Source organism: Kitasatospora sp. NBC_00039, assembly GCF_045160625.1.
GTDB lineage: Bacteria > Actinomycetota > Actinomycetes > Streptomycetales > Streptomycetaceae > Kitasatospora.
The window spans coordinates 3,539,209-3,596,607 of the sequence record NZ_CP108289.1 but is presented as its reverse complement, the minus strand read 5'-3'; the positions used below and the strand labels follow the sequence as shown (position 1 = coordinate 3,596,607).

Annotated in this window: 50 protein-coding genes (1 of these 50 only partly in view); 29 read left to right on the top strand and 21 right to left on the bottom strand. The window is 74.3% G+C overall.

From position 1 onward, the window contains the following. Positions 1-169: 169 nt before the first annotated feature. Both fdxA and dapC read left to right on the top strand, forming a co-directional pair. Positions 170-496, top strand: a complete 327-nt coding sequence (fdxA, locus tag OG286_RS15835; RefSeq protein ID WP_030061559.1) for a ferredoxin — start codon at positions 170-172, stop codon at positions 494-496. Between the two features lie 20 nt (positions 497-516). Beyond that, positions 517-1,677, top strand: coding sequence for a succinyldiaminopimelate transaminase (dapC, locus tag OG286_RS15830; RefSeq protein WP_396320689.1), 1,161 nt, complete (start codon positions 517-519; stop codon positions 1,675-1,677). A gap of 69 nt (positions 1,678-1,746) precedes the next feature. Here dapC and OG286_RS15825 read toward each other — a convergent pair whose 3' ends face one another. Together OG286_RS15825 and OG286_RS15820 are read right to left on the bottom strand one after the other, a co-directional pair. Then, entirely contained in the window at positions 1,747-2,502 is a 756-nt protein-coding gene (locus OG286_RS15825; RefSeq protein WP_396320690.1) for a hypothetical protein, read from the bottom strand. Positions 2,503-2,969: 467 nt separating this feature from the next. Next, a complete protein-coding gene (locus OG286_RS15820; protein ID WP_405361257.1) occupies positions 2,970-4,001 on the bottom strand; it encodes a hypothetical protein in 1,032 nt (343 codons plus the stop codon). A gap of 140 nt (positions 4,002-4,141) precedes the next feature. Between OG286_RS15820 and dapE the strand changes: the two genes are divergently transcribed. Further along, entirely contained in the window at positions 4,142-5,215 is a 1,074-nt protein-coding gene (gene dapE, locus OG286_RS15815) for a succinyl-diaminopimelate desuccinylase (protein ID WP_405361259.1), read from the top strand. Positions 5,216-5,326: 111 nt separating this feature from the next. Next, a complete protein-coding gene (locus OG286_RS15810) occupies positions 5,327-6,136 on the top strand; it encodes a TIGR00730 family Rossman fold protein (RefSeq protein WP_396320693.1) in 810 nt (269 codons plus the stop codon). Between the two features lie 19 nt (positions 6,137-6,155). Here the strand turns inward: OG286_RS15810 and folP are convergent, their stop codons facing one another. Continuing rightward, positions 6,156-6,968, bottom strand: coding sequence for a dihydropteroate synthase (gene folP / locus OG286_RS15805; RefSeq protein ID WP_396320948.1), 813 nt, complete (start codon positions 6,966-6,968; stop codon positions 6,156-6,158). Positions 6,969-7,125: 157 nt separating this feature from the next. Between folP and OG286_RS15800 the strand changes: the two genes are divergently transcribed. Next, positions 7,126-7,545: a DivIVA domain-containing protein gene (locus tag OG286_RS15800; protein ID WP_405361261.1), complete on the top strand. Its 420-nt coding sequence runs from the start codon at positions 7,126-7,128 to the stop codon at positions 7,543-7,545. After that, positions 7,542-8,132: a DNA-3-methyladenine glycosylase I gene (locus OG286_RS15795; RefSeq protein WP_405361263.1), complete on the top strand. Its 591-nt coding sequence runs from the start codon at positions 7,542-7,544 to the stop codon at positions 8,130-8,132. Before OG286_RS15800 ends, OG286_RS15795 begins: the two co-directional genes overlap by 4 nt. Before the next feature lie 51 nt (positions 8,133-8,183). Here OG286_RS15795 and OG286_RS15790 read toward each other — a convergent pair whose 3' ends face one another. After that, positions 8,184-8,984 carry an enoyl-CoA hydratase-related protein gene (locus OG286_RS15790; RefSeq protein WP_396320696.1) on the bottom strand — a complete coding sequence of 267 codons (801 nt, stop codon included), beginning with the start codon at positions 8,982-8,984 and terminating at the stop codon, positions 8,184-8,186. Positions 8,985-9,281: 297 nt separating this feature from the next. Here OG286_RS15790 and OG286_RS15785 point away from each other — a divergent pair, with 297 nt between their 5' ends. Continuing rightward, positions 9,282-9,449: a DUF3117 domain-containing protein gene (locus tag OG286_RS15785; RefSeq protein WP_014137929.1), complete on the top strand. Its 168-nt coding sequence runs from the start codon at positions 9,282-9,284 to the stop codon at positions 9,447-9,449. 186 nt (positions 9,450-9,635) lie between these two features. On the opposite strand, the gene OG286_RS15780 is transcribed toward OG286_RS15785, so the two are convergent. Then, on the bottom strand, positions 9,636-10,244 hold the full coding sequence (locus tag OG286_RS15780; protein ID WP_241002579.1) for an O-methyltransferase: 609 nt from the start codon (positions 10,242-10,244) through the stop codon (positions 9,636-9,638). Positions 10,245-10,600: 356 nt separating this feature from the next. On the opposite strand from OG286_RS15780, the gene sigE reads away from it, so the two are divergent. The 4 genes from sigE (at position 10,601) to OG286_RS15760 (ending at position 13,826) form a co-directional block, all read left to right on the top strand. Beyond that, complete coding sequence (gene sigE, locus OG286_RS15775) at positions 10,601-11,335, top strand: RNA polymerase sigma factor SigE (protein ID WP_396320950.1); 735 nt, start codon at positions 10,601-10,603, stop codon at positions 11,333-11,335. After that, entirely contained in the window at positions 11,332-12,360 is a 1,029-nt protein-coding gene (locus OG286_RS15770; protein WP_396320697.1) for an anti-sigma factor family protein, read from the top strand. Before sigE ends, OG286_RS15770 begins: the two co-directional genes overlap by 4 nt. Before the next feature lie 130 nt (positions 12,361-12,490). Further along, positions 12,491-12,940 (top strand): sec-independent translocase, encoded by a 450-nt coding sequence (locus OG286_RS15765; protein ID WP_396320698.1) that lies wholly within the window; start codon positions 12,491-12,493, stop codon positions 12,938-12,940. Between the two features lie 211 nt (positions 12,941-13,151). Further along, a complete protein-coding gene (locus OG286_RS15760) occupies positions 13,152-13,826 on the top strand; it encodes a hypothetical protein (protein WP_396320699.1) in 675 nt (224 codons plus the stop codon). A 70-nt stretch (positions 13,827-13,896) separates the two neighbouring features. On the opposite strand, the gene OG286_RS15755 is transcribed toward OG286_RS15760, so the two are convergent. The 4 genes from OG286_RS15755 to OG286_RS15740 form a co-directional block, all read right to left on the bottom strand. Next, the gene (locus tag OG286_RS15755) at positions 13,897-15,057 is read right to left on the bottom strand and encodes an Mrp/NBP35 family ATP-binding protein (protein ID WP_396320700.1); all 1,161 of its coding nucleotides are present in this window, start codon (positions 15,055-15,057) and stop codon (positions 13,897-13,899) included. Between the two features lie 56 nt (positions 15,058-15,113). Then, positions 15,114-15,704 carry a DUF1003 domain-containing protein gene (locus tag OG286_RS15750; protein WP_396320951.1) on the bottom strand — a complete coding sequence of 197 codons (591 nt, stop codon included), beginning with the start codon at positions 15,702-15,704 and terminating at the stop codon, positions 15,114-15,116. Positions 15,705-15,753: 49 nt separating this feature from the next. Next, complete coding sequence (locus OG286_RS15745; RefSeq protein ID WP_396320701.1) at positions 15,754-17,037, bottom strand: magnesium transporter MgtE N-terminal domain-containing protein; 1,284 nt, start codon at positions 17,035-17,037, stop codon at positions 15,754-15,756. A gap of 237 nt (positions 17,038-17,274) precedes the next feature. Further along, positions 17,275-17,823 (bottom strand): hypothetical protein, encoded by a 549-nt coding sequence (locus tag OG286_RS15740; protein ID WP_396320702.1) that lies wholly within the window; start codon positions 17,821-17,823, stop codon positions 17,275-17,277. A 183-nt stretch (positions 17,824-18,006) separates the two neighbouring features. Between OG286_RS15740 and OG286_RS15735 the strand changes: the two genes are divergently transcribed. Continuing rightward, on the top strand, positions 18,007-18,951 hold the full coding sequence (locus OG286_RS15735) for a DMT family transporter (RefSeq protein WP_396320703.1): 945 nt from the start codon (positions 18,007-18,009) through the stop codon (positions 18,949-18,951). 24 nt (positions 18,952-18,975) lie between these two features. Here OG286_RS15735 and corA read toward each other — a convergent pair whose 3' ends face one another. Next, complete coding sequence (gene corA, locus OG286_RS15730) at positions 18,976-20,100, bottom strand: magnesium/cobalt transporter CorA (RefSeq protein ID WP_396320704.1); 1,125 nt, start codon at positions 20,098-20,100, stop codon at positions 18,976-18,978. 459 nt (positions 20,101-20,559) lie between these two features. Between corA and OG286_RS15725 the strand changes: the two genes are divergently transcribed. Then, positions 20,560-21,219, top strand: a complete 660-nt coding sequence (locus tag OG286_RS15725; protein WP_405365384.1) for a suppressor of fused domain protein — start codon at positions 20,560-20,562, stop codon at positions 21,217-21,219. Between the two features lie 69 nt (positions 21,220-21,288). On the opposite strand, the gene OG286_RS15720 is transcribed toward OG286_RS15725, so the two are convergent. The 5 genes from OG286_RS15720 to OG286_RS15700 all read right to left on the bottom strand — a co-directional run bounded on the left by OG286_RS15720 (position 21,289) and on the right by OG286_RS15700 (position 26,437). Then, the gene (locus OG286_RS15720; RefSeq protein WP_396320706.1) at positions 21,289-22,149 is read right to left on the bottom strand and encodes a PHP domain-containing protein; all 861 of its coding nucleotides are present in this window, start codon (positions 22,147-22,149) and stop codon (positions 21,289-21,291) included. Positions 22,150-22,210: 61 nt separating this feature from the next. Continuing rightward, entirely contained in the window at positions 22,211-22,849 is a 639-nt protein-coding gene (locus tag OG286_RS15715; protein ID WP_396320707.1) for a DUF6758 family protein, read from the bottom strand. Positions 22,850-23,164: 315 nt separating this feature from the next. Then, the gene (locus OG286_RS15710) at positions 23,165-23,311 is read right to left on the bottom strand and encodes a hypothetical protein (RefSeq protein ID WP_153882781.1); all 147 of its coding nucleotides are present in this window, start codon (positions 23,309-23,311) and stop codon (positions 23,165-23,167) included. A gap of 326 nt (positions 23,312-23,637) precedes the next feature. Continuing rightward, positions 23,638-24,519: an alpha/beta fold hydrolase gene (locus OG286_RS15705; RefSeq protein WP_405361272.1), complete on the bottom strand. Its 882-nt coding sequence runs from the start codon at positions 24,517-24,519 to the stop codon at positions 23,638-23,640. A gap of 175 nt (positions 24,520-24,694) precedes the next feature. Further along, positions 24,695-26,437 carry a DEAD/DEAH box helicase gene (locus OG286_RS15700; RefSeq protein ID WP_405365382.1) on the bottom strand — a complete coding sequence of 581 codons (1,743 nt, stop codon included), beginning with the start codon at positions 26,435-26,437 and terminating at the stop codon, positions 24,695-24,697. Positions 26,438-27,166: 729 nt separating this feature from the next. On the opposite strand from OG286_RS15700, the gene OG286_RS15695 reads away from it, so the two are divergent. After that, positions 27,167-27,895, top strand: coding sequence for a ferritin-like fold-containing protein (locus OG286_RS15695; RefSeq protein ID WP_396320710.1), 729 nt, complete (start codon positions 27,167-27,169; stop codon positions 27,893-27,895). Positions 27,896-27,937: 42 nt separating this feature from the next. Here the strand turns inward: OG286_RS15695 and OG286_RS15690 are convergent, their stop codons facing one another. From OG286_RS15690 to OG286_RS15680, 3 genes are all read right to left on the bottom strand, one after another. Continuing rightward, positions 27,938-28,255, bottom strand: a complete 318-nt coding sequence (locus OG286_RS15690; RefSeq protein WP_405365380.1) for a hypothetical protein — start codon at positions 28,253-28,255, stop codon at positions 27,938-27,940. A gap of 141 nt (positions 28,256-28,396) precedes the next feature. Further along, a complete protein-coding gene (locus tag OG286_RS15685; protein WP_396320712.1) occupies positions 28,397-28,624 on the bottom strand; it encodes a DUF3107 domain-containing protein in 228 nt (75 codons plus the stop codon). A gap of 131 nt (positions 28,625-28,755) precedes the next feature. Further along, the gene (locus tag OG286_RS15680; RefSeq protein ID WP_396320713.1) at positions 28,756-29,418 is read right to left on the bottom strand and encodes a TetR/AcrR family transcriptional regulator; all 663 of its coding nucleotides are present in this window, start codon (positions 29,416-29,418) and stop codon (positions 28,756-28,758) included. A gap of 222 nt (positions 29,419-29,640) precedes the next feature. Between OG286_RS15680 and OG286_RS15675 the strand changes: the two genes are divergently transcribed. The 5 genes from OG286_RS15675 to moeZ all read left to right on the top strand — a co-directional run bounded on the left by OG286_RS15675 (position 29,641) and on the right by moeZ (position 36,284). Next, the gene (locus OG286_RS15675) at positions 29,641-30,570 is read left to right on the top strand and encodes an alpha/beta fold hydrolase (RefSeq protein ID WP_396320714.1); all 930 of its coding nucleotides are present in this window, start codon (positions 29,641-29,643) and stop codon (positions 30,568-30,570) included. Between the two features lie 387 nt (positions 30,571-30,957). Then, positions 30,958-32,562 (top strand): glycosyltransferase, encoded by a 1,605-nt coding sequence (locus tag OG286_RS15670; protein ID WP_405365378.1) that lies wholly within the window; start codon positions 30,958-30,960, stop codon positions 32,560-32,562. A gap of 44 nt (positions 32,563-32,606) precedes the next feature. Then, the gene (locus tag OG286_RS15665; protein WP_405365376.1) at positions 32,607-33,758 is read left to right on the top strand and encodes a hypothetical protein; all 1,152 of its coding nucleotides are present in this window, start codon (positions 32,607-32,609) and stop codon (positions 33,756-33,758) included. A gap of 82 nt (positions 33,759-33,840) precedes the next feature. After that, positions 33,841-34,842 (top strand): NAD-dependent epimerase/dehydratase family protein, encoded by a 1,002-nt coding sequence (locus tag OG286_RS15660; RefSeq protein ID WP_396320717.1) that lies wholly within the window; start codon positions 33,841-33,843, stop codon positions 34,840-34,842. A 263-nt stretch (positions 34,843-35,105) separates the two neighbouring features. Further along, positions 35,106-36,284: an adenylyltransferase/sulfurtransferase MoeZ gene (gene moeZ, locus OG286_RS15655; protein WP_405365374.1), complete on the top strand. Its 1,179-nt coding sequence runs from the start codon at positions 35,106-35,108 to the stop codon at positions 36,282-36,284. Positions 36,285-36,370: 86 nt separating this feature from the next. On the opposite strand, the gene OG286_RS15650 is transcribed toward moeZ, so the two are convergent. After that, entirely contained in the window at positions 36,371-39,118 is a 2,748-nt protein-coding gene (locus OG286_RS15650; protein ID WP_396320952.1) for a flippase-like domain-containing protein, read from the bottom strand. A gap of 143 nt (positions 39,119-39,261) precedes the next feature. Between OG286_RS15650 and OG286_RS15645 the strand changes: the two genes are divergently transcribed. The 4 genes from OG286_RS15645 (at position 39,262) to OG286_RS15630 (ending at position 47,868) form a co-directional block, all read left to right on the top strand. Beyond that, positions 39,262-39,618 (top strand): MGMT family protein, encoded by a 357-nt coding sequence (locus OG286_RS15645; protein ID WP_396320719.1) that lies wholly within the window; start codon positions 39,262-39,264, stop codon positions 39,616-39,618. A gap of 113 nt (positions 39,619-39,731) precedes the next feature. After that, positions 39,732-43,082, top strand: a complete 3,351-nt coding sequence (locus tag OG286_RS15640) for an ATP-dependent helicase (RefSeq protein WP_405361277.1) — start codon at positions 39,732-39,734, stop codon at positions 43,080-43,082. A 140-nt stretch (positions 43,083-43,222) separates the two neighbouring features. After that, positions 43,223-46,465, top strand: coding sequence for a UvrD-helicase domain-containing protein (locus tag OG286_RS15635; protein ID WP_405365372.1), 3,243 nt, complete (start codon positions 43,223-43,225; stop codon positions 46,463-46,465). 191 nt (positions 46,466-46,656) lie between these two features. Next, on the top strand, positions 46,657-47,868 hold the full coding sequence (locus tag OG286_RS15630) for a PP2C family protein-serine/threonine phosphatase (protein WP_396320722.1): 1,212 nt from the start codon (positions 46,657-46,659) through the stop codon (positions 47,866-47,868). A 21-nt stretch (positions 47,869-47,889) separates the two neighbouring features. Here OG286_RS15630 and OG286_RS15625 read toward each other — a convergent pair whose 3' ends face one another. Beyond that, positions 47,890-48,861, bottom strand: coding sequence for an endonuclease/exonuclease/phosphatase family protein (locus tag OG286_RS15625; RefSeq protein ID WP_396320723.1), 972 nt, complete (start codon positions 48,859-48,861; stop codon positions 47,890-47,892). Positions 48,862-48,939: 78 nt separating this feature from the next. Between OG286_RS15625 and OG286_RS15620 the strand changes: the two genes are divergently transcribed. The 6 genes from OG286_RS15620 (at position 48,940) to OG286_RS15595 (ending at position 57,089) form a co-directional block, all read left to right on the top strand. Further along, positions 48,940-49,593, top strand: a complete 654-nt coding sequence (locus OG286_RS15620; RefSeq protein ID WP_396320724.1) for a PadR family transcriptional regulator — start codon at positions 48,940-48,942, stop codon at positions 49,591-49,593. Positions 49,594-49,666: 73 nt separating this feature from the next. Next, entirely contained in the window at positions 49,667-50,440 is a 774-nt protein-coding gene (locus OG286_RS15615) for an ABC transporter ATP-binding protein (protein ID WP_396320725.1), read from the top strand. Continuing rightward, positions 50,437-53,319, top strand: a complete 2,883-nt coding sequence (locus tag OG286_RS15610; RefSeq protein WP_396320726.1) for an ABC transporter permease — start codon at positions 50,437-50,439, stop codon at positions 53,317-53,319. Before OG286_RS15615 ends, OG286_RS15610 begins: the two co-directional genes overlap by 4 nt. A gap of 185 nt (positions 53,320-53,504) precedes the next feature. Next, positions 53,505-54,929, top strand: coding sequence for a dipeptidase (locus tag OG286_RS15605; RefSeq protein ID WP_405361282.1), 1,425 nt, complete (start codon positions 53,505-53,507; stop codon positions 54,927-54,929). A gap of 68 nt (positions 54,930-54,997) precedes the next feature. Beyond that, positions 54,998-55,939 carry an NAD(+) diphosphatase gene (gene nudC / locus OG286_RS15600; protein WP_396320728.1) on the top strand — a complete coding sequence of 314 codons (942 nt, stop codon included), beginning with the start codon at positions 54,998-55,000 and terminating at the stop codon, positions 55,937-55,939. A 289-nt stretch (positions 55,940-56,228) separates the two neighbouring features. Next, the gene (locus tag OG286_RS15595) at positions 56,229-57,089 is read left to right on the top strand and encodes a GntR family transcriptional regulator (RefSeq protein ID WP_396320729.1); all 861 of its coding nucleotides are present in this window, start codon (positions 56,229-56,231) and stop codon (positions 57,087-57,089) included. 62 nt (positions 57,090-57,151) lie between these two features. Here the strand turns inward: OG286_RS15595 and OG286_RS15590 are convergent, their stop codons facing one another. Further along, positions 57,152-57,399, bottom strand: the 3' portion of a protein-coding gene (locus OG286_RS15590; protein WP_396320730.1) for a mycoredoxin. It continues 10 nt past the right edge of the window; only the last 248 of its 258 coding nucleotides appear in the window; its start codon lies beyond the right edge, outside the window; its stop codon occupies positions 57,152-57,154.

Genomic DNA, 57,399 nt, shown 5'->3' with positions numbered 1-57,399 from the left:
CCTCCGGGCGATCCTGGACCGGTCCTCCAGCCGCCATCTGGGCACCTCCTGTGCATTTGCCGTCTCCGACCCGCGATACTAGGGGCGGGCATCGACGACGCCGCGCTCACCCGCGCACGCGAGCAGAACAGAATGGGCCGCCAGGGCCCTTCCGAGGAGGAACGACAGCGTGACCTACGTCATCGCGCAGCCTTGTGTCGACGTCAAGGACAAGGCGTGCATCGAAGAGTGCCCGGTTGACTGCATCTACGAGGGCGAGCGATCGCTCTACATCCACCCGGATGAGTGTGTCGACTGTGGCGCTTGCGAGCCGGTCTGCCCGGTCGAGGCGATCTTCTACGAGGATGACACTCCGGAGGAGTGGAAGGACTACTACAAGGCGAACGTCGAGTTCTTCGACGACCTCGGTTCGCCCGGTGGTGCCTCGAAGCTCGGCCTGATCGAGCGCGACCACCCGTTCATCGCCGCTCTGCCGCCGCAGAACGCCGACCACTGACGATCGGTGGCAACTGAGCTGTGAGCACCAACGACAGCACGCACGCGCCGTTCCCGGGTCACCCGGGGGCGGCGCGCCGCGTTTCCGACCTCCTGCCGGTCTTCCCCTGGGACAAGCTGGAGCCGTACAAGCGGACCGCGCTCGCCCACCCCGGCGGGCTCTGCGACCTCTCCGTGGGCACCCCGGTGGACCCGGTCCCCGAGGTGGTCCAGAAGGCGCTGGCCGCCGCCACCGACACCCCCGGGTACCCGACGGTCTGGGGCCCGGTGGAGCTGCGCGAGGCGATCGCCGGCTGGCTGCGCCGCCGGGTCGGCGCCGAGGTCGGTCCGCAGGCCGTCCTGCCGACCGTCGGCTCCAAGGAGCTGGTGGCCTGGCTGCCGACCCAGCTCGGCCTCGGCCCCGGCGACCAGGTCGCCTACCCGCGCCTCGCCTACCCGACCTACGAGGTGGGCGCGCGGCTCTGCGGCGCCGAGCCGGTCGAGTACGACTCGGTGGACGAGCTGGACGGCTCGAGGGTGCGCCTGCTCTGGGTCAACTCGCCCTCCAACCCGACCGGCCGGGTGCTCGGCAAGGACGAGCTGCGCCGCGCGGTGGAGTGGGCCCGGGAGCACCGGGCGCTGCTGGTCAGCGACGAGTGCTACCTGGAGCTGGGCTGGGAGGCCGACCCGGTCTCCGTCCTGCACCCGGACGTCTGCGGCGGCCCCGACGACGGAAAGCAGCACGAGGGCCTGCTGGCCGTCCACTCCCTCTCCAAGCGCTCCAACCTGGCCGGCTACCGCGCCTCCTTCGTGGCGGGCGATCCGGTGGTGGTCAGGGAGCTGCTGGAGGTCCGCAAGCACGGCGGCATGATCGTCCCGGCGCCGGTCCAGGCGGCGACGATCGCGGCGCTGGCGGACGACGCGCACGTGGCCGAGCAGCGCGAGCGGTACGCGGCGCGGCGCTCGGCGCTGCGGGCGGCGCTGGAGACGTACGGATTCCGGGTGGAGCACTCGGAGGCGAGCCTGTACCTGTGGGCGACCCAGGACCGGCCCTGCTGGGAGACGGTGGCCGAACTGGCCGGGCTGGGCATCCTGGTGGCGCCCGGTGACTTCTACGGGCCGGCCGGCGAGCGGTTCGTCCGGGTCGCGTTCACCGCGACCGACGAGCGGGTCGCGGCGGCCGTGGAGCGGCTGCGCGGCTGAGCACCGCACAGTGAAGGGGGCCGGCGTCCGGAACGGGACGCCGGCCCCCTTCACGTCAGGGCGGGAGGATCAGCCGATCGGCAGGCCGCCGAGGCTGCCGCCGCCGATGGCGCCGAGCAGGCCGGTGGTCGGCGAGAGGCCGGACAGCGGGGAGTTCGGGCCGAGGTCGGCGCCGCCGAGGCGGTTGGCCGAGCCGTGCTCGGCCAGGCCCAGCACGTCGGCGCCGGGCAGGGCGGAGGTGGCCTCGGTCGGCAGCGCACGGTCGAGCGCGCCCAGCGGCAGCGCGTCGGCGCCGGGGACGGTACCGGTGAGCGCCCCGGTGTCGGGCAGCCCCTGGGTCAGGCCGGCGGTCTGGGAGAGCCCGCCGACGGGGTTGGCGCCGGCCCCGGCGCTGCGGCCGGCCGCGCCGTGGCCGCCGGTGACGGCCTCACCGAGCTCGCCGGCCAGCGTGGACGCGGCCTTCGGGGTGATGGCGGAGAGCTGGCCGGTGGTGGCGGCGGTCTTGTCGACCGGAGCGTTCAGCGAGCCGGCCTTCTCGTTCGCCTCGGGGAGCTGGTGGGCGACGATGTTGCCGGTGGCGTCGGCGGTGGCCGGGACGCCCGCGGCGACGCCGGTGTCACCGGCGGCCTGGCCGAGCTCGTGGGTGGTGTGCTGCAGGGTGGACCCCGCGTCGGTGTCGGTCAGCTGGCCCAGCGGGGCGGCCAGGTCCGACTTGGGCAGCAGGGCGTCGGCGGCGGACGCGGAGCCGGCCGCGACCAGCGGGGTCGCGCCGGCCGCCACGAGCAGCGCGGCCTGGGCGATCCGACGCGTGAGGGGGTGAGACATGGGGCTCCTCGAAGGGTCTGGGTCCGTCCCGTCCGCCGGGCGGACGAGGTTATTACCGCTTGAGAAGCCAGAAGGTTTCGGCCGGAGCAAGGAAAAGGACCGGCCGACGATCGGATCGTATGTGCGACGCCGGGGTGCGACGGCCGGCCCGCCGGCGAGGTGAAGACGGTGCGGGCCAAGGGCAGAGACGGTTCTGCACCCCGGCCTGCCGCAACGGACCGGTCGTCCACCGAGGTTGACCGCAATCACCCGTTCAGCGGCAACCCGGACACCAGTGCGTCAACGCCCGGGGAGCGCCGGCCGCCGCGCCACCACCCACCGCACCACCGTCCACCGCACCACCGTCCGCCGGGCCACCGCCGCCCCGGCTCCCGAGCCTGCGCGGGCCGCTACGCCTGGACAGGCCGTTACGCCTGCGCGCGCCGCCGCTGAGCCTGCGCGCACCGCCGCTGAGCCTCCGCGGGCCGCTACGCCTTCGCCGGCGCAGCCAGCGAGACCAGCACCAGCTTGGTCGAGGTGCCGGTCGGCTGCGGCTTCCAGCCGTCCTCGGACTTGGCCTTGCGCCAGATCTTCCCGTCGTACGCGACCGTCTCGATGCCCAGCTGCTGGGCCTGCGTCACCGCCCAGTGCGCCACAGCCCAGCCGTTCTGCCGCTCGGCCTCCGGGCCGGCGTCGGTGCTGGCGGCCGGGTCCGGGGTGAGCGAGACGGCGCTCTCGGCGCCCTTGATGGAGGAGCTGTAGCCGGTGGCCGGCGTCACCGTCCGGCCGAACTCGCGGCGCACCCGGTCGCTCAGCACCTGCGCCCGGTCCGGCCGCAGGGCCGGGGTGGCGGAGGCCGCGGCGGCGGGGACGGCCGAGGCGGCCGGCGAGGCGGTGTCGTCCGTCGCCTCAGGCGCGGCGAAGTCGTGCACCACGCAGTTGAGCGCGGCCGGCTCGCGGCCGGTCAGTGCGGAGGCGAGCAGGGTCGCCTTGGTCTCGTGCTTGGCGTAGGCCTGCGGGTAGCCGCTCTTCTGCACCTGCTGGGCCGCGTCGGTCAGCGGCAGCCGGGTGTAGCCGGGGACCTTGACCAGGCCGTCGAGGAACTTGTTGGTCGCGTAGACCGGGTCCATGATCTGCTGCGCCGTGCCCCAGCCCTGCGAGGGCCGCTGCTGGAACAGGCCGACCGAGTCCCGGTCGCCGCCGGACAGGTTACGGATCTTGGACTCCTGCATCGCCGTCGCCAGCGAGATGGTCACCGCGCGGTCCGGGAGGCCGCGCGCGTGCGCGACGGCGGCGATCGTGGCCGCGTTGGCTGCCTGCGGCACCTCCAGCGTGCCCTCGCCGGCCGGCGTCTTCACCGCGCAGCCCTCGGGGGTCAGCAGCTTCTGGTCGCGCAGCCAGAACAGGCCCACCGCGACGACCGCGAGCACCAGCAGTCCGATCAGCACCGCGCGCAACGGCCTGCGGCGCCGCGCGGGCGTCGCGTCGCCGCCCTGCTCGCCGCTCTTCTTCCTGGCCACCGCCGCCCCTCTCCACCGTGCTTCTGATCCGTTACCGTACCCACTCGGACGGATGTACGGCGCCCGCGGTTCTCCGATTCGCGCCCGCACCCGCCCGCGGTCCACGGCCGGACCAACCCGCAGGACTACGCTGGACGACCATGAGCAGCCCGAAGACGCCCCTGGACCTCACCCTCGACGGCGGTGCGCTGACCGCCCGGCTCGTCGACTTCCCGTCGGTCAGCGGCGACGAGCAGGCGCTCGCCGACGCCGTGGAGGCCGCCCTGCGCGCCTACCCGCACCTCACCGTCGACCGCTACGGCAACAACGTCGTCGCCCGGACCACCCTGGGCCGCGCCGAGCGCGTCCTGCTCGCCGGCCACCTGGACACCGTGCCGATCGCCGACAACCTGCCGTCCTACGTCGAGGGCGACCTGCTCTACGGCTGCGGCACCTCCGACATGAAGTCCGGTGTGGCCGTCCAGCTCCGGCTGGCCGCCACCCTGACCGAGCCCAACCGCGACCTCACCTACGTCTTCTACGACTGCGAGGAGGTGGAGGCCCACCGCAACGGCCTCGGCCACCTCGCCGCGCAGCACCCGGACTGGCTGGCCGCCGACTTCGCCGTGCTGATGGAGCCCAGCGGCGCCACCGTCGAGGGCGGCTGCCAGGGCACCCTGCGGGTGCAGATCCGGCTGACCGGTGTGCGGGCCCACGCGGCCCGCAGCTGGCTCGGCGACAACGCCATCCACCACGCCGCCGAGGTGCTCGGCCGGCTCACCGCGTACCGGCCGCGCCGGGTGGAGATCGACGGCCTGGAGTACCGCGAGGGCCTGAACGCCGTGCGCATCGACGGCGGCGTGGCCGGCAACGTCATCCCCGACGAGTGCGTGGTGACGGTCAACTTCCGCTACGCGCCGGACCGCAGCGAGGCGGACGCCGAGAAGCACGTCCGGGAGGTCTTCGACGGCTTCGAGGTGACCGTGACCGACTCCTCCCCGGGGGCGCTGCCCGGGCTCTCCCAGCCTGCCGCGCAGGCCTTCCTGGCCGCGACCGGCGGTGTCGCCCGGGCCAAGTTCGGCTGGACCGACGTCGCCCGCTTCAGCGCGCTCGGCGTCCCCGCGGTCAACTACGGCCCCGGCGACCCGAACCTCGCGCACAAGCGGGACGAGCACTGCTCGCTCGCCGCCATCGCCGAGACCGAGAACCGGCTCCGCGCCTGGCTGACCACCTGACCGGTCCGATGGGCGGACCGGAGGACCAGCAGCTGAACGCCATCTTCCGGTCGCCCAACCGACCTTCCACCGTTGCCTGAAAACGGGGATCAACGGGCGTAGGGTTTCGTCATGACAGGCACTGGAGACGAAAAGCACTACGGTCACGGTCCCGAGCAGGTGGGCGGTCCGCGCCCGAAGAAGGCATGGCCCGAGAAGCAGAAGGGCCCGGTGCTGGTGCGCCGGGACCAGGTCGGCGAAAGCACGACGGACCAGCGCCTGCTGGACACCACCGGTCCGACCGACTGGCTCCACACCGACCCGTGGCGGGTGCTGCGGATCACCTCCGAGTTCGTCGAGGGATTCGGCGCGCTCGCCGAACTCCCGCCCGCGATCAGCGTCTTCGGCTCGGCCCGGACGTCGGTCGACTCGCCCGAGTACGCGGCCGGCGTGGCCATCGGCCGGGCGCTGGCCGAGGCCGGCTACGCGGTGATCACCGGTGGTGGTCCGGGCGCGATGGAGGCGGCCAACCGCGGCGCCTCGGACGCCGGCGGCCTGAGCGTCGGCCTCGGCATCGAGCTGCCCTTCGAGCAGGGGCTCAACGAGTTCGTCGACCTCGGGCTGAACTTCCGTTACTTCTTCGTCCGCAAGACGATGTTCGTGAAGTACGCGCAGGGCTTCGTGGTGCTGCCCGGCGGGCTCGGCACGCTGGACGAGCTGTTCGAGGCGCTGACCCTGGTCCAGACGAAGAAGGTCACCCGGTTCCCGGTGATCCTGTTCGGCAGCGAGTACTGGGGCGGCCTCGCCGACTGGCTGAAGAACACCCTGGTCGCACAGGGCAAGGCGGCCCCGCACGACCTGGAGCTGTTCCACATCACCGACGACATCGACGAGGTCATGAAGATCCTCGCTGACGCCCGCCGGCCGGTGAACGAGATCTAGGTGAACGAGGTCCAGCGGTTCACGCCAGCCCCCGGCGGGCCACCGCCGGGGGGCGGGTGCCCCGGATCGAGGCGACCATGTCCAGCACCTGCCGGGTCTGCGCCACCTGGTGCGCCCGGTAGACCTGCGCGCCAAGCCAGGCCGAGACGGCGGTGGTGGCCAGCGTGCCGAGCAGCCGCTCGTCCACCGGCTTGTCCAGCGTCTCGCCGACGAAGTCCTTGTTGGAGAGCGAGACCAGCACCGGGAACCCGGTCGCGGTCATCTCCGGCAGCCGCCGGGTCGCCTCCAGCGAGTGCCGGGTGTTCTTGCCGAAGTCGTGCCCCGGGTCGATGATCACCGCGTCCCGCCGCACGCCAAGCCCCACCGCCCGCTCGGCCAGCCCGACGGTCACCCGCAGGATGTCCGCCATCACGTCCTCGTAGCCGACCCGGTGCGGCCGGGTGCGCGGCTCGGCGCCGCCCGCGTGGGTGCAGACCAGGCCGACGTCGTACCGGGCGGCCACCTCGGCGAGCTTCGGGTCCACCCCGCCCCAGGCGTCGTTCAGCAGGTCCGCGCCGGCCTCGCAGACCGCCTCGCCGACCTCGTGCCGCCAGGTGTCCACGCTGATCACGGCCTCCGGGTGGCGCTTGCGCAGCTCCGCCACGAACGGCACGGTGCGGCGCAGCTCCTCCTCGACCGTGACCTCGTCGCCCGGCCCGGCCTTCACCCCGCCGATGTCCAGGATCGCGGCGCCCTCGGCCATCGCGCGGTCGGCCGCGGCGAACGCGGCCTCGTCGGCGAAGGTGGCGCCCTTGTCGAAGAACGAATCCGGGGTGCGGTTGACGATCGCCATGATCACCAGCTCGTCGTCACCGAATTCCCGTGGTCCCAGGCGCAGTGCCACCGATGTCTCCTCCACAGCTGCTGCGGGTGCGATGATGGCCCCCGGCCTCTCGGGAACCATGATCCCACCAGTACGGGGGCCGGCCGGGAAGTCGGGAGGACAGCACGTGTTCTGGGTGATCGTGGTGGCCATGGCCGTGGTGGTCGGCGGCGCCGCGCTGGTGGCGCTCGGAGGGGGCGGCTCGCTGCCGGAGGCGGTGCAGGACCGGATCGCCGCCCGGTTGCCGCAGGACCGTCCGCTGAGCCGGGACGACGTGGACGGCATCCGGCTGCCGATGGCCGTCCGCGGCTACCGGATGGACGAGGTGGACGACGTCCTGGACCGCCTGGGCGCCGAACTCGCCTACCGGGATGCCCGGATCGCCGAGCTGGAGGCCGTCGCCACGGTGCGCGGCGCCGTCGAGGCGACCGCCGGCCCGGACGCCGGCGCCGAACCGCTGCCGGGCCTGGAGGAGTTCGCCAAGGTGGTCGAGCCGGCGAGCCTCGCCAAGCACCCGGAGGGCACCGGTCCGGCGGCCGACCAGTGAGCGCGGACGGCGCCGTGATCGGCCCGGACGGCCTGCGCCGCTGCGCCTGGGGCGACTCGACGGACGACTACCGGGTCTACCACGACACCGAGTGGGGCCGCCCGGTGCACGGCGACGACGCGCTGTTCGAGCGGGTCTGCCTGGAGGCCTTCCAGTCCGGCCTGTCCTGGATCACCATCCTCCGCCGCCGCGAGGGCTTCCGGTCCGCGTTCGCCGGCTTCGAGATCGGCAAGGTCGCCGAGTTCGGCCCGGCGGACGTCGAGCGGCTGCTCGGCGACACCGGGATCATCCGCAACCGCGCCAAGATCGAGGCGTCCATCGCCAACGCCAGGGTCGCCCGAGAACTCGACGGCGGCCTGGACGCGTTGATCTGGCAGTACGCCGGCGACCCGGACCGGCCGGCCCCCCGCAGCCCGGCCGAGGTGCCGGCCGTCACACCCGAGTCGACGGCGCTGGCGAAGGCGCTCAAGAAGGCGGGCTTCCGCTTCGTCGGCCCGACCACCGTGTACGCCCTGATGCAGGCCTGCGGCCTGGTCGACGACCACCTGGCGGACTGCCACGTCCGCCACGCGCTCCGCAGCCCTTAGGGCACGCCCGACGCCCAGCGCCGGGCGCGAAACGTCGGACGTGCCCGGGCCCTAGCGGCCCAGGTACTTCGGCTTCTCCTTGGCGATGAAGGCGCGGACCGCGATCCGGTGGTCCTCGCTCTCGCCCGCCAGGGTCTGCAGTTCGTCCTCCTTGTCGAGCAGCTCGTCCAGGGAGTGCGAGGCGCCGTACGCCAGCGACTCCTTGAGCGCGCCGAGCGCCACGGTCGGGCCCTCGGCCAGCTCCTTGGCGAAGACCCGCGCGGTGGCGGCCAGCTCGGCGGCCGGCACGACCTTGGTGGCCAGGCCCAGCTCCATCGCCTCGGTGGCCTTCACCGTGCGCGGCAGCATCAGCAGCTCGGTCGCCTTGGCGTGCCCGACCAGCCGGGGCAGTGTCCAGGAGGCACCCGAGTCGGCGGTCAGCGCGATCCCGGCGAAGGCGGTGTTGAAGCCGGCCGTGTCCGCGATGATCCGGAAGTCGCAGGCGAAGGCCAGCGAGGCGCCCGCGCCCGCCGCCACGCCGCCGACGGCCGCCACGGTCGGCTTGCGCATCCCGGCCAGCGCCCGCACCAGCGGGTTGTAGTGCTCGGCGACGGTCTTGAGCGCGCCCTCGCCGGTCTCCTCGGCCCGCTTCAGCAGGCCCAGGTGCTCCTTGAGGTCCTGCCCGACGCAGAAGGCCCGCTCGCCGGCGCCGGTCAGCAGCACCGCCCGCACCGCCCGGTCCTCGGCGGCGGCGGCCACGGTGTCCCGCAGCGCCACCTTGGTCGCGACGTCCAGGGCGTTCATCGCCTCCGGACGGTTGATGGTGATGACGGCCAGGCCGCCGTCCAGCTCGTACAGCACGGAATCGGACATGGGCGAGGGGCTCCCTTGTGATCGTCACGGGTCGGTCGTGTGTCAGGATGCCGGAGCACACGGCCGGGTGGGGAGTGTGAGGTATCGCACCTTCCGGTGGCTTCCGGACCGGCGCCGCGCCGGGGCTTATGGCTGGAAATGTGCCGCTTGAGGCCGGTCCGGCCCTGGTTGCACCGAGAGTGATGTTGGTCATCAGGCCGTGGCATGCGGGATAATGGCTTCCGATCAATGCGTTCGATACCGGCGGTGGACGGACTGCCGGTGCGTAGCTGAGCGGTTGCAGGAAGGGGAACGAGCATGGCGGCCATGAAGCCGCGGACGGGTGACGGCCCGCTCGAAGTCACCAAAGAGGGGCGGGGCATCATCATGCGCGTTCCGCTCGAAGGCGGCGGACGCCTTGTGGTGGAGCTCACGCCTGACGAGGCCGACGCCCTCGGCGAGGCCCTGAAGAAGGCCTGCGGCTGACCGCAGCGGGTGCTCGCCATCTCCTTGAGATGTGCTGCCGGGCCCGGGTACGACGAATTCGTCTGCCCGGGCTCTGTGGTTCCCGGGGCCGACCGGGGCGCGAACCGCCCCGGGCCGGACCGGGGGCTCTCAGCCGCCCCGCGGCCGGCCGGAGCGCTCGCCCGCTTCTGGCCCGACCGGGGGAGCTCAGCGCTTCACGGCGCAGAGCAGCCCGTCCGAGACCGGCAGCAGTGCCGGCAGCAGCGACTCGCTCTCCCGGACGTCCCGGACCAGGTCGCGCACCGCGTGGGTCTGCGGGTCCTGGAGCTCAGGCTCGGCCAGCCGGCCCTCCTGGAAGACGCCCTCGAAGCAGACCATCCCGCCCGGCCGCAGCAGCCGCATCGACTCCGACAGGTACTCCCGGGACTCCGCCGGGTCCCCGTCGCAGAACACCAGGTCGTACTGGCCGTCCGCGAGCCGGGGCAGCACCTCCAGTGCCCGGCCCGGTATGAACCGCGACCGGTTGGCCGCGAATCCGGCCGCCTGGTAGGCCTCCCGGGCCAGCTGCTGGCGCACCGGCTCGGAGTCCACCGTGGTGAGCACGCCGTCCGGCCGCATCCCGCGCAGCAGGTAGACCCCGGAGACGCCCGTCCCGGTGCCGATCTCGGCCACCGCCTTGGCGTCGAGCGCCGCCGCCAGCAGGCGCAGACAGGCCCCGCCGCTCGGTCCGATCGCCTTGATGCCGGTCCGCGCGGACTGTGCCCGGGCGTACGTCAGCACCGCATCCTCGCCGACATAGGTGTCGGCGAGGGCCACGCGGGCGGGCCCGAACTCGCTGATGGCTGCCTCTTTCGGAGCCCCGGGCGGTGGCCCGGCGCGGAGCGGATGTCGAAGCGGATGTCGATATTTCCTGCCACAGATTACTGGCCGGGCGGGAACCGCGTACGGCGGCGGGCCGTTGGGTGGAGCAGGGACCGGGTGAGCCGACATCCCCGGGCCCGTAATCCGGGCTTGACGGCCCCGGGCACTTTTATCCGGGCTTGACGGGTGAGGTGGATATGGTGGTGGCCCTGCTGGGCAGAAGAGCCGACCGAGGAGGTGTGGCCGAGGGCGACGTCCCTGTGCGGCGGCACATCCGCAGCACCACGTCGGCCCGTACGCCGAAGCCCGTGATGAACCAGCCTGCGCACTCCCCCCTGGACCAGCCGGCCGCCGCGACGCCGGCCGCCGGTACCACCGAGGCCCCCGCCGCCCTCGCGAGCTTCGCCGAGGGTCCTGACGCGCAGACCTGGACTCCGCCCACGTGGGAGGAGATCGTCGAGGCCCACAGCGCCCGCGTCTACCGCCTCGCCTACCGTCTGACGGGCAACCAGCACGACGCCGAGGACCTCACCCAGGAGGTCTTCGTCCGGGTGTTCCGTTCGTTGTCGACCTACACCCCCGGCACGTTCGAGGGCTGGCTGCACCGGATCACCACCAACCTCTTCCTGGACATGGTCCGCCGCCGCCAGCGCATCCGCTTCGACGCGCTCGGCGAGGACGCGGCCGAGCGGCTGGCCTCCCGCGAGCCCAGCCCGGCCCAGCACTTCAGCGACACCCACTTCGACGCCGACATCCAGCAGGCGCTGGACACGCTGGCCCCCGAGTTCCGTGCTGCCGTGGTGCTCTGCGACATCGAGGGCCTCTCCTACGAGGAGATCGCGGCCACGCTCGGCGTCAAGCTCGGTACCGTCCGCAGCCGGATCCACCGCGGCCGCTCGCACCTGCGCGCCGCGCTCAAGCACCGCGCTCCCGGCGCGGCCCCCGGCCGCGAGCGCCGGGGCGGCTCCGAGGAGCCGGTGCCGGTCGGCGTCGCCGCCGGCGAGGCCCCCGGAGCGCCGGGCGGGCGCGGACGGAGGCGATCGTGAGCGGAACCGGCCGGTCTGGGCCGGGCCGGTCGGACGCGACCGGCAAGGCCGCCAACCGCCGGGGCGGCTGGCCCCAGCTGGGCCGCCGCGGCCAGGACGGCACCGACGTGCCCGTGCCGCCGGCCGCCGCCCTGCCGGGTGATCCCGCGCTGCGCGCGGTCGCCGTCCGGCCCACCGAGCACGCCGAGGAGCACCACCTCGGGGAGCGGCTCTCCGCCTTCGTCGACGGCGAACTCGGCCACGACTCGCGCGACCGCGTCCAGGCCCACCTGGCGACCTGCCCGCAGTGCCTCGCCGAGGCCGACGAGGGCCGCGCCGTCAAGCACCTGCTGACCCGTACCGACACACCCGGCCCGTCCTCGGGGCTGATGGCCCGGCTGATGGCCGTTGGCGCCCTCCCGGACGACGTCCCGGACGAGCGGCCGCCCGCCGCCGACCGGTCGCGCCGGGACGACGACGACCTGCCCGGCGGCGGCCTCCCCGCGGCCGGCGGCACGCTCGGCGGCAGCCGGCTGAACGGCGGCTCCTTCGGCCGCGGCGCCGGCGCCTCCTTCGGCGCGGGCGCGCTCGGTGCCGACGCGCCGGTGCCGGGCATCGACCCCCGGGCGTTCGGCCGCGGCGGTTCGGTGCTGCGCCCGCTGATGGGCCGGCGCAGCGGTCGCCCCGAGGCCTCCGCCCGTCCCGAGCCGGCCGCGGCCGCCGCGAGCCCCGCCGTCGTCCGGCACGCCCCGCCGCGCGGGCGCCGGTTCGTCTTCGCCGCCGCCGGGGCCTTCTCGGTCGCCGCGGTGACGCTCGGCGGCGTCGGCGGTTTCACCGCGCAGAGCGAGGACCAGCACGGCACCTCGGTCAGCCCGGCGGTCGGCGGCACCGGCCGCAGCGGCGGGCTGGTCCCGATGACCGCGCAGGTCCCGGTGGACTTCCCGGTCCGCCCGGTGGCTGCCACCCGCGGTGCGACCCCGCCGTTCGACGCTCCGGACCGCACCCCCAGCTCCGGCCTGGCCGGTCTCCACCACGAGACCCGTTAGGCACACCGGGTCACCTCGGCCACGGTCATCGGCGGGTCTTCACCACGGCTTCATCACATCGTGGGCCGTGGAACCGCCGGTGGCCATTACGCTGTTAGGAACCGTTGTCCGACGAGCTGAGGGAGCTTAGGTGTTCAGCGACGTAGGCGGACTGGAGATCCTGACCCTGGTCATCATGGCCATCGTGATCTTCGGCCCGGACAAGCTGCCGAAGCTGATCCAGGACACCATGGGCTTCATCCGCAAGGTCCGGTCCTTCGCCGACAGTGCGAAGGAGGACATCCGCAGCGAGCTCGGCCCCGAGTTCAAGGACTTCGAGTTCGAGGACCTCCACCCCAAGACCTTCGTCCGCAAGCAGCTCATGGGCGACAACCCGGACCCGCTGGGACTCAAGGAGATGCGGGACTCCCTCGACATCCGCTCGGTGCTGGACGACAAGCCCGCCGCCGCAGTGAACGGCCACGGCCGCACCGGCACGGTCAGCATGGACAAGTCCTCCGCCGCCGCCCCGGCGGCCGCCTCGGCGGGCGCTCCGCTCGAGCCCGGCGAGCGCCCCCCGTTCGACCCCGACGCCACCTGATCGCGCGTCCGCACGACGACACCACCGCCCCGCCCGGCCGCACGGCTGAGCGGGGCGGCGGCGTCCGCGCCGCTATTGTGCTGATTGTTCCCGCTGTGCCGTCGGTCACTTCCGGTCCCCTTCGGACCGAAGACGCACGGCGGAGACGCCGCGGTGCGCCACCATGGGAGCGCGCTGCGGCAGGAATACGTGCGTTTGAGGAGGCCCGGGGATGGACGCGACGAGTCATGCGGTGGGGACGGCCACGGCCGGTGGCCGGGTGGTCGGCGGCCAGGCCGGCCCGGCGGACCCGCTGGTGCCCTACCTGTCGGCGGACTTCCCCTGGTACGGCCTGGACGACGGCTGGACCGGCCGCCGCTACCTGATGCAGGCCGGCGCGGGCGGCCCGCGCACCGGATCGGCCGGCAGCGTCGACTACGGCTCCCTCGGCCACGGCGAGGAGCCGGCCCGGCAGTACGAGCCGCGCGACATGCGCAAGTTCGCGGTCGTGGTCACCGTCGCCCGCCGGGACAGCCGCCGCAGCGCCGACAACACCGGCACTCTGGAGGCGACCTCCGCCTCCTCCGCCGCCTGGCTGGCCGGCTCCGGCCTGCTCGCCTCGACCTGGCCGGGCCAGCTGGACCGCACCCTGCGCCAGGACTGGCTGGACCAGCAGTCCGCCCTCGCCTGGGACCTCGCCGACGACCTGGCCGGCCCCGGCTGGTCCACCCTCAGCCTCCCGGTGAACGGCCTGCCGCAGCCCTTCCGCTACCGCGAGTCCGAGTACGGCTGGGTGCTCGCGGGCGAGGCCCCCGGCGTTCTGCTCGGCGCCTACGGCCGCGGCGTCAGCGCCTACGGCGCCGGCTTCTCCACCGTCCCCGACCTGATCGCCTACACCCGCCCGTAGCCCGGACGGCACGAAGTGCCGGACAGCACGAAGGGCCGGGCGCAGGCCCGGCCCTTCGAGGTGTGTCCGATCAGAACTTGTTCTTCGGGGTGAGCCCCAGGGAGAGGCCGGAGAGCCCGCGCTGGCGGCCGCCGAGCTTGCCGGCGACGGCGCGCAGGGCGGCACCGGCCGGGGAGTCGGGGGCGGCGAGCACGACCGGGCGGCCGTCGTCGCCGCCCTCGCGCAGGCGGACGTCGATCGGGATCGAGCCGAGCACCGGGACGGTGGCGCCGACGGTCCGGGTGAGCGCGTCGGCGACGGTCTGGCCGCCGCCGGTGCCGAACACGTCGATCATCTCGTCGCAGTGCGGGCACGGCATGCCGGACATGTTCTCGATCACGCCGACGATCTTCTGGTGGGTCTGCACCGCGATGGTGCCGGCCCGCTCGGCCACCTCGGCGGCGGCCATCTGCGGGGTGGTGACGATCAGGATCTCCGCGTTGGGGACCAGCTGCGCCACCGAGATCGCGATGTCGCCGGTGCCGGGCGGCAGGTCGAGCAGCAGGACGTCGAGGTCGCCCCAGTAGACGTCGGCCAGGAACTGCTGCAGCGCGCGGTGCAGCATCGGGCCGCGCCAGACCACGGGGGCGTTGCCCGGGGTGAACATGCCGATCGAGATGACCTTCACGCCGTTCGCCTGCGGCGGCATGATCATGTCCTGGACCTGGGTGGGCCGGCCCTCGACGCCCAGCATCCGGGGCACGCTGTGGCCGTAGATGTCGGCGTCCACCACGGCGACCTTGAGGCCGTCCGCGGCCATCGCGGCCGCCAGGTTCACCGTCACCGAGGACTTGCCGACGCCACCCTTGCCGGAGGCGACCGCGTAGACGCGGGTCAGCGTGCCGGGCTTGGCGAACGGGATCTCCCGCTCGGGGGCCCCGCCGCGCAGCAGCTGGGAGAGCTCCTTGCGCTGCTCGTCGCTCATCACGTCGAGCTCCACCTCGACCCCGGTCACACCGGGGACCCGGCCGACCGCCTCGCGGACGCGGGTGACGATGGTGTCGCGCATCGGGCAGCCGGAGACCGTCAGGTAGACCGCGACGCTCACCGCGCCGCCCTCGGCGATCTCGACCGATTTCACCATGCCGATCTCGGTGATCGGGCGGTTGATCTCCGGGTCGTTGACGGTCGCCAGCGCCTGGCGTACGGACTCCTCCGTGACGCCGGCCGCGACCTCTGTCTCGTTGGCCATGCCTTGATGGTACGGCTCCGGGCGTACCGGTTAACCCGGCGGTAGCGTGCCGCCGGTCACAGCACCTCGGACGTCTCCCGGCGCTCGTCGATCTCCTTGAGCAGGGACTGCAGTTCGGAGCGGATGCTCCCCAGCTCCGAGGCGATGAAGGCCCGGGTGGCGACCTCGCCGAGGCCCTGGCGCAACGCGGCCACCTCGCGGGTCAGGTACTCGGTGTCGGCGATGTTGCGGTCGCTGCGGGCGCGGTCCTGCTCCATGTTGACGCGGTCCCGGTCGTCCTGGCGGTTCTGCGCGAGCAGGATCAGCGGCGCGGCGTACGAGGCCTGGAGCGAAAGCATCAGGGTCAGGAAGATGAAGGGGTAGTCGTCGAAGTGGACCTGGTCCGGCAGCAGGGTGTTCCAGCCCACCCAGATGACCACCACGATCGTCATCCAGACGATGAACCGCCCGGTACCGAGGAAGCGGGCGATCCGCTCCGAGAGCTTGCCGAAGGCCTCCGGGTCGTACGTTGGCAGGGTGATCAGGCCGGGGCGGGTCGTCCGCGGCTGGTCGAGCCGGGAGCGGGCGGGGCCGCCGGCCGAGGGCTCGCGCCGTTCGCGGGCACCCTCCCGGGCGCGCAGTTCGCGCAGCTGGCGCAGTTGCCGCAGCTCGCCCTGCAGACGCTGGCGGGGACTGTCGTCCCGCCGGCCCTTGCGGTCAGCGTCCACCGGTGACCTCCCTCTCGTCGGCCGGCCCGTGCAGAGCGGCCTCGCGCCAGTCCTCGGGCAGCAGGTGGTCGAGCACGTCGTCGACGGTCACCGCGCCGACGAGGTGGTCGGCCTCGTCGACCACGGGGGCGGCGACCATGTTGTACGTCGCGAGGTAGCTGGTGACCAGTGTCAGCGGGGTGTCCGGCGGCAGCGGGTCGAGGTCGTCGTCCACCAGCAAGCCGACCAGGGTGTACGGGGGCTCGCGGAGCAGCCGCTGGAAGTGCACGGTGCCCAGGTACTTGCCGGTCGGAGTCTCGTTCGGCGGGCGGCAGACGAAGACCTGCGCGGCCAGGGCCGGCTTGTTGTCGGAGACCCTCACCCGGGCGAGCGCCTCGGCCACGGTGGCGTCCGGCTCCAGCACGATGGGTTCGGTGGTCATCAGACCGCCGGCGGTGTTCTCCTCGTACTTCAGCAGGCGCCGGACCGGCTCGGCCTCCTCCGGCTCCATCAGCTGGAGCAGCCGCTCGGCCTCGTCGCCGGGCAGTTCGGAGAGCAGGTCGGCGGCGTCGTCCGGGTCCATCGCCTCCAGGACGTCGGCGGCGCGCTCGTCCTTCAGCTTGCCGATGATCTCGACCTGGTCGTCCTCGGGCAGCTCTTCCAGGACATCGGCGAGCCGCTCGTCGTCCAGCGCGGCGGCCACCTCGGCGCGGCGCTTGGAGGAGAGGTGGTGCATGACGTTGGCGAGGTCGGCGGCGCGCAGCTGGTCGAAGGTGGCGAGCAGGTTGGCGGCGCCCTGGTTCTCCTCGGGGAGGGCGAAACCGGTGACGTCCTTCCAGTCCACGGTGATCGTCTCGCCCTTGGCCTTGCGCAGCCGGCCGACCCGGCCGACCTGGACGAAGACCTTGCTGATCTCCCACTCGCGCAGCCGGGACTGCACCATCGCGACGTCCAGGACGGTGACCTCCTGGCCGGTCTTGTTCCAGGTGACGGTGCGGTCCAGCAGCTCGCCGAGGACGAGGGTCTCGGACGGGCGCTGCTCGAAGCGGCGCATGTTGATGACGCCGGTGGTGAGCACCTGGCCGGACTCCAGGCTGGTCACCCTGGTCATCGGCAGGAAGATCCGGCGCCGGCCGATCACCTCGACCACCAGCCCGAGCACCCGGGGCGGGCGGCCGCCGAGGCGGAGCGAGACCACCACGTCACGGACCCGGCCGACCTGGTCGCCGTTCGGGTCGAAGACGGCGACGCCGGAGAGGTGCGAGATGAAGACCCGGCTGCCTGCCCCTGCCATGGACTCCCTCGCCTCGTTCGACCTGCTCGACGCCCGCACGGGCGCGGGGGAGCGCCCCGCGGCCAAGGCTACCCGGGCACTCCGGGCCCGGCCCGGCGAGGCACGGCCCGCGGCCGGGGTGCGTGACCTGCGGGGGAGCCGGCTCCGCGGCCGCACAGGAAGCCGGCCCGGCCGGCTTCCTGCTACGGGGAGGCCCGGGGGCTCCAGGGGAATCCGGGGGGATCCAGGGGGTGGGGCTCAGCCCTTGCGGCGCTTGAGGAGCAGCTTGGGCAGCCCGGCCGGGATGGGCATCCGGGTGGTCGCGGGGGTGGGCATCGGGGCGGCGGCGTGCGAGGTGTCCGGCATGGCCCCGGGGTGCTCGGCCAGCGCGCCGGCCGGCTCCAGCCGCAGCACCCGGCACTCGCGGGCCCAGCGGTCGGCGATGGTGTCGGTGTCGGGCGCGTTCAGCCGCTTGCCCTTGAGCTCCTCCACGGCGCCGAGCCAGGCCTCGCCGCCCGGCGTCAGCTCGGTGACCCGGGCCGTCCAGCCGGTCAGCCGCCCGCCCTTGTCCTTGCTGCGCACGGTGACCACCGCGCCGACTCCGGCGGCGAGCCCGTGCAGCGGCTGCTCGCCGCCGTCGCCGACCACCACCACCGCGCCGTCGTACCAGGCGTGCCAGAGCGCCCGGCTCTGCTCCTGGCCGTCCGCGCGCACCCAGAGCAGGCCGGACTTCTTGGCGGCCTCCTCCAGCAGAGCCCGGTCGAGGAAGTCGTCGGCGGTCGCGGCTGCGGCAGGCGTACGGTCCATGGCGGACAGCGTAAGGCCTGGGGGCGTGTCGTCGGAGTACTGCCTGCCTGGCGGCGCTGCCCCGGCGACGCGCCCGCAGGACGCCTGCGAGACGTCTCACTCGTCGGGCGACAGTGCCATGACGGCCCCATGGGCCTTACCTTAGGATCCGCCCACACCCTCACGACGAGCCAGAGGAGCGCCGTGCCCGCCGCCCGGCCCGAGACCGCCGCCCCCGCCGATTCCGGCCGCACCGCCACCGCGGCCGGCCAGGCGCCCTCGCACCCGCTCCCCAAGCTCGACCTGCTGCTGCTCGCCGTCTCCGTCTCCGGCATCTCGCTCTCCGGGCCGCTGATCAGCGCCACCGCTGCCCCCGCCCTGGCGATCGCGTTCTGGCGCAACGTCATGTCGGTCGGCGTGCTGGGCCCGTACGCGCTGCTGCGGCACCGCGCCGAGCTGCGCGGGATCGGCGGACGGGCGCTGCTGCTGGCGGTGGCGGCCGGTGCGCTGCTCGCGGTGCACTTCGCGCTCTGGATGCCCAGCCTGCGGATGACCTCGGTGGCCTCGGCGACCGCGCTGGTGACCACCACCCCGCTCTGGACCATCCTGCTGATGCGGCTGTTCGGGGTGCGGGCGCCCAGGCTGGTCTGGACCGGCATGTCGGTGGCCTTCGCCGGCGTGCTGGTGCTCACCGGCGTCGATATGTCGCTGTCCCCGCGCGCCATGCTCGGCGACGCGCTGGCGCTCGGCGCCGGCCTCGCGGCGGCCGGGTACATGCTGCTGGGCGCCGAGGTCCGCAGGACCGTCAGCACCACCGCGTACACCCTGGTCTGCTACGCCACCACGGCGGTGGTGCTGCTGGTGATCTGCCTGGCCGCCGGGACGACGATGAGCGGCTGGCCGGCCGGGGCCTGGTGGCAGATCGTGCTGCTGATGGTCACCGCCCAGCTGCTCGGCCACTCGCTGAGCAACCGGGTGGTGCGCACCCTGGGCCCGTCCGTCACCTCCACCGCGATCCTGCTGGAGACCCCGGGGGCCGCGCTGATCGCCGCGCTCTGGCTCGGCCAGTGGCCCCCGGTGGCCGCCTACCCGGCGGTGGTGCTGATCCTGCTCGGCCTGGTCCTGGTCGCCCGCGGGGGCCGCAAGTAGCGCTCCGGCGGCCCGGGCGGGGCTCTACAGCCAGCCGTTGCGGCGGAAGCCGCGGTACATGCCGATGCAGATCAGCACGACGCTGCCGAGCACCATCGGGTACCCGTACTTGTGGTGCAGCTCCGGCATGTAGTCGAAGTTCATGCCGTAGACGCCGGTGATCATGGTGGGCACGGCGAAGATCGCCGCCCAGGCGGTGATCTTGCGCATGTCCTCGTTCTGCGCCACCGAGACCTGCGCCAGGTTGGCCTGGAGCAGCGAGTTGAGCAGTTCGTCGAAGCCGTGCACCTGCTCGGTGACCCGGGCGAGGTGGTCGGCGACGTCCCGGAAGTACTTCTGGATGTCCGGGTCGACCAGCCGCTGCAACGGCTCGGAGAGCTGCTGCATGGGCCGCAGCAACGGCGCCACCGCCCGCTTGAACTCCAGCACTTCGCGCTTGAGCTGGTAGACCCGGCCGACGTCGGTACCCCGGCCGCCCTTGTTGGAGAAGACGTCGAACTCGATCTCGTCCACGTCGGTCTGCAGCCGGTCGGCGACCAGCAGGTAGTTGTCCACCACCTGGTCGGCGATCGCGTGCAGGACGGCGGAAGGGCCCTTGGCGAGCAGCCCGGAGCCGTCCGCGTCGGCCTCCAGCCGGTGCCGCAGCTCCTGCAGCGAGCTGTGCCCGCCGTGCCGGACGGTGATCACGAAGTCCCGCCCGGCGAAGACCATCAGCTCGCCGGTCTCGACCACCTCGCTGGTCGGGGTGAGCTGGTCGTGCTCGACGTAGCGGATCGTCTTGAAGACGGCGAACAGGACGTCGTCGTACCGCTCGACCTTGGGCCGCTGGTGCGCGTGGACGGCGTCCTCGACCGCCAGCGGGTGCAGGCCGAAGCGCTGGGCGATGCCCTCGAACTCGGCCTCGGTCGGCTCGTGCAGCCCGATCCAGCTGAACGATCCTGCACCGTCCGGCACTTGCTGCGAGGCCTTGACGAGGCGGGCCGCCTCGCGCGGGCTGCAGCTCTCGCCCTGTCGCCGGCCGTGCTGGTAGACGGCGCAGTCCACCACCGCCGAGGTGGACGCGCCCGGGTGGATCGAGTCGAACAGGCCGGCCGCCGAGCGGCGGCGGTTGGTGCGGACGGCGGCGCGCAGGCTGTTGATCATCGACATGGCAGGCTCCCTGGGGCAGGAGCCGCCGCACGGCGGCGCGGTGACAGAAGTGGCCGTGGTGCGACGGCGAAGGAACACCGGTGGAAGGGCGCCTGCGGTCGGTCCTCGGCCTTGCTGGGGCACGCGCTGGAACGACCGGACGCCGGTGAGGGTGCTCTCCCGGGCCGGCCCGACACTGCCTCGGTCGTCTCGACGGACGCGGCGGGCCCAGCTACTGCTGGGGCTGTTTCAGCCTGCGTGACGAGGGGTACGGGGAAGGCGTCCGGGCCGGGTAGAGCTGCCGGTACTGCATGGTCGGCTGGTATCCACCGCAACCACCTCCTTCACGCCGCTGCCCCGGAGGAGGTAAGCATCCCCGGTGGCCAGTCGCTCACACTAACATCTGACCGGGCATTGCCGCTGCGGCGTTCCCGTGACGCTCGTGACAACCGGGCGGGTGCCCCGGGTTACGCTCACGGCATGGCGCACGACTTCCCGCTCTTCGGCGACCCTTCCTCGGCCTCCGGCGGCGGTTCCCACGACCCCTCCGGACTCTCCCGGGAGGCGGTGCTGGCCGCCGTCGAGGCCCGGCTGCTGACCGCCTTCGGCGAACCGAGCGGCCGCGCGGCGGTCACCTTCCTCGGCGCGGACCGGATCGAGGTGCTGCGCTTCGGCCCGGACGCCGACGGCCTGGTCCGCTACGCCACGCTCGGGATGGCCGCCGCACCGATGGCCGACCCCGCCGCGACCGTCGCCGACCAGGTCCGGGGCCCGCGCGCCGAACTGGTCCTGACGGTCCGTGGGGCGCGCGACAGCGTGCTCAGGACCTTGGCCACCTTCGCCGCGACCCCGCAGGTGGAGGGCCTGGTGGTGGCCCCCGGCGGCTCGCTGGACCTCGGCACCCCGCTCTGGGACGGCGCGCCGTTCACCTCGGTGCTGGCCGCCGAGCCGGGCGGGCTGGTGCCCGATCTGGAGCTGGACGAGCCGGCCGACCCGGTCCGGTTCCTGCCGCTGCTGCCGATGACGCCCAACGAGGCCGGCTGGAAGCGCGTGCACGGCGCGGCCGCCCTGGAGGAGCGCTGGCTCCGGCACGGCGCCGACCTGCGCGACCCCGACCGCCGTGCGGTACCGCTGGACTGACACCGGCTCAGGCCGGGTTCGGCGAGCGTCCGGGCGCTTCCGCACCCCGGCTCGCGCGCCGGGGAGGCCCTACCCCCCGATCGGCTTCGCGCCGGTGGCCTGCGCCACCAGTGCCTCGTAGACGGCGGGATCGGTGGTGTGCTCGCCGAGCCGGACGGTCTTGCGGCTGCCGTGGTAGTCGCTGGACCCGGTGGTCAGCAGGCCGAGCTCGGCGGCCAGCCCGCGCAGGTGCTCGCGGGCCGGCTCGTCGTGGTCGACGTGGTCGACCTCCAGCGCGGCCAGCCCGGCCGCCGCGAGGTCCGCGATCACCCGGTCGGAGACGGTCCGCCCGCGCTTGACCGCGCCCGGGTGCGCGAAGACCGGTACCCCGCCGGCCGCCCGGACCAGCCGGACCGCCTCGACCGGGTCGGTCTCGTGCTTGCGGACGTCCGCCCGACCGCCGTTGGCCAGCCACTGCGGCGTGAACGCGTCCGAGACGGTGGCCACCACGCCGGCCTCGACCAGCGCGCTGGCGATGTGCGGCCGGCCCACCGAACCGGCGCCCGCGATCCGCTCGACCTGCTCCCAGCTGATGTCCGCACCCAGGGCGCGGCACCGCTCGACGATCGCCCGTCCGCGCCGGAACCGGTCGGTGCGCACCAGCTCGCGCTCCTGCGCGAACTCCGGCTCGGCCGGGTCGAACAGGTAGGCCAGCAGGTGCATGCTGATGCCGTCCACGACGCAGGACAGCTCGGCGCCCGGGACGAGGGTCAGCCGCGTGCCGGCCGGCAGCGCGTGCACCGCCTCGGCGGCCTCGGCATGGCCTCCCACCGTGTCGTGGTCGGTCAGCGCCACCACGTCCAGACCCGCGGCGACCGCCGCCGCGACCAGCTCGGCCGGGCTGTCGGTGCCGTCGGAGGCGTTGCTGTGGGCGTGCAGGTCGATGCGCACGGAGTCGGCTCCTGGGGTGGGCGGCGGGGTGCCGCCCAGGATAGTGCGGCCCCCGCGGGGCTCAGCCGAGCAGGCGGGGGGAGAGGGCCCCGCAGGGGAGCAGGTCCAGCTCGGCGCCGGCCTCGCGCAGGTCGGTGATGACCAGCTCGTCGTACATCACCAGCGCCGACTGCTCTGGCCAGGCCACCGCCCAGAGCCAGAGCCCGCGGGCCTCGCCGACGAAGACCGCGCGGTCGGCCGGTGCGTCCGGGACGTGGAACATCGGGGTGGGCCGCCCGGCCGCCATCAGCTTGGCGTCGGCGGGCTTGTAGAGGGCGACGGACTCGCCCGGGTCCGGGCCGGCCAGCCCCGCGTAGCGGGCGCCGAGCCCGACGCCCAGCTCCTCGGCGACCAGCACCAGCTCCCCGAAGCCGCCGAGCGGCGCCGGGCCGGAGCAGGCGACGGCGGTGGCCCGGGCGCCCGAGACGTCGTCACCGACGTGCGCGATGCCGGTGTAGAGCCAGCCGACCGGGAGCGGCCAGGGCAGCCAGACGGGGACCTGTGAACGGGCGACGGCGACGCCGAGCGCTTCCACGCTCGGGGGCAGCACCGGCTGCATCGGGTGCACGTCCCCGTGCCGGTCACACTGCCAGGTGTCTGAGAACAGACCGGGGGCGCGGACCCGACCGGCGCACCTCGGGCAGCTTGGCTCGCCCCTCATAGCCGACAACGCTCCTCCCTCCGGACCGCCGCGTCAAGGACGATCACCCGTACGGAGGGCGCGGTGGCACCTGTCGGTGGCGGGCGTCCGTCCGGCGCCGGGTGGGCGCGGTGCGGGCGGCTCCCGGTAGGGAATGTCCAGCGGCGGGCGGCGGCAAACGTCCGTCCCGCGGGCCGGGGAGGCCCGGACGCACTGACGCCCCGTCATCGGCGATCGCGGCGACGGGGCGTCAGTCGGGTATCGGGACGTCGGTATCGGACGTTCCCGGGTCTTCGGCGGCGGGTGAGGGCTCCCGGTCGGAGGCGCCGCGCTGGGTCAGACGGTCGGGCACGGACGGATGAGCAGGCGCTCGCCGGTGCGGGCGGCGGCCTGGACGAACTCGCGGACGGTCTCGGCGTCGGCGATCAGTCGGTCGGTGGCGGTGCCGTTGGCGTCGTCCAGTCGGAGGATCTCGAAGCGCATGGGCGTCTCCTTTCCTGGCCCCGCGGTGCGGGGCGGTTGTGGCTGAGTCGGTATCAGCCCTTTCGGGGTCTGTCGCGTCGAACGGTCGACGGTCTGCTGTGGCAAAAGGGCTCCCCCCTGCTTGCCCAGGACCTCTGGTCCCGCGTGAACCACGGTGTCGTGGTGCTGCTACCGGGTCGTTGCTCGCCCGTAAAGTCCTGGTTTCGGCTGATTCGCGCCGACGTCGGGGTCGACGATGATTCCCGGACAGAATCAAATATTACCGTAACTAACGAATTTTGTCCCGCGCTGACGCGGGCCGGGCCGGCGGGAAGCGGCGGAACCTGCTAGGCCCGGCTCCAGAAGCCGGCCAGCGCCTCGGCGGTGGCGGCCGGCTGCTCGGCGTTGGGGGAGTGGCCGGCGTCCTCGACCACCACCCGGCGGGCGCCCAGCCGTTCGGCCATCTTCGTCTGCTCCGGGACCGGCCAGGCGTAGTCCCGGACGCCGGAGAGCACCAGGGCGGGCAGCGCCCCGGCCGCCGCGGCCAGCTCGTCCACCAGGTCCGGAGCGTCGACCAGGTGGCTGCCGGTGGTCATGAGCGCCTGCGGCACGTTGGCCAGCCAGCGGCGGTGCAGGAACCCGGTGACCTCGGGGGTCCGGTGGCGGGCCGGGTCGCCCGAGCCCTCCTCCATCTGCTGGAGCACCTGCCAGATCTCCTCCAGGCTCATCGTCGGCAGTACCGAGATCAGCAGCTTGGTGCGCTCCGCCTCGCCCGGCTCGATCGCCCCCGGCCCGGTGGACATCAGGGTCAGCGACCGCCAGGGCAGCGGCCCCTCGGCGGCGGCCGCCAGCACGGCCTCCCGGACCACCTGGCCGCCGAAGGAGTGGCCCAGCAGGTGCAGCGGGCCTCCGTCGGCGGCCAGCACGGCGGAGAGCGCCCGGACGTCCGCGCCCAGGGCGTCGACGGCGTAGGCGGCGGGGTCGTCGGGGCCGCCGGTCTCGAACTGGCCGCGCTGGTCGACCGCGGTCACCCGGTAGCCGGCCGCCGCGAGCGGCTCCAGCAGCGCGATGAAGTCCTCCTTGCTGCCGGTGAACCCGGGCACCAGCAGCGCCGACCCGCGTACCGCGCCGGCCGGTTCGGCCCGCAGGGCGGCGAACTCCCCGCGGGCGGTGGCCACTCGCAGCGCACGCGCACAACGGGGGAGGGTGAGGAACGGCGGCGTGCTCATGGGCGGATCTCCTGGATCTCCTGCGGCTCTCCTGTGACCCGGACGGACTGACCGGCCGGTCACCCCGAGCCTAGGGGGTGGGCGTGACGCACCCCGGGGCGTGAAACGCCGGAGGGGGTGGCCCGCCCCGACGTGCGGGACCGGGCCGCCCCCTCCGGGCGGTGCCTCAGGTGCGTCAGCTCTCCGGCGTCGCCTCGGTGGCCTCGGCGGCCGGGCGGCGGGCCCTGGTCCGGCGGCGCGGGGCCGGGGCCTCGGCCGGGGCGTCCGCGGTGGCCTCGGGCGCCGCAGCGCCCTCGGCGGCCGGCTCGGCCTTCGCCTTGGCCCGGCTGCGGGTGCGGCGGGCCGGCTTCTCCTCGGTGGCGGTCGCGGCCGTGGCCGTCTCGGCGACCGCGGCCGGAGCCTCGGCCACCGCGGCGACGGCGCTCTCACCGGCGGCGGCGCTGCGCGGACGGCGCCGGCGACGGCGCGGAGCCGCAGCCTCGCCCTCGGCACCCTCGACGGCCGGAGCCGCAGGGGCCGCAGGGGCATCGACCACAGCGGCGCCCTCGACGGGCGCGCCCGTCACCGCGTCGGCCGCGAGTGCGCTGCCGGCACGGGTGCGGCGGCGCTCACGGGTCCGGCGGGCCGGCTTCTCCTCGGGGGTCTCGACGGCGGCGGCGGGCTTGCCGGAGCCGCCCTTCGCTGCGGCCCGGCCACGGCCGCCGGCCGAACGCGAACCGCGCCCGCCGGTCTCGCCGAGGTCCTCGACCTCCTCCGCGCCGAGCCCGGCCCGGGTCCGCTCCGACCGCGGCAGGACACCGGTGGTGCCCTTGGCGATCTTCAGCAGCTCGTACAGGTGCGGCGAGGTGGAGTAGGTCTCCTCCGGCTCGTTGAACTTGAGGTCCAGCGCCTTGTTGATCAGCTGCCAGCGCGGGATGTCGTCCCAGTCGACCAGCGTGACGGCGGTGCCGGAGGCGCCGGCCCGGCCGGTGCGGCCGATCCGGTGCAGGTAGGTCTTCTCGTCCTCGGGGCACTGGTAGTTGATGACGTGCGTGACGCCCTCGACATCGATGCCGCGGGCCGCGACGTCGGTGCAGACCAGCACGTCGACCTTGCCGCTGCGGAAGGCCCGCAGCGCCTGCTCGCGGGCGCCCTGGCCGAGGTCCCCGTGGACCGCGCCGGCCGCGAAGCCGCGCTGGGTCAGCTGGTCGGAGACGTCGGCGGCGGTGCGCTTGGTCCGGCAAAAGATCATCGCCAGGCCGCGGCCGTCGGACTGCAGGATGCGCGAGACCATCTCCACCTTGTCGAGCGAGTGCGCCCGGAAGATGTGCTGGGTGGTGTTGGCCACGGTGTGGCCGGTGTCGTCCGGCGCGGCGGCCCGGATGTGGGTCGGCTGGCTCATGTACCGGCGGGCGAGGCTGATGACCTGGCCCGGCATGGTCGCCGAGAACAGCAGGGTCTGCCGCTTGGCGGGCAGCATGGTGATGATCTTCTCGACGTCGGGCAGGAAGCCCAGGTCGAGCATCTCGTCGGCCTCGTCGAGGACCAGCGCGCGGACCTTCGACAGGTCCAGCTTGCGCTGCCCCGCGAGGTCGAGCAGGCGGCCCGGGGTGCCGACGATGATGTCGACGCCCTTCTTGAGCGCCTCGACCTGCGGCTCGTAGGCGCGGCCGCCGTAGATCGCGAGCACGCGGACGTCGCGGACCTTGCCTGCCGTCTGCAGGTCGTTGGTGACCTGGGTGCACAGCTCACGGGTCGGGACGACGATCAGCGCCTGCGGGCCGTCGGAGAGCTGGTCCTCGGTGGCGCGGCCGGCGTCGATGTCGGCGCGGACGACGACGCGCTCGATCAGCGGGAGGCCGAAACCGAGGGTCTTACCGGTGCCGGTCTTGGCCTGGCCGATGACGTCGTGGCCGGTCAGCGCGACCGGGAGGGTCATCTCCTGGATGGGGAAGGGGTGGATGATGCCGACGGCCTCCAGGGCCTCGGCGGTCTCCGGGAGGATCCCCAGGTCCCGGAAAGTGGTCTTGGTGGGTTCAGCGGTGGTGGACAGGGTGCTGCCTCTTCCGTGTGGTGGGGCCGAGAGCGAGAGAGCGGCGGGCAGCCGCGCGGCTGCGTACGGGCCAGGGGCCCTGAATACAGCTGCGCGGACGCACAACCGCGCCGGTCCCTGCGGCCGGCCGGTGCGCGCGGCCCGGTCAAGGGGCGCGTCTCCGGCGGCGTCGGGGAGGATTTCCCGTGAGGGACCTGCGCGGGACCTTGCGCCGGGCGGCGCGGTCCGCGGCGGCCCTCGCTCGGCCACTGATGCGGTGCCAAGGCTTGAAGTCCAAGCCATGGTCGGAGCCGATCGGCTCTCCGACCGGGCATCCGCGTACGTGAGTACCCGGCTTCCGGTACGGACACGTCCTGAGGGACGGTCCCGCTACGGAGCGGGCTTGCCCGGCGCACCGAGACGTCGGTGACACCGTGCGAGCACTACGGGCCTCCCTACCACCATACCGTGACGGGCCGACTCGAACACGTGACGCGCATGACATCGCTGCTCGGAGGGCCTGCGGGGCGGCGGGAGGCCTGCTCGCGGGGAGCGCGGCGGCCGGGTCCGGGGCCGGGGCGGCGGGTGGCGCACCATGCGTGTGCGGGAGGCCGGTCGGCACTAAGGTGGCAGGTCATGGAGACCCATGGTGAGACGCAGGACGACGGGGCCGGTTCGATCGGGGACTGGGCGAGCTGCTCGGCCGACCCCGGCTACCGGGCGGCCGTGCTGGATCTGCTCGGCGCCCTCGCCTACGGCGAGCTGAGCGCTTTCGAGCGGCTCGCCGAGGACGCCAAGCTCGCACCGGACCTCGCCGACAAGGCCGCGCTGGCCCGGATGGCCTCCGCCGAGTTCCAGCACTACCAGCGGCTGCACGACCGGCTCGACGAGGTGGGCGCCGACCCGCAGGAGGCGATGCGGCCGTTCGTCGAGCCGCTGGAGCTGTTCCACCGGATGACCGCGCCGTCGGACTGGCTGGAGGGCCTGGTCAAGGCCTACGTGGGCGACGCGATCGCCACCGACTTCTACCGCGAGGTGGCCGTCCGCCTGGACGACGACACCCGCGACCTGGTCCTCGGCGTGATGTCGGACACCGGGCACGCGCAGTTCGCCGTCGACAAGGTGCGGCAGGCCATCGAGGCCGACCCGCGGGCCGGCGGCCGGCTGGCGCTCTGGGGCCGGCGGCTGATGGGCGAGGCGCTGAGCCAGGCGCAGCGGGTGGTCGCCGAGCGGGACGCGCTCTCCAACCTGCTGGTCGGCGGCATGCACGTACAGGGCTTCGACCTGGTCGAGGTCGGCAAGATGTTCAACCGGATCACCGAGGCGCACACCAAGCGGATGGCCGCGCTGGGCCTCGCGTCCTAGGCCTGGTGGATCGCGCGCCCGGCGGGAGCGGGCCTGCGGCCGTCAGGCGGGCCGGTGCCGGCGGTGGGCCCCGGCCCGGTGCGGGTGGTGCCGGTGGGCGGGCTGGCGCCCGGCGGCGAGGTCGGGCCGGGCCAGCACCGAGGTGAGCAGGGCCGAGGCGACCGCCGAGACCGCGATGCTGACCGCCGGGAAGCCGCCGTCCATCGTGAAGTGCGCGATCACCCCGGCGAGCAGCGCCGAGACCACTGCCGTCCCCATCGTCAGCCCACGTCCGGCCGGGAAGTACGCGGGCAGTGAAAGCAGCGCGGCGGCGCCGACGATCAGGCCGACGAGGGCGAAGGCGAGCGTCTCGACCAGCAAGGGTGCCTCCCCGGGGCGGGTGTGCGGCACTCGGGCGGCCGCACTGTCGCCGTACCCCGGTCCTCCCGGCCGTACACGCCGTGCCGCGGAACGCAGCGGTGCCCCGTTCCCTGGGGAGGGAACGGGGCACCGCGGTACAGCTCAGAGCGTGCCGAACCCGACCTTGCGGGCGGCCGGCTCGCCGATCTCCACGTACGCCAGGCGCTCGGCCGGGACGATGACGCGGCGGCCGTGCTCGTCGGTCAGCGCGAAGAGCTTAGAGGGGCCCTCCAGCGCCTTGGCGATCGCGCTCTCGACCTCATCGGCAGTCTGCGAGCTCTCGATCACGATCTCGCGCGGCGCGTTCTGCACGCCGATCTTGACCTCCACGGCTTCCGTCCCTCCGGGGTTGCAGCCATCCACGCGCGGTTCCGGACCGCCTGGGACAGGCGATCGCGGCGACCGCGCCGTACGGCTTCACCATAGAGCACCGGATCAAGGCCGAGGCGAAGGTCGGTGGATCACTGCTCGGCGGCGGAGCCCTCGGCCTGCTCGGAGCCGGGGTGCATCGGGAAGCCCTTCAGGCCGCGCCAGGCCAGGCTGGCGACCAGCCGGACGGCCTCGTCGCGCGGGATCTCCAGGCCCTGGGAGAGCCAGTAGCGGGCGGTGATCTGGGCCAGGCCGCAGACGCCGGCGGCGAGCAGCTTGGACTCGGCCTCGGGGAGGTCGGTGTCCTCCTGGATGACCTTGCTGACCAGCGTCGCGCTCGCCTCCGAGGCCCGCTCGACGCGCTCGCGCACGGCCGGCTCGTTGGTCAGGTCCGACTCGAAGACCAGCCGGAAGGCGCCGGACTCGCTGGAGACGTAGTTGAAGTACGCCTCCATCGTCGCGGCGACCCGCAGCTTGTTGTCGGTGGTCGTCGACAGGGCGTCGCGGGTGGACTCGACCAGGGCGTCGCAGTGCTTGTCCAGCAGCGCCAGGTAGAGCTCCAGCTTTCCGGGGAAGTGCTGGTACAGCACCGGCTTGCTGACCCCGGCGCGATCGGCGATGTCGTCCATGGCGGCCGCGTGGTAACCCTGCGCGACGAACACCTCCTGGGCGGCACCGAGCAGTTGTTCACGGCGGGCGCTTCGCGGCAGGCGGGCACCGCGCGGGCGCTCCTGCGCCTCCTGGATGGCCGTCACGGCGCTCCTCACTTCACGGGTTGTTCGGGGCTGGCAAGATGACCGATTCTACTTTTCGGTAACCGCGTTCGCGCTTGGCGAGCGGAAGAAAAGCACGGAGCCCCCTTGTCAGGAGCCCACAATACGGCGCTGACCATGGGCAACGGCAGTGGTGTGACAAGAGCTGAGACGGTCGGTCCCGCCCGGGGCCCCGCGGCCGGGGGCTCACTACCATCGTCCACCATGAGCAGCGCTGAGCAGCAGATACGCACACAGGCGGGGGAGCCCGCACCGTTCCGTACGGTCGAGGTGCCCGGTGCGGCGCTTGCGGTCCACCGGCCCGCCGCGGACGCGGGCACGGCCGAGGGGCGGGAACCGGCCCTCTTCGTCCACGGGCTCGGCGGCTCGGCCGGCAACTGGACGGCGCTGATGGCCGCACTCTCCGGCCTGGTCGACGGCGAGGCCGTGGACCTGCCCGGCTTCGGCCACTCCGCGCCGCCGGCCGACGGCAACCTCACCGTCTCCGGGCACGTCCGGGCGGTGATCGGCTACCTGGAGGCGGCCGGGCGCGGCCCGGTGCACCTCTTCGGAAACTCGCTCGGCGGCGCCGTCTCCGTGCGGCTCGCCGCGCTCCGGCCGGACCTCGTGCGCAGCCTCACCCTGATCTCACCGGCGCTGCCCGAGCTGCCGCCGCAGCGCACCGCCTGGCCGACCGGCCTGCTCGCGGTCCCCGGCGTCCCCGCGCTGCTGCGCCGGCTGCCGGCGAACGGGCGGAGCGTCGAGGACGCCACCGAGGGGCTGCTGCGGCTGATCTACGGCGACCCGCAGGGCCTGTCGCCGGCCACCCGGGCCGAGGCGGTGGCGGAGTACCGCCGGCGCAGCGAGGTGCCGCACGCGATGGAGGCGCTCATCGGCTCGGCACGCGGGATCGTCTCCGCCTACACCGAGCGCGGGGACCAGGCGCTCTGGCGGCAGGCCGGGCGGGTGACGGCGCCCACGCTGCTGGTGTACGGCCTGCGGGACAAGCTGGTCTCCTACCGCTCGGCGCGGCGGGCCTGCAACGCCTTCGCGGACGCCCGGCTGCTGGTGCTGCCGGAGTCGGGGCACGTGGCGATGATGGAGCACCCGGAGCAGGTGGCCCGGGCGGTGCGGGAGCTGCTCGCGCGGGTCTGAGGGCGGGCGGGGGCGCCTCGGGGCGGACCCGGGAAGGCGGGCGACCAGGGCGTGGGTGAGGGCGCGGACCGGGCACAGGGGTCCGCGCCCCGGTTTTTTGGTGCGCCATAACGCCCCGGCCCGGGGCAAGGTCACGCCGGTTCACTCGTTCAGGTGGCAGCCAGGCCATGTGACCGATGGATCGCCGGAGGCCGGTCCTACCTTTCTGCTGTCGGACCGAACACATGTGGGGGAGTCGCGGCCGCCGAGCATTCGGAAGGCGGCCGCGAGCAGGGGTACCGGCGTGCGGCTCCGCGGTCCTCATGCCCATTCGAGTAGCAAGCCCTTGCCTGCACCGCCCCTGCCGAGGGGGCAAGCCCCGGCAAGGGGCAGCAAAGGAGGTCTCCCGTGCGCGTTGCCCTGCTCATCGAAGGTGTCCGCATGAGTCCGGAGCGTGGTACCGGCACCTGGTTCGACCGGCTGGCCGAAGGCCTGCGGGAGCACGACTTCGAGTCGTACGTGCTGGCGGGCTCGGGGGTCGGGGCCGGTGCCCGGGGCCGCTGGCTCGGGGTGCACGAACTGGCCCTCCGGGGACGCCGGCCGGGTGGCCGGCTGCCGGGGGCCCTGCGCAGACGGCAGTACGGGCGGGCGTACGAGGAGCTCGTCCGGGCGCTGGTCATGCCGGGGGAGCGGACCGCGTTCGGCGCCGGGCTGTACCGGCTGGCGGCGCTCTCCAGGGAGGACGGCGCGCTGCCGGCGTTCCTCGCCTCGGCGCACGCGCGGCGCACGCTGGAGCGGGCGTGGCGCTCCCCGGGCGCCGACACCTCGGCCGGGCAGCCGCTGGTCTGCGACGTGCTGGTCGCGGCGGACCTGCTGGAGCAGTGCCTGCGGCCGCTCTCCGCGCCCTGGTACGGCGCCGGACCGGGCGGCCTCGGCGGTGCCGATCTCTGCCACGTGGTCGGCGGCGGCCCGGCCGCACTGCCCGCGCTGGTGGCCAAGCAGATGCACGGGGTGCCGTTCGTTGTCACCGAGCACGGTCTGCACCTGCGCGAGCAGTACCTCGGCTACCGCGCGGCGCCGTACCGGTGGCCGGTCCGGGCGCTGATGCTCTCGTTCTTCCGGGCGCTCACCGAGGAGACGTACCGGCAGGCCGCGATACTGACCCCCGGCAGCGCCCACGACCAGCAGTGGCAGCGGCGCTGCGGGGCCGACCCGGCGCGGACCAGGGTGGTCCACGAGGGCACCCCGGCGGTGGCCCGGGCGGCGGCCGGCCCGGAGCCCGCCGAGCCGACCCTGGTCTGGGCGGGCGCACTGGAGCCGGGCCGGGACACCGAGCTGATGCTGCACGCCTTCGCGCGGGTCCGGGCCGAGCTGCCCGCGGCGCGGCTGGTGGTCCACGGCGAGGAGGCCGTCCGGGGCTACCGGGCACACTGCGAGGCGGTCGCCGAGCGGCTGGGGGTGGCCGGTGCGGTGGAGTTCGCCGGGCGGCCGGAGTCGACCGCACGGGCCTGGGAGGGCGCCACCGTGGTGGTCTTCTCGGCGCTCTCCCAGCACAGCCCCCGGCTGCTGGCCGACGCGATGCTGAGCGGCCGGGCAGTGGTATCGACCGATGTCGGGGTGGTCCGGGAGGTGGTCGGGCCGACCGGGCTGCTCGTCCCGCCGCGTGACCCGCAGGCGCTGGCCGGTGCCTGCCTGGCGCTGCTGCAGGACGAGGAGCGGCGGGCGCGGCTCGGCCTGGCGGGGCGGCTGCGGGCGCAGGAACGCTTCGCCGTCGAGCCGGTGATCGCGGCGTTCCGGGAGATCTACCTGGAACTGGTCTCGCAGTGGCCGGCCTTCCCGGCCGCGGCCGGCGGTGGGGCGGGCGCGCGGCCGCGCCCGTTCGCCCGGCCCGCCGAGTACTGGCTGGCGGACCGCCGGGGCGAGGGCCTTGAGGGTACGGAGGGTACGGAGGCGGGCGGGGACGCACCGGAGGCGGCGGCCGACCGGCCGGGCGCCCTCGCGGAGGCGGTCTGATGGCGGGCGGCGGTCCGGCGGCCGGGGCCACCGGGGCTTCAGCGGTGCCCGGGGCACCCGCGGCGCCGGGGCTCTCCGGCGATCCGGTCCGGGAGGTGATGGCGGAGCACCGGGAGCTCTGCGAGCCGGCCGTCGACCCGCTGGACCTCGCCGTCCGGCTGGAGGAGGCCGGTCTGGGCCAGGAGGCGGCGGCGCGCTGCCGGCACGCGGACCTGTTCGGGCTCGCCGAGGAGCTGTACGCCCGGGTGCCGCGCCGACCGGCCGCGACCCCGGCGGCCGACGAGGCGGAGGAGGGCCGGCCGAGGCGCTACGGCGCGGCGCTGCGGGCGTCGGTGTGCGCGGGGCTGCCGGTCGCGGCGGCGGCCGCACTCGGTGGCCGGTGGCCGGTGCTGCTCCCGGCGGCTGTCGCGCTCACGCTGCTGCGGGCGGGATCGGCGGTTTCGGCGGCGGGACCGGCGGCGTCGGAAGCGTCCGGGGCATCCTCCGCTGCGCCCGGCCCCGCCACCGCCGTCGACCTCGGACCCGGCCCGTCCGCCGCCTCCTGGCAGGGCGCGCCGCACCCGGCCGGGCCGCGGCGGTGGCGGCCGGACGCCCTGGGCCACGGGGCCGGGGTGGCCGGGCTGCTGCTGCTCCCGCTCGCCGGGGCGACCGCCGGGGCCGGGGACGGCCGGGTGACGGCCGCGCTGGTGCTGGCGGCGGCGCTGTCGGCCGGGTCGGCCGAGTGGGCCGGGCGCTGGTTCCGGCACATCGGCCGCGGCCATCTGCGGACGGCGGGCACGCTCGCCGAGTTCCGCGCCCGGATGCGGCCGGTGCTGCCGGTGGCCGTGGTCCTGCACCTGGCCGTGCTGGCGGTGCTCAGCTTCGCCGCGCTCGCCGTGCTGACCGTCGTCGCCCCGCGTCCCGGGCCGGGCCACGACGGCGGGCTGCTGCACCTGGTGGCCGAGCGCGCCGGTCCCGTCCAGTGGGCGGCGCAGGGCGTGCTGGGCCTGCTGCTGGTGCTGCCCGCGGCGCTGGCGCACTGCGGCCGTGGCGGCCTGGCCGCACTGGGCGCGCTCGCCGGGGCGGTGGCCGCCGGCGTCCCGCTCGCGCTGGGCCGGTCCGCGGCGGCAGCCGGGCTGCTCGGCGGCGGGGCCGTCGCGCTGGTGCTGCTGGCGTACGCGTGGCCGGTGCTCGGCCGGGCCGGGGCGCACCGCTGACTCTTCCTGCTCGTCAACGCTCTGTCCGTCAACTCTGTCCGCCAGGTCGTCCCCGACCTCGCTTCGTGGAAGGACACCCCCGATGAGGGTGCTGCTGCTGGGTGCCGACGGCTTCATCGGCCGCCGGGTCACCGATCGTCTGCTCGTGGACCAGGAGTTGCAGGTGACGGTGCTCGGTCGGCGTGACTCGGCCGACATCCGCTTCGACCTGACCGCCGGCAGTCCGGGCGCGCTGGCCCGGTTCCTGGACGCGGTCGCGCCCCAGGTGGTGATCAACTGTGCGGGCGCCACCTACGGCAGCTCCCGCACCCTGATCCGGGCCAACACGCTGGCCGTCGCCACCGTCTGCGAGGCGATCCGGCGCAGCCGGGAGCCGGCCCGGCTGGTGCACGTCGGGTCGGCGGCGGAGTACGGGCCGGTGCCGGGCGGGGTGCCGGTGTCGGAGAGCGCCGAGCCGCGGCCGGTCGGCCCGTACGGGGTGTCCAAGCTCGCCGGGACGGAGCTGGTGCTGGCCTCGGGGCTGGACGCGACGGTGCTGCGGGTGTTCGACGTGGTGGGGCCGGGGGCGCCGACGGCCTCGCTGTTCGGGCGTCTCGCCGAGGGGCTGCGGCGGGCGCTGGAGCGGGACGAGCCGCAGGTGCGGATGCCGGACCTGTCCGGATACCGGGATTTCGTGGACGTCCGGGACGTCGCGCGGGCGATCCGGGCGGCGGCGGTCTCGGCGGCCACCGGAGTGATCAACATCGGCAGCGGGCACGCCGTCCGGGCCCGGGAGGCGGCCCAGCTGCTGGTCCGGGCGTCCGGCTTCGAGGGGGCGATCGTGGAGGAGAACCGGCAGGTCCTGCTGCCCGCGCAGGCGGGCGGGCCGGCCGAGCACGGCGTCCCGCACCTGGGGCAGCACCACCTGCCGGGGCACCGCTCGCCGGAGCCCCGGCAGGCCGAGGGGCGCGGCCCGTCGGGCGAGCCGGTGCCGTGGCGGCAGGCGGACGTGCGGACCGCCCGGGACCGTCTCGGCTGGCGGACACAGGTGCCGCTGGAGGAGTCGTTGGGGGACGTCTGGCTGGAGACGGCCTGCCGGGTCTGACCCCCGGCGGCCGGCGCGGCAGGGCGCGGCAGGGGGCGCCAACGGCCCAGTGGTGGCGGGCCGCAGCGCCTCTGACCGGCCCGGGAACGGTGCGACCGGCCGGTCCCAGCATCCGACGCAGCCCGTCTCGCCAGTCGGACGGGCTGTCTCGGAATACCGGGGCGGCATGACACTGTTGGCGTAGCAGAGCCACCTCGGTGGCGTCGCAACAAGCCACAAGAGGTTGGCCCTGGCCACCTGAACTGACGACCATCGGAGTCCCCGTGTCGCTGCCACCCCTGGTCGAGCCGGCCGCCGAGCTCACCGTTGACGAGGTCCGCAGGTACTCCCGCCACCTGATCATCCCCGACGTGGGCATGGCCGGGCAGAAGCGGCTGAAGAACGCCAAGGTGCTGTGCGTCGGCGCCGGCGGCCTCGGTTCGCCCGCGCTGATGTACCTGGCTGCGGCGGGCGTCGGCACGCTCGGCATCGTCGAGTTCGACGTGGTGGACGAGTCCAACCTGCAGCGTCAGATCATCCACGGCCAGTCCGACATCGGCCGCTCCAAGGGCGAGTCGGCGCGGGACTCCGTCAAGGAGATCAACCCCTACGTCAACGTGATCCTCCACGAGGAGCGCCTCGACAACTCCAACGTCATGGAGATCTTCTCCGGCTACGACCTGATCGTGGACGGCACCGACAACTTCGCCACCCGTTACCTGGTGAACGACGCCGCGGTGCTGCTCGGCAAGCCGTACGTGTGGGGCTCGATCTACCGCTTCGACGGCCAGGCCAGCGTCTTCTGGGCCGAGCACGGCCCCTGCTACCGCTGCCTCTACCCGGAGGCCCCGCCGGCGGGCATGGTCCCGTCCTGCGCCGAGGGCGGCGTGCTGGGCGTGCTCTGCGCGTCCATCGGTTCGATCCAGGTCACCGAGGCGATCAAGCTGCTGGCCGGTGTCGGCGAGCCGCTGGTCGGCCGGCTGATGATCTACGACGCCCTGGAGATGAACTACCGCCAGGTGAAGGTCCGCAAGGACCCGAACTGCGCGCTCTGCGGCGAGAACCCGACGGTCACCGAGCTGATCGACTACGAGGCCTTCTGCGGCGTCGTGTCGGACGAGGCGCAGACCGCCGCCGCCGGTTCGACGATCACCTCGAAGCAGCTCAAGCAGTGGCAGGACGACAAGGAGGACATCTTCCTGGTCGACGTCCGCGAGCCCGGCGAGTACGAGATCGTCAACATCCCCGGCGCGGTGCTGATCCCGAAGAACGAGTTCCTGATGGGCGACGCCCTGGAGTCGCTGCCGCAGGACAAGAAGATCGTGCTGCACTGCAAGTCGGGCGTGCGCTCGGCCGAGGTGCTGGCCGTGGTGAAGTCGGCCGGCTTCGCCAACGCCGTCCACCTGGGCGGCGGCGTGCTCGGCTGGGTCAACCAGATCGAGCCGCACAAGCCGGTCTACTAGAGGACCCGGCCGGTCTGCCAAGACCGCGGTACCACCCGGGAAGGGCCCGCTCCGGCGGGCCCTTCCTCGTGTTCGCGGCCGGCCGGCTAGAGCGCGCCCCTGCGCTGGAGCACGTTGTAGGAGATCCAGCCGGGCAGGACCGGCAGCCAGAAGGTGAGCGCCCGGTAGAGGAAGACCGCCGGGGTGGCGACCGCCGGGGGCACGTCGGCGACGGTGAGCGCACCGATCAGGGCGACCTCGACCGGGCCGATGCCGCCGGGGGTGGGGATGGCGGAGCCGGCCGCGTTGGCGGTCAGGAAGACCACCGCGACCGCCGAGAAGCTGATCGAGCCGCCGAAGGCCTGCACCGAGGCGTCCAGGCAGGCGGTGAAGGAGAGGGTCAGCAGCAGGATGCCGCCGAAGCCGGTGACCAGCTTGCTGGGCGTCTGCATCAGGTCGAGCATCCGCGGCACCACGCCGAAGAACAGCGAGCGCAGCCGGTTCAGCACGAACCGTCGCAGCGGGGCGACGGCCGCGACCACCAGGGCGAGCACGGCGGCGGTCAGCACACCGATGATCACCGCGCGGGACGCGGAGAGGTCCCCGTTGGTCTGGCTGCCGGTGATCAGGCCGAAGCTGAACAGCAGCAGCAGGTGCCCGGTCAGGCCGGCCAGCTGGGAGGCGCCGACCGAGGCGACCGCCTGCCCGGAGCGGATACCGGCCTTCTGCAGGTAGCGCGTGTTCAGCGCGATGCCGCCGATCGCGGCCGGTGCGACCAGCTTGACGAAGGACCCGGCCAGCTGGGCGGCGACGGTGCGCCGGAACGGCAGCTTCTCCGGGACGAAGCCGGTCAGGCTCATCGACGCGGCCACGTAGCTGAAGGCGGCCGCGGCGAGGGCCACCGCGGCCCAGGCCCAGTTCATCTGGGACAGCTTGAGCTGGGCCGGCTTGATGGTGGTCAGCGCCAGGTAGGCGGCGAAGGTGAGCGCGATGACCATGATCAGGGTCTTCGGCTTCAGCCGCTCCAGCTTGGCCGTCTCGGTCGGTGCCTCCGGGGCGATCTGGAGGATCTGGCCGCGGATCCGGCTGAGCAGGTCCTCGCCCGCGGTCGCGATGTCCTCCTCGGCCTGCTGCTGGGTGCGCTCGCCGGCGGCGACCTGCTCCAGCGCCCGGGCCCGGGCGGCGGTCTTGCGCTCCTTGGTGAGCTTCCTCAGGTCGACGCGGGTGGAGCGGCTCATCCCGACCGGCTGGAGCAGCGGCAGCGCCTGGGCGACCCGGTCGGCGCCGAGCACGGCGTTGGCGGTGGCGACCGCCCGCTCCGGGCCGATCCGCAGCGCGAAGGTGGTGAGCAGCTGGGCGACGTCGATGCGCAGGGTCAGGTCGGTGGCGGCGATGTCGCCGCCGGAGAGGTTGACCAGGCAGGCCGTCTTCTCGTCGACGACCAGCAGCGACTCGCCGGTGAGCCGGCGGTGGGCGATCCGGCGCTCGTGCAGGGCGCCGACGGACTCCCAGAGCGAGGCCATCACCTGGTCGGTGACCTCCTCGTCCGCGAGGTCGTCCAGGGGGCGGCCCTCGACGTTCTCGTACACCAGGATCGCGGCGTCCGGGCCCAGCTCGGAGGTGGCGACCAGTTGCGGGGCGCGGGCGCCCGAGGCGGCGGCCGCGTAGGCGATCAGCGCCTCCTGCTCCAGCGCCTGGCGCAGCGACTGGGGGCTGCGGCGGACGGCCACCGAGCGCAGTCGCAGGCGTCTCCAGGCCCGGTAGAAGAAGCCGGAGGCCTGCTGTTCGCGGTCGATGATGTGGACGTCCAGCGGCGGGCCGCTCTGCTGGGCGACGAAGTAGCGGCGGGTGCCGCCGGGCGCGTCCGCGGCGCGGTGGGCGCTGGCCGGGGTGAAGCCGACCTTGCGCAGCCCGATCATCAGGTGCTGGCCGGTGGGCCGGATGTTCGGCGAGCCGATCGCGTACAGCGTGCCGTAGGCGACGGACCAGCCGATGAGGACGGTGAGCAGCAGCGAGAGCGGCGTGGTGTAGCCGCCGAGCAGCTCGGTGATCCCGCTGAAGACCACCACCACCCAGAGGGCGACCCGCCAGCGCGGCCGGCTCGACATGCCGACCGCCGTCATGTAGGCGATCACCGGGGCCAGGTAGCCGTGCACCGGGTCGGTGAGGGTGCCGTTGCTGTCCAGCGGGAGCCGGGTGAGGGCGTCCCGGATGTGCTCGGAGGCGCCCTCGGCGACCCACCAGTCGATGCCCAGCGAGACGCCGTAGGCGAGGACCGAGGCGAGCACGCCGTCGGCGACCCGCAGGCCGTCGCGTTTGATCAGCCGCTCGACCGCGAAGGCGAGCGGGACGGCGAGCACCGCGACGCTGGAGACCAGGCCGGTGATGGTGGAGAGCACCGGGGAGAAGCGGGGCGCGTTGGAGGCGATGTCCAGCTCGATGCCGGTGGTGGTCGAGGTCGCCACACCGGCCAGGACGAACACGGCGACTATGCCGAAGACGCCGGCCAGGAAGCGGATCAGGTCGGACGGGCGGTGCGCGCGGGCGGCGAGCAGCGGCTCGTCGACGTCCAGGTGCGGGGTGTCGTCGTGGGCGTCAGCGGCCTCGGCGGCTTCTTGCCCGTCGAGCGGCGTGGGCTGCTGGGCCGGGACGCCGGTCGGCGTAGGCTCGGCCGCGGGGGCCGGAGCGTGTTCGGGCGCCTCGGCCTCGGCGTCGGTCGGCTGCGGGGTCTTGATCGTCCGGTCCTTGATCAGGGAGACTTCCGGGGGCGGCTCGGCGGCGGGCGTACCGCCGGCACCTGCGGGCATGGCGTCGGAGGACTCGTCGGAGTCCTCGTCCACGCCCACGTCGGCCATCCCGGTCATCTGGTCTTGTCCTCGTATCACCACTCACCGCCCCGAAGATGGTGGCATGCCGCGGCGCCCCGTGCTGGACAGGGGGCGGATCGGGCGCGGCGGATCGTTCGCACGGGTCCGCGCGTCCGCTCCTATAAGGAAGGATGCCGCAGGTGACGGACGTTGACGACGACGGCGACCGGGGCGCACTCCCGCCCTTCGCCGAACTGGTGCTCGACCTGACCGAGCGGATTCCACCCGGCCGGGTGATGACCTACGGGGACGTTGCCGAGTACCTCGGCCAGGGCGGCCCCCGGCAGGTCGGGAGGGTGATGGCCCTCTACGGCGGCGCCGTGCCGTGGTGGCGGGTGATCCGCGCGGACGGCCGGTTCCTGCCCGGGCACGAGCACCGCGCACTCGCCCGCTACGGCGAGGAGGGCACCCCGCTGCGCGAGCTCGCCGACCCGCCCCGGGTCGACCTCCGACGGGCCCGCTGGGACGGCGGGCCCGCGGGGGATTGAGCCGAACCCGGTGCGCGGGCGGGAATGACGGGGCAGGATCGTAGGCTCGATACCGACGGGTCCCGAGCGGGCCCGCCTTTCCGTGGCCCGCAGCACAACCCCCCAGGACATTCGTGAGCTCCCCCTACCGTCTGGTGCGCAGCCCTCTCGCACAGCCCGCCCCGCCCGTGCTGGACGAGTACCAGCGCGCCGTGGTGGAGCACGCGGGCGGCCCGCTGCTGGTGCTCGCCGGGCCGGGGACGGGTAAGACCACGACGCTGGTGGAGGCCGTCGCCCGGCGGATCGAGCACGGCACCGACCCCGAGCGGATCCTGGTGCTCACCTTCAGCCGCAAGGCCGCGATGGAGCTGCGGGACCGGATGTCCGCCCGGCTCGGCGCCGCCTCCGGGCACCGGGCGAGCGCCCCGCAGGCCACCACCTTCCACTCGTTCAGCTACGCCCTGCTCCGCGCCCACCAGGACCCGCGGGACTACGCCGAGCCGCTGCGGCTGCTCTCCGGCCCCGAGCAGGACGTCATGGTCCGCGAGCTGCTGGCCGGCGGCGCCGAGGACGCGCGCCTCGCGGCAGCCTCCGGAGGCGCGGCCGCGGGCGGCAGGATCGCCTGGCCGCTCGACCTGCGCGCCTGCCTGACCACCCGAGGCTTCGCCGACGAGGTCCGCGCCGTGCTCGCCCGCACCCGCGAGCTGGGCCTGGGCGAGGCCGAGCTGGAGCGCTTCGCCGAGGGCGTCCAGCGCCCCGACTGGGCCGCCGCCGCCCACTTCCTCGCCGACTACCTGGACGTGCTCGACCTGCGCGGCGTCCTCGACTACGCGGAGCTGGTGCACCGCGCCGTCCTCCTCGCGGAGCGCCCCGAGGTCGGCCAGGAGCTGCGGCAGCGGTACGACGTGGTCTTCGTCGACGAGTACCAGGACACCGACCCGTCCCAGGTCCGGCTGCTGCGCCGGCTGGCCGGCGAAGGACGCGAGCTGATCGCGGTCGGCGACCCGGACCAGTCGATCTACGCGTTCCGCGGCGCCGACATCAACGGCATCCTGGAGTTCCCGCACACCTTCCGGCAGGCCGACGGCAGCCCCGCCGACGTCAAGGTGCTCCGGGTCTCCCGCCGCTCCGGCGCCGTCCTGCTCGCCGCGTCCCGGGAGCTGGCCCGGCGGATGCCGATGGGCCGGCTGCCCGCCGAGAAACTCGCCCAGCACCGCGCCCTGCTGCCCTCCCGCGAGGGCGGCCGGGTCGAGGTCTACACCTACCCCACCCCCGGCACCGAGCTGGACTCGATCGCCGACCTGTTGCGCCGCGCCCACCTGGAGGACGGCGTGCCGTGGGGCGAGATGGCCGTCCTGGTCCGGGCCGGCGCCCGCTCCATCCCGGGCGTGCGGCGGGCGCTCGGCGCGGCCGGCGTCCCGCTGGAGATCGACGGCGACGACCTGCCGCTGCGCGAGGAGCCGGCCGTCGCCCAGCTGCTGCTCGCGCTGCGGGTCTGCGCCGAGCAGGCCCACCGCGACAGGCACGCCCCCGACGTGCCGGACCCGCTCACCACCGACCTGGCCCACACCCTGCTCACCGGCCCGCTCGGCGGCATGGACGGCTCCGACCTGCGCCGCCTCGGCCGCGCCTTGCGCGAGGAGGAGCGGGCCGCGCTGCGCGCCGACGGCCGGCCCGCCGCCGTACCGCGCCCGGCCGGCGAGCTGATCCGCGAGGCCCTCGCCGAACCCGAGCGGCTGATCGCCCTCGACCCCGCCCACGCCCGGCGCGCCCGCGACCTCGGCACCCTGCTGCGCAAGGTCCGCGAGCGCCTCGCCGGCGGCTGCACCGCCGAGGACGCGCTCTGGGAGCTGTGGGACGGCAGCCGCCGCTGGCGCGAGCGCCTGGAGCGGGCCGCACTGCGCGGCGGCGCCGCCGGCCGCAACGCCGACCGGGACCTCGACGCGCTCTGCGCCCTGTTCGAGACCGCCGCCCGCGCCGAGGAGCAGGTCACCGGCCACCGCAGCGCCCTCGACCTGCTGGCCGAGCTGGAGGCCCAGGACATCGCGGCCGACACCCTCACCGTGCGGGCCGTCCGCCCGGAGGCCGTCCGGCTGATGACCGCGCACCGCTCCAAGGGCCTGGAGTGGCGCCTGGTCGTCGTCGCCGGCGTCCAGGAGGGCCTCTGGCCGGACCTCCGCCGCCGCGGCTCGCTGCTGGAGGCCGACCGGATCGGCCGCGACGGGCTCGCCGAACCGCTCTCCCCGGCGGCGCTGCTCGGCGAGGAGCGCCGGCTCTTCTACGTCGCCGCCACCCGGGCCAAGGAACGGCTGATCGTCACCGCTGTCAGGGCGCCCGCCGACGACGGCGACGAGCCCTCCCGCTTCCTGCGCGAGCTCTACCGCGAGGACGTCGACCCGCGCACCGGCCGGGTGCTGCGCCGCACCCCGCCGGCCACCGTCGAGGACGTCACCCACCGGCCGCGCCGGCCGCTCTCCGTCCCCGCGCTGGTCGCCGAGCTGCGCGCGGTCACCGTCGACCCGGCCCGCGCGCCCGAGCTGCGCCGCGCCGCCGCCGAACGCCTCGCCACGCTGGCGCTGGCCGCCGACGAGGACGGCCTGCCGCTGGTGCCGGCCGCCCACCCGGACCGCTGGTGGGGCCTGGACGACGCCACCGCCGCCCCCGACCCGTTGCGCAGCGCCGACCTGCCGGTCCGGCTCTCCGGCAGCGGCCTGGAGCAACTGGAGAACTGCTCGCTGCAGTGGTTCCTGGACAAGGAGGTCAAGGCGCGCGGTTCCTCGTCGGCCGCCCAGGGCTTCGGCAACGTGGTGCACGCCCTCGCCGACGAGGTCGGCTCCGGCCGCACTCCCGCCGACCTCGCCGTCCTGATGGAACGGCTGGACACCGTCTGGGACGCGCTGGCCTTCGACGCACCGTGGAAGTCCCACCAGGAGAAGACCGAGGCACGGGCCGCCCTGGAGCGGTTCCTGCACTGGCACGTGCTCCAGCGCGGCCGCGACGTGGTCGCCACCGAGCACGGCTTCGACGTCACCCTGGACGCCGGCGGCGTCGCCGTGCGGATCCGCGGCTCGATGGACCGGGTCGAGAAGGACGAGGCCGGGCGCGCCTACGTGGTCGACTTCAAGACCGGCAAGGAGGCGCCGACCGACAAGTCGCTGCCCGAGCACAAGCAGCTGGCCGTCTACCAGCTCGCCGTCCGCGCGGGCGCGCTCAACGAGCTGCCCGGGTTCGACGGCCGCGCCCCCGAGTCCGGCGGCGCCGAGCTGGTCCAGCTGCGCAAGCCCGACAAGGGCGCCCCGGACGCGCCCAAGGTGCAGAGGCAGGACCCTCCGGAGGGCGAGCCGTGGATCGAGAACCTGCTGGCCGACGCGGCCGGGCGGGTGCTCGCCGAGCGGTTCGTGCCGCAGACCGGCGGCGGCTGCGACCGCTGCTCGTTCCGCCGCAGCTGCTCGGCCCAGCGGGACGGCGCCCAGCTCGTGGAGTAGCCGGCCGGGCAGGGTGGTCTGCCGGGGCGGGCGGCCTGCCGGGCCGGTCGGCTACTCCAGGCCGAGGAGTGCGGGCCGAGTAGCGAGGGTCACCCCGGCCGGGAGCCCGACCTGTCGGTACCCCCCGTTAACGTTGCGGGGTGACCGCCGTGCTCGACCACCCCGACCAGCTCAAGGAGCTGCTCGGCATCCCCTTCAACCGGGAGCAGATGGCGGCCATCGGCGCCCCGCTGGAGCCGGCCGTGATCGTGGCCGGCGCCGGCTCCGGCAAGACCACCGTGATGGCTGCCCGCGTCGTCTGGCTGGTCGGCTCCGGCGCGGTCCGGCCCGAGGAGGTGCTCGGCCTCACCTTCACCAACAAGGCCGCCGGCGAGCTCGCCGAGCGGGTCCGCTCCGCCCTGCGTCTCGGCAGACCGGGGGTACCCCCGGCCGAAGGCTGGGGGAGAGCCGCCGAACCGGACGACGAGCCGCTCGGCGAGCCGGAGATCTCCACCTACCACGCCTTCGCCGGCCGGCTGCTCAAGGAGCACGGCCTGCGGATCGGCATCGAGCCGGACGTCCGGCTGCTCGCCGACGCCACCCGGTTCCAGCTCGCCGCCAAGGTGCTGCGCACCGCCCGCGGGCCCTTCCCGGCCCTCACCGGCACCTTCGCCAACCTGGTCGCCGACCTGATCGCGCTCGACGGCGAACTCGCCGAGCACCTGGTCGAGCCGGACACCCTGCGCGCCTTCGACGAGGAGCTGCTCGACACCCTCGCCACGGCCAAGCTCACCAACGACGACCTGCGGGCCGTCCCCGGCGCCGCCCGGGCCCGGCTGGAGCTGCTCCGCCTGGTCGAGGACTACCGGCGCCGCAAGGCAGCCGCCGGGCTGATGGACTTCGGCGACCAGATAGCGGCCGCCGCCCGGCTCGCGCAGCAGCGTCCCGAGGTCGGCGAGCTGCTGCGCGGCCAGTTCCGGGTCGTCCTGCTGGACGAGTACCAGGACACCTCCGTCGCCCAGCGGCTGATGCTGGCCGGTCTCTTCGGCGCCGGCCCGGACGGGCGGGCCACCGGCCACGCGGTCACCGCCGTCGGCGACCCCAGCCAGGCGATCTACGGCTGGCGCGGCGCCTCGGTGGCCAACCTGGACGAGTTCCCCCGGCACTTCCCGAGGGCCGCGGGCACCCCGGCCGCCCGGTACGCGCTGAGCGAGAACCGCCGCAGCGGCGGGCGGCTGCTCGCTTTTGCCAACGAGCTGGCCGCCCCGCTGCGCGCCATGCACGAGGGCGTCGAGGCGCTGCGCCCGGCCCCCGGCGCCGAGCTGGACGGCTTCGTCCGCGCCGCACTGCTGCCCACCCACGCCGAGGAGATCGACTGGCTGGCCGACTCGGTCGCCCACCTCGTCCGCACCGGTACCGCGCCCGGCCGCATCGCCGTGCTCTGCCGAGGCGGCGCGGCCTTCCCCGACATCCACGCGGCGCTGGTCGCCCGCGAGGTGCCGGTCGAGGTGGTCGGCCTCGGCGGGCTGCTCCAACTGCCCGAGGTGGCCGACCTGGTGGCGGTCTGCGAGGTGCTCCAGGATCCGACCGCCAACGCCGCGTTGGTCCGGCTGCTGATCGGCCCGCGCTGGCGGATCGGCCCGCGTGACCTGGCCCTGCTCGGCCGGCGCGCCGCCGATCTGGTCCGCACCGCCCCGCCCGAGGGCGTCGAGGCGCTGGCCGCCGCCGTCGCCGAGACCGACCCGACCGAGGTCGTCTCGCTGGCCGACGCACTGGAGACCTTCCTCGACCCTGACCAGCCCGACGAGCTGGCGTTCTCCGCCGAGGCCAGGCGGCGCTTCGCCCGGCTCGCCCGGGAGCTGCGCGAGCTGCGCCGCTCGCTCGCCGACCCGTTGATGGACGTGCTGCACCGGGTGCTCGCCGTCACCGGCCTGGAGGTCGAACTCGCCGCCTCTCCACAGGCGTTGGCCGCCCGGCGCCGGGAGACCCTGCACGCCTTCCTGGACGTCGCGGCCGGCTTCTCCGACCTGGACGGCGACCCGGGCCTGCCGGCCTTCCTCGGGTTCCTGCGCGCGGCCCAGGAGTACGAGCGCGGCCTCGACAGCAGCCTGCCCGGCGGCGAGGACACCGTGAAGGTGCTCACCGCGCACAAGTCCAAGGGCCTGGAGTGGGACGTCGTCGCCGTTCCCGGCCTGGTGAAGGGCGCATTCCCGTCGTCCACCGCGCGCGAGCGCTGGACCAGCACCAAGCGTGTGCTCCCGCACGCCCTGCGCGGCGACACGGCCACCCTGCCCGACGTGCGGGGAGGCTGGACAGCCAAGTCGATGACCGCCTTCAAGCAGGCGCTGGCCGAGCACTCCGGCACAGAGGAGCTGCGCCTGGGCTACGTCGCCTTCACCCGGCCGCGCTCGCTGCTGCTGGCCTCCGGGCACTGGTGGGGGCCCAGCCAGAAGACGCCGCGCGGCCCGTCCGCCTTCCTGGAGCAGCTGCGCGAGCACTGCGAGCAGCCCGGCGCCGGCGAGATCGAGCACTGGGCCGAGCAGCCGCCCAAGGGGGCCGAGAACCCGGCGCTGGCCGCACCGGTCGAGCGCCCCTGGCCGCTGCCGCTGGACCCGGCCGCGCAGCACGCCCGCCGCCGGGTCGCCGAGGTGGTGTACCGGCGGCTGGCCGGGCAGCCCGCCCCCGAGCCGGAGCCGATGGCCGCCGAGGACCGCCGCCAGGTGGAGTCCTGGGACCGTGATCTCACCGCGCTGGTGGGCGAGTTGGAGCGGTCCCGGCGAAGTGTGCGGGAGGTGCCGCTGCCCGCCGCGCTCTCCGCGACCCAGCTGCTGCGGCTCGCCGCCGACCCGGACGGCTTCGCGCACGACCTGGCCCGCCCGATGCCGCGCCCGCCGCAGCCCGCCGCCCGCCGGGGCACCCGGTTCCACGCCTGGGTGCAGTCCCGCATCGAACCTCTGCTGCTGATCGAGCCGGGCGCCCTACCCGGCGCGGACGACGACGGCATCGAGGACGAGCAGGACCTGGAGCGGCTCAAGGAGGCGTTCCTGCGCACTCCGTACGCGAACCGGGAACCGTACCGGGTCGAGGCGCCGTTCCAGCTGGTGCTGGCGGGCCGGGTGGTGCGCGGCCGGATCGACGCGGTCTACCGCGAGGGTGACGGCCGGTCAGAACCGGGCGGCGCGTCACGCTATGAAGTGGTGGACTGGAAGACGCACCGCGAGGAGACCGCCGACCCGCTTCAGCTCGCGGTCTACCGGGTCGCCTGGGCCGAACAGTTGGGCGTCCCGGTGGAGCAGGTCACGGCGTCGTTCCTGTACATCCGCAGTGGTCGGATCGAACAACCCGCAGGACTTCCCGGCCGAAAAGAGTTGGAACGGCTCCTGATCGGGAACAGTGAAGAATGAGTCACGGAGAGCATTCAAGTCATCACGGCAACGGGCGAAACCTGTGCGTAGTGCACGTTTCGTGCCTATTGTGGGGTCGGTAACCGGTCAACCCCCGTACTCCGGCCGCCAGCGAGGCCCGCATTCCCTAACCCTCAGTCATCACCGCAGGTGCCCACGGGCATCGGCGTCTTCTGCTGGAGAGACCGAAGTTGAGCGCGACCGGATGGATCAGAGAGCGGTTCGCCGGGCCGACCCCGGGGGCCGCTCCGGGCGCGACCGGCACCTGGCCGAGGACGGCGCTGTCGCTGCCGTTCATCGGCATGGCGCTGGTCGTCGTCCTCGACTACTTCACTGACGCCGCGGTGACGGTCGAACCGGCCCTCACCGCCGTCCCCGCGCTGGCCGCCGTGGTCAGCCGCCAAACCTGGTACCCCCTCGCGATCGGCCTCTGCACCGAGGCCGCCGCCTTCCTGATGGCCTTCCACAACGACGTGCTCGGCGAGTCCGTGCACAGCGCCACCGTCTTCGCGATCGTGCTGGTCGCCGCGATCGGCTGGGTCAGCGCCACCCTGCGGCTGCGCCAGGAGAAGGCGCTCGCCGACGCCCAGCTGGTCGCCTCGATCGCCCGCCGGGTGCTGCTGCGGCCGGTCCCCGACCGGGTCGGCACCGTGCGTGCCGCCGTCCACTACGAGGCCGCCGCCGCGCACGCCCGGATCGGCGGCGACCTCTACGAGGTGGTGAACACCCGGCACGGGGTCCGGGCCGTGGTCGGCGACGTCCGCGGCAAGGGGCTGGGTGCGGTGGAGACGGCGGCCGCCGTGCTCGGCGCCTTCCGCGAGGCCGCCCACCAGGAGCCGGCGCTGGAGCGGGTGGCCGGCTGGCTCGCCGTCAGCCTCGACCGGGCCCTGCACGAGAACGACCACCCCGGGGTGGAGGAGGAGTTCGTCACCCTGGTGCTGATCGGGGTCCGGCCCGACGGCACCGCCGAGATCGTCAACTGCGGGCACCCCTCGCCGCTGCTGCTGCGCGGCGACGAGCCGGTCCGGCCGCTGGAGCTCGCCGAGACGGTGCCGCCGCTCGGCGTCCTCGACCCGGCCGACGTCCGGCCGCCGGTGTACCGGATCCCGCTGCGGCACGGGGACCGCGTGCTGCTCTTCACCGACGGCGTCATCGAGGCCCGCAACCGGGCCGGCGCCTTCTACCCGCTCGCCGAACGGCTGCCGCACTGCGCGGACGGCCGCCCGGCGGACGTCCTCCAGCGCCTGCACGAGGACGTGGTCCGCCACGTCGGCCGCCAGCTCGGCGACGACGCGGCCATGCTGCTGCTCCAGTACGACCCTCCCCCCGCCTTCGGCCGGGCAGACCCGCAGGCGGCCGGGGCCCAGCTGCCGCACCAGAACGGCCTGCTGACCAGGCACTGACGGCTCGCTCCCGAGGCCGCCCTACAGCGACACCCGCACCACCAGCGGGCGGTGGTCCGAGACCGCCGTCCGCGGGGCGGCCGCCGGGCCGACGGCGGTCCGCGGCACGCCCACCGCCAACACGTGGTCGAACTGCACGGCCGGCCGGTGCGAGGGGTAGGTGGGGGTGCGCGCCAGGTCGTACCAGCCCTGGAGCCGGGCGCGCGGCTCCCGCACCCGCCGCCGGCGCGGCTCCACCAGGACCGGCCGGGCCCGCCGCGCGGCCCGCAGCTCGCGGACCCGCGCCCGCGGCGCCGTCCGGTCCAGCGCGGTCGCCCCGCCGAGCACCGTCCGGGGCACCGCGCCGATCAGGTTGAAGTCCCCCAGGACCAGGTACGGCTGCGGCAGGTCGGCGATCCACCGCCGGATCCCGGCCAGCTGCGCCATGTTCCAGCCCGGCACGAACGACAGGTGTGCCGCCACCACCGTGAACGGTCCGCGCTCGCCCTCCAGTACCGCTGCCAGGGCGGCCCGAGGCTCGTCCGGGACCGGCGTCAGCCCGCGCCGCCCGGCCACCCGCAGTGGCAGCCCGAACGGCGCCGGGGCGAACCGGCGGGCCCGCCAGTGCCGCACCGGCAGCCGGGTCAGCAGCGCGGTCCCGTACGCGGGCGGGGCGTCGTCGCCGAGCTCGCCCGGCCCGTACACCTGGATCCCGGCGGGCTCCGACGGCTCCCGCACCCAGCCGGCCACCGGCGCCGGCCGGCCGTGCAGGGCGGCCGCGAACCGCCAGTCCGCGGCGCCCATCGCCTTGGCGGCGACGGCCGTCTGGTCGGTGGTGCCGGAGCGCGGCTGGTACCGGTCCACCTCCTGGAGCGCCAGGACGTCGGCGTCCAGCGCGGCCACCGCCTCGGCCAGCGGCCCGCCGGCGTCGGCCGGGTAGGGCCGTGGGGCGCCGTCCGGGGCGAGCGGCTGACCGTGCAACAGATTGAAGGTGGCGATGCGCAACTGGCTCACACCGCACGACGGTACCCGCTCGCCGGGGGGCGGGGCGCCGCTTGAGCCTGACGGGCATACCGGGTATACATACTCGGTATGTCGATCCGCCACGGTCTGCTCGCCCTGCTCGACCAGGGCCCCCGCTACGGCTACCAGCTGAGAACCGAGTTCGAGGCGCGCACGGGCGCCACCTGGCCGCTCAACGTCGGCCAGGTCTACACGACGCTGTCCCGGCTGGAGCGCGACGGCCTGGTCGAGCCCGCCGGGGAGGACGACGAGGGCCACCAGTTCTACGCCGTCACCGACGCCGGCCGCGCCGAGCTGCGGGCCTGGTTCGACACCCCGGTGCCCCGGACCAGCCCGCCGCGTGACGAGCTGGCGATCAAGCTGGCCATGGCGGTGACCGTCCCCGGAGTGGACGTCCCTGCCGTCGTCCAGGGCCAGCGCCGCCACAGCGTCAAGGCGCTCCAGGACTACACCCGGCTCAAGGGCCGGGCGCTGGCCGGCGAGACCCGCCCCGGCGGCCCCGGCCAGCCGGCCGGCCCCGGCGCCGACCTCGCCTGGCTGCTCGTCCTCGAACAGCTCATCTTCCAGACCGAGGCCGAGATCCGCTGGCTCGACCACTGCGAGACCAGGCTCGCCCAGCAGGCCGAGATCGAGCAGGCCAGGGCCGCCGAGGCCCGCAAGGCGGAGCCCGAGACCCGGTCCGGGCCCACCGCCCGGATCGGGCGCCGCCGCTCCAAGGCCTGAACCCCGTCCCGACCTCACGAACCACCGGCCCCGGCGGTCAACCCGCCCCGGGCCCAGAACAGCAGGGGGAAGCGTGTCCCACACCGATCCGACCAGGAGCGCCACCCAACCGGTGCTGCACCTGGACCACGTCACCCGGGTCCACGGGCAGGGAGCGGCCGAGGTGCAGGCGCTGCGCGGGGTCGACCTCAAGGTCCACCCCGGCGAGTTCGTCGCCGTGATGGGCCCCTCCGGCTCCGGCAAGTCCACCCTGCTGACCCTCGCGGGCGGCCTGGACAGCCCGACCGAGGGACAGGTCCTGGTCGAGGGCGTCGCCCTCGGCGGCCTCAACCGCAAGAAGCTCGCCGAGGTCCGCCGTCGCTCGGTCGGCTACGTCTTCCAGGACTACAACCTCATCCCGGCGCTCACCGCCGCCGAGAACATCTCGCTGCCCCGTGAGCTCGACGGCCTCTCCGGCCGCGCCGCCCGCCGCGAGGCCCTCACCGCCCTGGAGGAGCTCGGGATCCCCGAGCTCGCGGACCGCTTCCCCGACGACATGTCCGGCGGCCAGCAGCAGCGCGTCGCCATCGCCCGCGCCCTGATCGGCGACCGCCGCCTCGTCCTCGCCGACGAGCCCACCGGCGCCCTCGACTCCACCACCGGCGAGGCCGTCCTCGCCGTCCTGCGCGCCCGCTGCGACGCCGGCGCCGCCGCCATGATGGTCACCCACGAACCCCGCCACGCCGCCTGGGCCGACCGCGTCGTCTTCCTGCGCGACGGCCGGATGGTCGACGAGAGCGTCAGCCAGGACGCGGGCAGCCTGCTCGTCTCCGCGGCCACCAACGCGATGGGCCCGGTGGCGGAGTGAGGCTCAGCGCCTGGCGGGTCGCCCTGCGTATCGCCCGCCGTGACGCCCTGCGTGCCAAGGGCCGCAGCGCCCTCGTCGTCGCCATGGTCGCGCTGCCCGTCCTCGGTGTCACCGGCGCCGACGTGGTCTTCCGCAGCGCCGAACTCGACCCCGGCGAGCGGATCGTCCGCACCATGGGCCAGTCCGACGCCGAGATCCGGATGGTCGGACGCGGCTCGGTCATCCTGCAGGCACCGGACCCGGACGACTCCTTCAAGCACACCAGCCCCGACGACGCCCAGAAGGGGAACGCCCGGCCCACGTACACGCCCGAGCAGCGCCGCAGCCTCGACACCGAGCCCGTCGAGCTCGTCAAGCAGCTGCTCCCGGCCGGCTCCACGCTCGTCCCGGTGCGCCAGGGCCCGTACACCGCCACCAGCACCGCCGAGGGCCTGCTCAGCGTGCAGACCGTCGAGGCCGACCTCAACGACCCGGTCTGGAAGGGCCGGATCAACGTCGTCGAGGGCCGCGCCCCGAGCGCCGGCCACGAGGCCGCCGTCACCCGGGACTTCCTCGACCGCTCCGGCCTCAAGCTCGGCGACCGCACGTCCCCGCGCGGCCTGGAGGCCACCCCCTTCACCATCACCGCCGTCGCCGAGTACCCCGGCGAGCTGAAGGCCACCGGGCTGATAGCCCGCCCCGGCACGCTGGTCGACCAGCTGATGAAGCTGCCCGGCGCAGGCAAGGGCATGGGCCGGTCCAACCTGGGGGAGGACAGCCGCTGGTTGGTCAAGCTCCCGTCCGGGGCCGCGATCGACTGGCCCAAGGTGACCGAGCTCAACAAGTACGGCTTCACCGTCGCCTCCCGCAGTGTCCTGCTCGACCCGCCGGCCCGCTCCGAGGTGCCGCTCTACGCCCACGAGGACCAGGAGACCGGCGGAACCCGGTACCTCGACAAGACCTCCGTCGTCATCCTCGCCACCGTCGTCGGCATGGCGCTGCTGGAGATCGTGCTCCTCGCGGGCCCCGCCTTCGCCGTCGGGGCCCGGCGCTCCCGGCGGCAGCTCGGTCTGCTGGCCGCCGGCGGCGGTGACCGCGCCAACGTCCGCGCCGTCGTGCTCGGCGGCGGCATCGTCCTCGGGGTGACCGGCGCCGCCCTCGGCCTGGCCGTCGGCGTCGGCCTGGTCGCGCTGCTGCGCACCCGGGCCGAGAGCTACTCCGGACAGCGGTTCGGCCACTTCGACCTGCAGCCGCTCGACCTGCTCGGTGTCCTGGCGATCGGCCTGGTCACCGGCCTGCTCGCGGCCGTCGTCCCCGCCGTCCAGGCCTCCCGCCAGGACGTCGTCGCCGCGCTCACCGGCCGTGACTCGCTCAAGCCGCCGAGCCGCAAGCTCGCCCTGCTCGGCCTGGTGATGCTGGCCGGCGGCGCCGCGCTCGCGCTGCTCGGCGCGACCAGCGGCTTCGGCAACCGCAGCATGGCCGTGCTCGGCGGCTCGGTGATCGCCGAACTCGGCATGGTCGCCCTGACGCCCTACCTGGTCGGCCTGTTCGGCCGGATCGGCCGCTGGCTGCCGCTCGGCCCGCGCCTCGCCCTGCGCGACTCGGTCCGTCACCGCGGGCGCACCGCCCCCGCCGTGGCCGCCGTCATGGCCGCCGTCGCCGGCTCCGTCGCCGTCGGCATCTACACCGCGAGCGACGACGAGCAGAACCGGCGGGAGTACGTCGCCGCCGCCCCGGCCGGCGCGGTCACGCTGAGCAGCGGCTGGGGCTCGGCCTCCGACGGCAAGCTGTTGCCCCAGCTGCGCGGCGCCGTCGAGACCAGCATCCCCGACCTCGGCCCCCGCGCCGACGTGCAGCGGGTCGACCTCCCGGGCGACTGCGACAGCACGAGCGCCAGCTGCGGCTACGTCAGCACCGCGATGCCGAAGGAGCTGCGCTGCCCGCTGTACGAGAAGGGCAGCGACTCCATCCCCTTCGAGGAGGCCGTCCGGCTCCGCAAGGAGGACGCGCGCTGCAAGGAGGACCTCTCCTACTGGGTCAACCCGTTCAGCGCCGCGATCGCCGGGGACGCCACCCTGCTGCGCAACCTGTACGGGGTGACCGACCCGGCCGTCGGCCAGGCGCTGGCCGCGGGCAAGGCGGTCGTGTTCGACCCCCGGTACATCAAGGACGGCAAGCTCATCGTGCGCGTGACCGAGCCGACGGATCCGGCCGCCATGAAGCCGGGGGAGAACCACGAGGCGCCCAGCCACGAGATCGGCGTCGACGCCGTGCTGGCCACCGCGGCGGCCCCGGCCGGCGGCCAGGCCGTGATGAGTCCGGACACCGCCCGCCGGCTCGGGCTGGGCACCAGGGACGCCGGCTCGGTCTGGCTGCCCGCCGGGGCGCCGTCCGACAGCGCCGAGCAGAAGGCGGCGGGTGCGATCGACAAGCTCGCCGACGGCACCCGGTTCAACGTCGAGCGCGGCTACCACTCCAACAACGACCTGGTCAGCCTCGGCCTGACCGGCTTCGCCGCCCTGGTCGCGCTCGGCGCGGCCGGCATCGCCACCGGCCTCGCCGCCGCAGACTCGCAGCGCGACCTGACCACCCTCGCGGCGGTCGGGGCGGCGCCGCGGATCCGCCGTACCCTCTCCGGCTTCCAGTGCGGGGTGATCGCGGCGATGGGTGCCGTGCTCGGCGTCGTCGCCGGGGTCGTGCCGGCGGTGGCCCTGCGCAAGGTGGAGGGTGTGGCGGTCTCCCACCCCGGGATGCCCCCCGAGCAGTTGGCCGACCGGAGCGTCATCGTCTTCCCGTGGCTGAACGTCGGGGTCACCGTCGTCGTCCTGCCGCTGCTCGCGGTGGCGCTGGCGGCCGTGCTCACCCGCTCGCGGATCTCGCTGCTGCGCCGCTCCGGCTGACGCACCGCTCCGCCCCGTCACCCCCGGCCGCCCCCTGGTGCGGCCGGGGGTGACGCCTGTCAGCACCGGGGACGGGCCCACTCCTGATCGGTTGACCGAATGGTGACGGACGTTACAGGCCCGTCGGTGGCCGGTGGACGGACCACCGGGGCGGGCACCCGCATGGGCGAACTAAAGTCGTCCGTATGACGAGAACCCCGGACAGCGTCGTCCGCTCCTTCATCGACCAGCACCAGGCCGCGTTCCTGGCCGACCTCTCCGACTGGCTCGGCATTCCCTCGGTCTCCGCCGACCCCGGCCGGGCCGGCGACGTCCGCCGCTCCGCCGAGTGGCTGGCCGCGAAGCTGCGCGAGACCGGCTTCCCGGTGGCGGAGGTCTGGGAGACGGACGGCCTGCCGGCGGTGTTCGCCGAGTGGCCGTCCGGGGACTCGTCCGCGCCGACCGTGCTGGTGTACGGGCACCACGACGTGCAGCCCGCCGCGAAGGAGGACGGCTGGGCGACCGAGCCGTTCGAGCCGACGGTGGTCGGCAAGCAACTGTTCGCTCGCGGCGCCGCCGACGACAAGGGCCAGGTGTTCTTCCACACCCTCGGGGTCCGCGCCCACCTGGCCGCCACCGGGCGGACGGCGCCGGCCGTCAACCTCAAGCTGCTGATCGAGGGCGAGGAGGAGTCCGGCTCACCGCACTTCGCCGACCTGGTCCGCCGGGAGGCCGGGAGGCTGGCCGCCGACGTGGTGATCATCTCGGACACCGGCATGTGGTCCGAGACCACGCCGACGGTCTGCACCGGCATGCGCGGCCTGGCCGACGCCCAGATCGACCTCTACGGTCCGGACACCGACATCCACTCCGGCTCCTTCGGGGGCGCCGTCCCCAACCCGGCGGCGGTCGCGGCCGACCTGGCGGCCGGGCTGCACGACGCCGACCGCCGGGTGGCGGTCCCGGGCTTCTACGACGGTGTGATCGAGCTGACCGAGCGCGAGCGTGAACTCTTCGCCGAGCTGCCCTTCGACGAGGCGCAGTGGCTGAAGGTCGCCAAGTCGTACGGCACCCTGGGCGAGGCCGGCTACTCCACCCTGGAGCGGATCTGGGCCCGGCCGACCGCCGAGGTCAACGGCATCTGGGGCGGTTACACCGGCCCCGGCGGCAAGACCATCGTGCCGTCCTCCGCGCACCTCAAGCTGTCCTTCCGGCTGGTCGCCGGCCAGGAGGTGGAGAAGGTCCGGGAGGCCGTCCGGGAGTGGGTGGCCGCGCGGGTGCCCGAGGGCATCCGGTACGAGCTGGTGTTCCCGGGCGCGACCCGGCCCTGCCTGACCCCGCTGGACCACCCGGCGCTGCAGTCCACCGTCCGGGCGATGGGGCGGGCGTTCGAGCAGAAGATCCTGTTCACCCGTGAGGGCGGTTCCGGCCCGGCCGCCGACCTGCAGGACGTGCTCGGCGCTCCGGTGCTCTTCCTCGGCATCTCGGTGCCCTCGGACGGCTGGCACTCGGTCAACGAGAAGGTGGAGCTGGACCTCCTGGCCAAGGGCGTGGAGACGGCCGCCTACCTCTGGGCCGACCTGGCCGAGAACTGGCGGCCGGGCGGCGAGGATGCCGGCGAAGGTGCCTGAGGGCGCCCCGCCCGTCCCGGCGGGCAGACCACCGATCCAGACGACTCATCACGTGGGGATGGAACGAAGTGAGCACCGTGCCTGAGACCGAACGCCCGAGCAACCTGGCACTGGCCCGGGCCGGGGTCGACCGGGCGGCCCAGCACCGGTTCGACGAGCCGTGGCTGGCGGCCGCCTGGAGCCACCCGAGCACCCAGGTGCTGCCGATCGCCGGCGGCGAGGCGTTCGTGGTGGACACCGGGAGCGGCACCGAGCTGGTCCTGCTGCCCTCCTTCGAGGCGCCGCAGACCGGGGACCGCTACTTCCTGGGCACCGACGAGGACGGCGTCTCGTACTTCGCGCTGGCCGGCGAGAGCCTGCCCGGGCGGCTGGACGGCGACGCCCGTCCGGCCGGGCTGCGCGAGGTCGGAGCACTGCTCTCCGACCGGGACGCCGGGCTGCTGGTGCACGCCGTCGCGCTGGAGCACTGGCACCGGCTGCACAGCTTCTGCTCGCGCTGCGGGCACCCGACCGAGAAGGCCGGGGCCGGCCACGTGCGGCGCTGCACCTCCTGCGCGGCCGAGCACTACCCGCGCACCGACCCGGCGGTGATCATGATGATCACCGACGAGCAGGACCGCTGTCTGCTCGGGCGCCAGGCGCTCTGGCCCGAGGGGCGCTGGTCGACCCTGGCCGGCTTCGTCGAGCCGGGTGAGTCGATCGAGCAGGCGGTGGTCCGCGAGGTGTTCGAGGAGGCCGGCGTGCGGGTCGACGAGGTGTCCTACGTGGCCAGCCAGCCGTGGCCGTTCCCGTCCAGCCTGATGCTCGGCTTCATGGGCAAGGCCCACCCGGACGGCACGGCGATCACGGTGGACGGCGAGGAGCTGGCGGAGGCCCGCTGGTTCTCCCGGGAGGAGCTGAAGGCCGGGATGGCGGCGGGCGAGATCCTGCCGCCGTCCGGGATTTCGATCGCCCGTCACCTGGTCGAACTCTGGTACGGCGGTCCGCTGCCGTCGGCGGCGCGCTGGTAATTCCGTCCAATGGGGGCGTGCGGCATATTGCCGTGCGCCCCCATTTCTCTTTCATGCCCTCTTTCACTTCGACTTCAGAGGGCTCCTCCCCGGCTGAACGGGTGGTCACTACCGATTTCCCGCAGGCCGGGCGCTCTGATGTTCGTAGCCGGAGGGGCCCTGTCCCGGCGCTTCTCCCCCGCCCGGGCCCGGTCCGCCGTCGGCGCCCCGGGGACGGCCGCGGCCTATGCGCGCCGACATTGACCGAATCGGCTGAAACGGCGTCACCGTGCTCGCTACATTCACTCGGGTGACAATCCCACGGGGCACCGCCCAATCCCCCAAATACCAGCGCCTCGCCGCCGACCTGCGCCGCCGGATCGCCGAGGGCGAGTTCACCGCGCAGGCCGCGCTGCCCGTCGAGAGCGAACTGGAGCGCCAGTACGGAGTAGCCCGCAACACCGTCCGGCTGGCCGTCGACGTCCTGGTCAACGAGGGCCGGCTGGTCCGGCTCCAGGGCAAGGGCACCTACCTGCGGGAGCACCCCGTCCTGGACCACCGCGCCTACGGCCCCACCCTGCGGCCGGTGCCGCGCGACCCCCACGCCGGGCCGCGGGACTGCCTGGCCGCACCCACCACCGTCTACCTCGGCGAGGCCGCCGAGGCCGGCCGGGAGCTCACCGTCGACTTCGAGATGATGATCGTCCGGGCCCGGGTCGACATCGCCGAGCGGCTCGGACTGCGGCCCGGTGAGGCCATCGTGGTCCGCCGCCAGCTGCGGCTGCTCGACCGCGAGCCGTACTCGATCGAGGAGAGCCACTACCGGGCCGGCCTCGCCGCCGGCACCCCGCTGATGGAGCCCGACCAGATCGACGGCGGCGACGAGGCGGTGCTCGCCGCGCTCGGCCGCACCGAGGTCGGCGCCGTCGACCACCTGGTGGCCCGGATGCCCGGCCCCGAGGAGGCGCAGTGGTTCCAGGGCGGCCCCGGGGTGCCGCTGATGGTCCAGACCCGGGTGACGTACGACCGGCGCGGGCCGGTCCGGGTGATCGAGACCCGCTACTCCGCCGACCGCAGCCGGCTGGTCTACGGGGTCGGCGACCTCGCCGCCCGTGCGCTGCTGCCCGCCCCCGCGGCACCCGTCGACCCGGCCCGGGCCGACGCGCCGTGACGCGCCGGCCCGGGCCCGCGTGCGGGCCCGGGCGTGCGCCGGGGCCCGGCGTCAGCCGTGGGTCAGGCCGCCAGGGCCTTCTTGACCTGCATCAGGCTCGGGTTGGTCATGACGACCTGCTCGCCGCCGCCCTCCGGCTTCACCAGCACCGTCGGCACCGTCTGGTTGCCGTTGTTGACCGACTCGACGAAGGACGCCGACGACGGGTCCTCCTCGATGTTGATCTCGGTGTAGCCGATGCCCTCACGGTCCAGCTGGCTCTTGAGTCGGTTGCAGTAGCCGCACCAGGTCGTGCTGTACATCGTGACGC

What these genes read in the sequence shown, in the direction of transcription:
- OG286_RS15825 (WP_396320690.1), bottom strand. Translation starts at nt 2,502, where the DNA reads ATGTCTCACCCCCTCACGCGTCGGATCGCCCAGGCCGCGCTGCTCGTG.
- dapE (WP_405361259.1), top strand. Translation starts at nt 4,142, where the DNA reads ATGAGCAGCCCGAAGACGCCCCTGGACCTCACCCTCGACGGCGGTGCG.
- OG286_RS15810 (WP_396320693.1), top strand. Translation starts at nt 5,327, where the DNA reads ATGACAGGCACTGGAGACGAAAAGCACTACGGTCACGGTCCCGAGCAG.
- folP (WP_396320948.1), bottom strand. Translation starts at nt 6,968, where the DNA reads ATGGCGATCGTCAACCGCACCCCGGATTCGTTCTTCGACAAGGGCGCC.
- OG286_RS15790 (WP_396320696.1), bottom strand. Translation starts at nt 8,984, where the DNA reads ATGTCCGATTCCGTGCTGTACGAGCTGGACGGCGGCCTGGCCGTCATC.
- OG286_RS15785 (WP_014137929.1), top strand. Translation starts at nt 9,282, where the DNA reads ATGGCGGCCATGAAGCCGCGGACGGGTGACGGCCCGCTCGAAGTCACC.
- sigE (WP_396320950.1), top strand. Translation starts at nt 10,601, where the DNA reads ATGAACCAGCCTGCGCACTCCCCCCTGGACCAGCCGGCCGCCGCGACG.
- OG286_RS15760 (WP_396320699.1), top strand. Translation starts at nt 13,152, where the DNA reads ATGGACGCGACGAGTCATGCGGTGGGGACGGCCACGGCCGGTGGCCGG.
- OG286_RS15755 (WP_396320700.1), bottom strand. Translation starts at nt 15,057, where the DNA reads ATGGCCAACGAGACAGAGGTCGCGGCCGGCGTCACGGAGGAGTCCGTA.
- OG286_RS15745 (WP_396320701.1), bottom strand. Translation starts at nt 17,037, where the DNA reads ATGGCAGGGGCAGGCAGCCGGGTCTTCATCTCGCACCTCTCCGGCGTC.
- OG286_RS15740 (WP_396320702.1), bottom strand. Translation starts at nt 17,823, where the DNA reads ATGGACCGTACGCCTGCCGCAGCCGCGACCGCCGACGACTTCCTCGAC.
- corA (WP_396320704.1), bottom strand. Translation starts at nt 20,100, where the DNA reads ATGTCGATGATCAACAGCCTGCGCGCCGCCGTCCGCACCAACCGCCGC.
- OG286_RS15725 (WP_405365384.1), top strand. Translation starts at nt 20,560, where the DNA reads ATGGCGCACGACTTCCCGCTCTTCGGCGACCCTTCCTCGGCCTCCGGC.
- OG286_RS15715 (WP_396320707.1), bottom strand. Translation starts at nt 22,849, where the DNA reads ATGAGGGGCGAGCCAAGCTGCCCGAGGTGCGCCGGTCGGGTCCGCGCC.
- OG286_RS15710 (WP_153882781.1), bottom strand. Translation starts at nt 23,311, where the DNA reads ATGCGCTTCGAGATCCTCCGACTGGACGACGCCAACGGCACCGCCACC.
- OG286_RS15705 (WP_405361272.1), bottom strand. Translation starts at nt 24,519, where the DNA reads ATGAGCACGCCGCCGTTCCTCACCCTCCCCCGTTGTGCGCGTGCGCTG.
- OG286_RS15700 (WP_405365382.1), bottom strand. Translation starts at nt 26,437, where the DNA reads ATGACCCTCCCGGTCGCGCTGACCGGCCACGACGTCATCGGCCAGGCC.
- OG286_RS15695 (WP_396320710.1), top strand. Translation starts at nt 27,167, where the DNA reads ATGGAGACCCATGGTGAGACGCAGGACGACGGGGCCGGTTCGATCGGG.
- OG286_RS15675 (WP_396320714.1), top strand. Translation starts at nt 29,641, where the DNA reads ATGAGCAGCGCTGAGCAGCAGATACGCACACAGGCGGGGGAGCCCGCA.
- OG286_RS15660 (WP_396320717.1), top strand. Translation starts at nt 33,841, where the DNA reads ATGAGGGTGCTGCTGCTGGGTGCCGACGGCTTCATCGGCCGCCGGGTC.
- OG286_RS15650 (WP_396320952.1), bottom strand. Translation starts at nt 39,118, where the DNA reads ATGGCCGACGTGGGCGTGGACGAGGACTCCGACGAGTCCTCCGACGCC.
- OG286_RS15645 (WP_396320719.1), top strand. Translation starts at nt 39,262, where the DNA reads ATGCCGCAGGTGACGGACGTTGACGACGACGGCGACCGGGGCGCACTC.
- OG286_RS15620 (WP_396320724.1), top strand. Translation starts at nt 48,940, where the DNA reads ATGTCGATCCGCCACGGTCTGCTCGCCCTGCTCGACCAGGGCCCCCGC.
- OG286_RS15605 (WP_405361282.1), top strand. Translation starts at nt 53,505, where the DNA reads ATGACGAGAACCCCGGACAGCGTCGTCCGCTCCTTCATCGACCAGCAC.